Source organism: Microlunatus endophyticus (assembly GCF_014646195.1).
GTDB classification, from domain to species: Bacteria; Actinomycetota; Actinomycetes; order Propionibacteriales; family Propionibacteriaceae; genus Microlunatus; species Microlunatus endophyticus.
Genome location: NZ_BMMZ01000002.1, coordinates 518624 through 575294, shown reverse-complemented (window position 1 = coordinate 575294; position 56671 = coordinate 518624). Strand labels below are relative to the sequence as shown.

Annotated in this window: 57 protein-coding genes and 1 tRNA gene (1 of these 58 only partly in view); 38 read left to right on the top strand and 20 right to left on the bottom strand. The window is 67.4% G+C overall.

The genetic code is table 11. The features are described 5' to 3' along the window. Window positions 1-32: 32 nt before the first annotated feature. From IEY07_RS06325 to IEY07_RS06315, 3 genes are read left to right on the top strand one after another with little or no spacing between them, the layout of a single operon-like run. Window positions 33-1352, top strand: coding sequence for an extracellular solute-binding protein (locus IEY07_RS06325; RefSeq protein WP_188894296.1), 1320 nt, complete (start codon window positions 33-35; stop codon window positions 1350-1352). Then, window positions 1349-2383, top strand: coding sequence for a carbohydrate ABC transporter permease (locus tag IEY07_RS06320; RefSeq protein ID WP_188894295.1), 1035 nt, complete (start codon window positions 1349-1351; stop codon window positions 2381-2383). The genes IEY07_RS06325 and IEY07_RS06320 overlap by 4 nt, the downstream gene beginning before the upstream one ends. Continuing rightward, window positions 2380-3255, top strand: a complete 876-nt coding sequence (locus IEY07_RS06315) for a carbohydrate ABC transporter permease (protein ID WP_188894294.1) — start codon at window positions 2380-2382, stop codon at window positions 3253-3255. The genes IEY07_RS06320 and IEY07_RS06315 overlap by 4 nt, the downstream gene beginning before the upstream one ends. On the opposite strand, the gene IEY07_RS06310 is transcribed toward IEY07_RS06315, so the two are convergent. The 5 genes from IEY07_RS06310 to IEY07_RS06290 all read right to left on the bottom strand — a co-directional run bounded on the left by IEY07_RS06310 (window position 3248) and on the right by IEY07_RS06290 (window position 11035). Next, on the bottom strand, window positions 3248-3976 hold the full coding sequence (locus IEY07_RS06310) for an SPFH domain-containing protein (RefSeq protein WP_229669765.1): 729 nt from the start codon (window positions 3974-3976) through the stop codon (window positions 3248-3250). The genes IEY07_RS06315 and IEY07_RS06310 overlap by 8 nt on opposite strands. Window positions 3977-4472: 496 nt before the next feature. Next, the gene (locus IEY07_RS06305; RefSeq protein ID WP_188894293.1) at window positions 4473-4661 is read right to left on the bottom strand and encodes a DUF6104 family protein; all 189 of its coding nucleotides are present in this window, start codon (window positions 4659-4661) and stop codon (window positions 4473-4475) included. Between the two features lie 6 nt (window positions 4662-4667). After that, window positions 4668-8495 carry a multifunctional oxoglutarate decarboxylase/oxoglutarate dehydrogenase thiamine pyrophosphate-binding subunit/dihydrolipoyllysine-residue succinyltransferase subunit gene (locus tag IEY07_RS06300; protein WP_188894292.1) on the bottom strand — a complete coding sequence of 1276 codons (3828 nt, stop codon included), beginning with the start codon at window positions 8493-8495 and terminating at the stop codon, window positions 4668-4670. A gap of 157 nt (window positions 8496-8652) precedes the next feature. Next, complete coding sequence (locus tag IEY07_RS06295) at window positions 8653-9663, bottom strand: N-acetylglucosamine kinase (protein ID WP_188894291.1); 1011 nt, start codon at window positions 9661-9663, stop codon at window positions 8653-8655. Window positions 9664-9703: 40 nt separating this feature from the next. Then, window positions 9704-11035, bottom strand: a complete 1332-nt coding sequence (locus IEY07_RS06290; RefSeq protein ID WP_188894290.1) for a glycosyltransferase 87 family protein — start codon at window positions 11033-11035, stop codon at window positions 9704-9706. A 130-nt stretch (window positions 11036-11165) separates the two neighbouring features. Here IEY07_RS06290 and IEY07_RS06285 point away from each other — a divergent pair, with 130 nt between their 5' ends. Next, window positions 11166-11534 (top strand): VOC family protein, encoded by a 369-nt coding sequence (locus tag IEY07_RS06285; RefSeq protein ID WP_188894289.1) that lies wholly within the window; start codon window positions 11166-11168, stop codon window positions 11532-11534. On the opposite strand, the gene IEY07_RS06280 is transcribed toward IEY07_RS06285, so the two are convergent. After that, window positions 11519-12430, bottom strand: a complete 912-nt coding sequence (locus IEY07_RS06280) for a LysR family transcriptional regulator (protein WP_229669764.1) — start codon at window positions 12428-12430, stop codon at window positions 11519-11521. The genes IEY07_RS06285 and IEY07_RS06280 overlap by 16 nt on opposite strands. A 54-nt stretch (window positions 12431-12484) precedes the next feature. On the opposite strand from IEY07_RS06280, the gene IEY07_RS06275 reads away from it, so the two are divergent. Next, the gene (locus tag IEY07_RS06275; RefSeq protein WP_229669763.1) at window positions 12485-13477 is read left to right on the top strand and encodes a bile acid:sodium symporter family protein; all 993 of its coding nucleotides are present in this window, start codon (window positions 12485-12487) and stop codon (window positions 13475-13477) included. Window positions 13478-13481: 4 nt separating this feature from the next. After that, complete coding sequence (locus IEY07_RS06270; protein WP_188894287.1) at window positions 13482-13952, top strand: AAA family ATPase; 471 nt, start codon at window positions 13482-13484, stop codon at window positions 13950-13952. On the opposite strand, the gene IEY07_RS06265 is transcribed toward IEY07_RS06270, so the two are convergent. Further along, window positions 13937-14422, bottom strand: coding sequence for a hypothetical protein (locus tag IEY07_RS06265; RefSeq protein ID WP_229669762.1), 486 nt, complete (start codon window positions 14420-14422; stop codon window positions 13937-13939). The genes IEY07_RS06270 and IEY07_RS06265 overlap by 16 nt on opposite strands. Between IEY07_RS06265 and IEY07_RS06260 the strand changes: the two genes are divergently transcribed. Then, window positions 14391-14792: a hypothetical protein gene (locus IEY07_RS06260; RefSeq protein ID WP_188894285.1), complete on the top strand. Its 402-nt coding sequence runs from the start codon at window positions 14391-14393 to the stop codon at window positions 14790-14792. The genes IEY07_RS06265 and IEY07_RS06260 overlap by 32 nt on opposite strands. A 70-nt stretch (window positions 14793-14862) precedes the next feature. Here the strand turns inward: IEY07_RS06260 and IEY07_RS06255 are convergent. Beyond that, window positions 14863-14934 (bottom strand) — tRNA-Arg (locus IEY07_RS06255). 201 nt (window positions 14935-15135) lie between these two features. Between IEY07_RS06255 and lysA the strand changes: the two genes are divergently transcribed. From lysA to rho, 5 genes are all read left to right on the top strand, one after another. Next, window positions 15136-16533, top strand: a complete 1398-nt coding sequence (gene lysA, locus IEY07_RS06250) for a diaminopimelate decarboxylase (RefSeq protein ID WP_188894284.1) — start codon at window positions 15136-15138, stop codon at window positions 16531-16533. 204 nt (window positions 16534-16737) lie between these two features. After that, window positions 16738-18066 carry a homoserine dehydrogenase gene (locus IEY07_RS06245; RefSeq protein WP_188894283.1) on the top strand — a complete coding sequence of 443 codons (1329 nt, stop codon included), beginning with the start codon at window positions 16738-16740 and terminating at the stop codon, window positions 18064-18066. Between the two features lie 61 nt (window positions 18067-18127). Further along, window positions 18128-19210, top strand: coding sequence for a threonine synthase (gene thrC / locus IEY07_RS06240; RefSeq protein WP_188894465.1), 1083 nt, complete (start codon window positions 18128-18130; stop codon window positions 19208-19210). Continuing rightward, entirely contained in the window at window positions 19198-20121 is a 924-nt protein-coding gene (gene thrB / locus IEY07_RS06235) for a homoserine kinase (RefSeq protein ID WP_188894282.1), read from the top strand. Before thrC ends, thrB begins: the two co-directional genes overlap by 13 nt. Window positions 20122-20585: 464 nt before the next feature. Next, entirely contained in the window at window positions 20586-22634 is a 2049-nt protein-coding gene (rho, locus tag IEY07_RS06230) for a transcription termination factor Rho (protein WP_229669760.1), read from the top strand. Window positions 22635-22808: 174 nt separating this feature from the next. Here rho and IEY07_RS06225 read toward each other — a convergent pair whose 3' ends face one another. Next, on the bottom strand, window positions 22809-23927 hold the full coding sequence (locus IEY07_RS06225) for a zinc-binding dehydrogenase (RefSeq protein WP_229669759.1): 1119 nt from the start codon (window positions 23925-23927) through the stop codon (window positions 22809-22811). 98 nt (window positions 23928-24025) lie between these two features. Between IEY07_RS06225 and IEY07_RS06220 the strand changes: the two genes are divergently transcribed. From IEY07_RS06220 to prfA, 4 genes are all read left to right on the top strand, one after another. Further along, window positions 24026-24715: a thiamine pyrophosphate-binding protein gene (locus IEY07_RS06220; protein WP_188894281.1), complete on the top strand. Its 690-nt coding sequence runs from the start codon at window positions 24026-24028 to the stop codon at window positions 24713-24715. A 2-nt stretch (window positions 24716-24717) separates the two neighbouring features. Continuing rightward, on the top strand, window positions 24718-25605 hold the full coding sequence (locus IEY07_RS06215) for a transketolase family protein (RefSeq protein ID WP_188894280.1): 888 nt from the start codon (window positions 24718-24720) through the stop codon (window positions 25603-25605). A gap of 184 nt (window positions 25606-25789) precedes the next feature. Beyond that, complete coding sequence (gene rpmE / locus IEY07_RS06210; protein WP_188894279.1) at window positions 25790-25996, top strand: 50S ribosomal protein L31; 207 nt, start codon at window positions 25790-25792, stop codon at window positions 25994-25996. Between the two features lie 103 nt (window positions 25997-26099). Next, a complete protein-coding gene (gene prfA / locus IEY07_RS06205; RefSeq protein ID WP_188894278.1) occupies window positions 26100-27170 on the top strand; it encodes a peptide chain release factor 1 in 1071 nt (356 codons plus the stop codon). On the opposite strand, the gene IEY07_RS06200 is transcribed toward prfA, so the two are convergent. Continuing rightward, the gene (locus tag IEY07_RS06200; protein ID WP_188894277.1) at window positions 27171-27896 is read right to left on the bottom strand and encodes a DUF899 domain-containing protein; all 726 of its coding nucleotides are present in this window, start codon (window positions 27894-27896) and stop codon (window positions 27171-27173) included. Between the two features lie 104 nt (window positions 27897-28000). Here IEY07_RS06200 and IEY07_RS06195 point away from each other — a divergent pair, with 104 nt between their 5' ends. Then, complete coding sequence (locus tag IEY07_RS06195) at window positions 28001-28630, top strand: TetR/AcrR family transcriptional regulator (RefSeq protein ID WP_229669758.1); 630 nt, start codon at window positions 28001-28003, stop codon at window positions 28628-28630. Window positions 28631-28641: 11 nt separating this feature from the next. Here IEY07_RS06195 and IEY07_RS06190 read toward each other — a convergent pair whose 3' ends face one another. Next, entirely contained in the window at window positions 28642-29739 is a 1098-nt protein-coding gene (locus IEY07_RS06190; RefSeq protein ID WP_188894275.1) for a mandelate racemase/muconate lactonizing enzyme family protein, read from the bottom strand. Between the two features lie 23 nt (window positions 29740-29762). Here IEY07_RS06190 and prmC point away from each other — a divergent pair, with 23 nt between their 5' ends. The 14 genes from prmC (at window position 29763) to IEY07_RS06120 (ending at window position 41523) form a co-directional block, all read left to right on the top strand. Then, on the top strand, window positions 29763-30656 hold the full coding sequence (gene prmC / locus IEY07_RS06185) for a peptide chain release factor N(5)-glutamine methyltransferase (RefSeq protein WP_229669757.1): 894 nt from the start codon (window positions 29763-29765) through the stop codon (window positions 30654-30656). Continuing rightward, a complete protein-coding gene (locus IEY07_RS06180) occupies window positions 30649-31545 on the top strand; it encodes an L-threonylcarbamoyladenylate synthase (RefSeq protein WP_188894274.1) in 897 nt (298 codons plus the stop codon). Before prmC ends, IEY07_RS06180 begins: the two co-directional genes overlap by 8 nt. A 3-nt stretch (window positions 31546-31548) precedes the next feature. Beyond that, window positions 31549-32715, top strand: coding sequence for a glycosyltransferase family 4 protein (locus IEY07_RS06175; protein WP_188894273.1), 1167 nt, complete (start codon window positions 31549-31551; stop codon window positions 32713-32715). Window positions 32716-32869: 154 nt separating this feature from the next. Then, complete coding sequence (locus IEY07_RS06170; RefSeq protein ID WP_188894272.1) at window positions 32870-33421, top strand: hypothetical protein; 552 nt, start codon at window positions 32870-32872, stop codon at window positions 33419-33421. Window positions 33422-33485: 64 nt separating this feature from the next. Next, the gene (locus IEY07_RS06165; protein ID WP_188894271.1) at window positions 33486-33824 is read left to right on the top strand and encodes a hypothetical protein; all 339 of its coding nucleotides are present in this window, start codon (window positions 33486-33488) and stop codon (window positions 33822-33824) included. Between the two features lie 45 nt (window positions 33825-33869). Then, window positions 33870-34754, top strand: coding sequence for a F0F1 ATP synthase subunit A (gene atpB, locus IEY07_RS06160; protein ID WP_229669756.1), 885 nt, complete (start codon window positions 33870-33872; stop codon window positions 34752-34754). 63 nt (window positions 34755-34817) lie between these two features. Beyond that, entirely contained in the window at window positions 34818-35048 is a 231-nt protein-coding gene (gene atpE, locus IEY07_RS06155) for an ATP synthase F0 subunit C (RefSeq protein ID WP_188894270.1), read from the top strand. Between the two features lie 10 nt (window positions 35049-35058). Continuing rightward, window positions 35059-35619 (top strand): F0F1 ATP synthase subunit B, encoded by a 561-nt coding sequence (locus tag IEY07_RS06150; protein ID WP_373288808.1) that lies wholly within the window; start codon window positions 35059-35061, stop codon window positions 35617-35619. A gap of 24 nt (window positions 35620-35643) precedes the next feature. Further along, window positions 35644-36435, top strand: coding sequence for a F0F1 ATP synthase subunit delta (locus IEY07_RS06145; RefSeq protein ID WP_188894269.1), 792 nt, complete (start codon window positions 35644-35646; stop codon window positions 36433-36435). A gap of 98 nt (window positions 36436-36533) precedes the next feature. Next, entirely contained in the window at window positions 36534-38171 is a 1638-nt protein-coding gene (gene atpA, locus IEY07_RS06140; RefSeq protein WP_188894268.1) for a F0F1 ATP synthase subunit alpha, read from the top strand. Window positions 38172-38192: 21 nt separating this feature from the next. Further along, a complete protein-coding gene (locus tag IEY07_RS06135; protein ID WP_188894267.1) occupies window positions 38193-39104 on the top strand; it encodes a F0F1 ATP synthase subunit gamma in 912 nt (303 codons plus the stop codon). A gap of 14 nt (window positions 39105-39118) precedes the next feature. Next, window positions 39119-40570 (top strand): F0F1 ATP synthase subunit beta, encoded by a 1452-nt coding sequence (gene atpD, locus IEY07_RS06130; RefSeq protein ID WP_188894266.1) that lies wholly within the window; start codon window positions 39119-39121, stop codon window positions 40568-40570. Between the two features lie 3 nt (window positions 40571-40573). Continuing rightward, window positions 40574-40975, top strand: coding sequence for a F0F1 ATP synthase subunit epsilon (locus IEY07_RS06125; RefSeq protein WP_188894265.1), 402 nt, complete (start codon window positions 40574-40576; stop codon window positions 40973-40975). Window positions 40976-41043: 68 nt separating this feature from the next. Further along, window positions 41044-41523 (top strand): DUF2550 domain-containing protein, encoded by a 480-nt coding sequence (locus IEY07_RS06120; protein WP_229669755.1) that lies wholly within the window; start codon window positions 41044-41046, stop codon window positions 41521-41523. A gap of 175 nt (window positions 41524-41698) precedes the next feature. On the opposite strand, the gene IEY07_RS06115 is transcribed toward IEY07_RS06120, so the two are convergent. From IEY07_RS06115 to IEY07_RS06095, 5 genes are all read right to left on the bottom strand, one after another. Beyond that, window positions 41699-42628 (bottom strand): PDDEXK-like endonuclease domain-containing protein, encoded by a 930-nt coding sequence (locus IEY07_RS06115; RefSeq protein WP_188894264.1) that lies wholly within the window; start codon window positions 42626-42628, stop codon window positions 41699-41701. Between the two features lie 123 nt (window positions 42629-42751). Next, window positions 42752-44305: a S53 family peptidase gene (locus IEY07_RS06110; protein ID WP_188894263.1), complete on the bottom strand. Its 1554-nt coding sequence runs from the start codon at window positions 44303-44305 to the stop codon at window positions 42752-42754. Between the two features lie 70 nt (window positions 44306-44375). After that, the gene (locus tag IEY07_RS06105; RefSeq protein ID WP_188894262.1) at window positions 44376-45155 is read right to left on the bottom strand and encodes an endonuclease/exonuclease/phosphatase family protein; all 780 of its coding nucleotides are present in this window, start codon (window positions 45153-45155) and stop codon (window positions 44376-44378) included. 12 nt (window positions 45156-45167) lie between these two features. Further along, window positions 45168-46238 (bottom strand): sugar phosphate isomerase/epimerase family protein, encoded by a 1071-nt coding sequence (locus IEY07_RS06100; protein ID WP_188894261.1) that lies wholly within the window; start codon window positions 46236-46238, stop codon window positions 45168-45170. Window positions 46239-46299: 61 nt separating this feature from the next. Continuing rightward, on the bottom strand, window positions 46300-46980 hold the full coding sequence (locus IEY07_RS06095; RefSeq protein ID WP_188894260.1) for a cob(I)yrinic acid a,c-diamide adenosyltransferase: 681 nt from the start codon (window positions 46978-46980) through the stop codon (window positions 46300-46302). A 359-nt stretch (window positions 46981-47339) separates the two neighbouring features. Here IEY07_RS06095 and IEY07_RS06090 point away from each other — a divergent pair, with 359 nt between their 5' ends. Both IEY07_RS06090 and IEY07_RS06085 read left to right on the top strand, forming a co-directional pair. Further along, window positions 47340-48470 carry a C39 family peptidase gene (locus IEY07_RS06090; protein ID WP_505745400.1) on the top strand — a complete coding sequence of 377 codons (1131 nt, stop codon included), beginning with the start codon at window positions 47340-47342 and terminating at the stop codon, window positions 48468-48470. A 74-nt stretch (window positions 48471-48544) separates the two neighbouring features. Continuing rightward, entirely contained in the window at window positions 48545-49273 is a 729-nt protein-coding gene (locus IEY07_RS06085; RefSeq protein ID WP_229669752.1) for a peptidylprolyl isomerase, read from the top strand. Here the strand turns inward: IEY07_RS06085 and IEY07_RS06080 are convergent. Then, a complete protein-coding gene (locus IEY07_RS06080; protein ID WP_188894259.1) occupies window positions 49260-50090 on the bottom strand; it encodes an alpha/beta fold hydrolase in 831 nt (276 codons plus the stop codon). The genes IEY07_RS06085 and IEY07_RS06080 overlap by 14 nt on opposite strands. Continuing rightward, complete coding sequence (locus IEY07_RS06075; RefSeq protein WP_229669751.1) at window positions 50090-50422, bottom strand: Rv1322 family protein; 333 nt, start codon at window positions 50420-50422, stop codon at window positions 50090-50092. Before IEY07_RS06075 ends, IEY07_RS06080 begins: the two co-directional genes overlap by 1 nt. A 77-nt stretch (window positions 50423-50499) precedes the next feature. Here IEY07_RS06075 and IEY07_RS06070 point away from each other — a divergent pair, with 77 nt between their 5' ends. Genes IEY07_RS06070 through nucS form a run of 4 tightly spaced genes read left to right on the top strand, consistent with a single transcriptional unit; the run spans window position 50500 to window position 54008 of the window. After that, window positions 50500-51555 (top strand): ABC transporter ATP-binding protein, encoded by a 1056-nt coding sequence (locus IEY07_RS06070; RefSeq protein WP_188894258.1) that lies wholly within the window; start codon window positions 50500-50502, stop codon window positions 51553-51555. Further along, complete coding sequence (locus IEY07_RS06065; RefSeq protein ID WP_188894257.1) at window positions 51552-52421, top strand: ABC transporter permease; 870 nt, start codon at window positions 51552-51554, stop codon at window positions 52419-52421. Before IEY07_RS06070 ends, IEY07_RS06065 begins: the two co-directional genes overlap by 4 nt. Further along, window positions 52418-53245, top strand: a complete 828-nt coding sequence (locus tag IEY07_RS06060) for an ABC transporter permease (protein WP_188894256.1) — start codon at window positions 52418-52420, stop codon at window positions 53243-53245. Before IEY07_RS06065 ends, IEY07_RS06060 begins: the two co-directional genes overlap by 4 nt. A 55-nt stretch (window positions 53246-53300) precedes the next feature. Continuing rightward, window positions 53301-54008, top strand: a complete 708-nt coding sequence (gene nucS, locus IEY07_RS06055) for an endonuclease NucS (RefSeq protein WP_188894255.1) — start codon at window positions 53301-53303, stop codon at window positions 54006-54008. Window positions 54009-54052: 44 nt separating this feature from the next. Here the strand turns inward: nucS and IEY07_RS06050 are convergent, their stop codons facing one another. Then, complete coding sequence (locus IEY07_RS06050) at window positions 54053-55399, bottom strand: hypothetical protein (protein WP_188894254.1); 1347 nt, start codon at window positions 55397-55399, stop codon at window positions 54053-54055. 92 nt (window positions 55400-55491) lie between these two features. Beyond that, complete coding sequence (mce, locus tag IEY07_RS06045) at window positions 55492-55983, bottom strand: methylmalonyl-CoA epimerase (protein ID WP_188894253.1); 492 nt, start codon at window positions 55981-55983, stop codon at window positions 55492-55494. A gap of 110 nt (window positions 55984-56093) precedes the next feature. Here mce and IEY07_RS06040 point away from each other — a divergent pair, with 110 nt between their 5' ends. Beyond that, window positions 56094-56671: the 5' portion of an N-acetylglucosamine-6-phosphate deacetylase gene (locus tag IEY07_RS06040; RefSeq protein ID WP_229669750.1), read on the top strand. 574 nt of this gene lie beyond the right edge of the window; only the first 578 of its 1152 coding nucleotides appear in the window; the start codon lies at window positions 56094-56096; its stop codon lies beyond the right edge, outside the window.

Below are 56671 nucleotides of genomic sequence, written 5' to 3'. Positions count from 1 at the left end.
ATGGGTGGAGGTCGCAGGGGCTGGGGTCGCGGATGAGCGGCCGGTTCAGTCGCCGCCGACTGCTGGCCGGCGCAGCAACCGCGGCAGGAGTGGCCGCGGCCGCATCGGCCTGTGGATCCGGTGGCGGCAACACGACGCTGACGATCATGGGGAACCACCCGTCGGAGATCACCGACTCCGATGTGGCCGGATTCTCCAAGAAGTATCCGAATGTCAAGATCAAATTCGTCACCAACTCGGTGCAGTTGCTGACCGCGATGTTCGCGGCGGGTGATCCGCCCGACATCATCCGTGATCAAGGCGTGCAGAACACGCCCTACCTGGTCAAGCGCGATCTGGCCGAGGACCTGGCGCCGTACTTCGCCAGGAGCACCGTGCTGACCGACGACAAGATCGCCGCCGTCGACGACGTCTGGCGCTACGACGGATCGGTCCAGGGCAAGGGCCCGCGCTACGGCCTGGCCAAGGACTACTCGCAGGACGCGATGTTGTGGTGCAACCTGCGGGTCTTCGAGAAGGCAGGGGTCGAGCCGCCGGATCCGACCAAGCCGATGTCGTATGAGGAGATGCTCGACGTCGCCAAGCGGATCACCCGGCGCAAGGGCGCGCAGTATTCGGCGTACGGGTTGTATCCGCCGTTCGACGTCAGCCTCAGCGCAGGCGTGATCAACATGGTCACGTCGGCCGGCGGATCGGTCTTCAACGACGACTACACCAAGGTTGATTTCTCTGCCCCAGAGGCGAAATCGGCGCTGCAGTGGTATTTGGACTACGCCGACGCTCAGGTCGGTCCGACCGTCGCGCGACCACTGGCTGCCGGCGCGGCCGCGGCCTTCTTCGCCGATCAACTCGGCATGGTCGGCTACGGCTACTGGTTCGGCGGCGAGGTCGCCAGCAACCCGCAGGTCCAGGACCACGTCCGGTTCGTCACCGCACCGCAGTTCGGCTCGACCCGGACCTCACCGTGCTTCGCGGCGGTGGGGCACTGGATCCCGAAGACCTCCCAGCACAAGCAGGAGGCGTGGAACTTCTTCGAGTGGTATTTCGGCGAGCAGCCGGCGATCGACCGGGCCAAGTCCGGTTGGGGACTGCCCGGCATCACCGCGATGAATGCCGACCTGCCGGAGGTCAAGCCGTACCAGAAGCAGGCTCTTGACGTCCAGAACGCCGAATTCAGCCACATGTCGGTGCTGAAGTACTCGCCGTACGTGGCCTTCACCGCTCTGGACGCCTCGCTGAGCCAGGCCTTCGTGAAGGGACTCGAGTCCGGGCTCTCTGCCGGCAGGCTGGCCGATCTCGTCAACGACACGCTCAATCCGCTGCTGGAGCAAGGAAAGGAGCTGGTCGCATGACCACCGCCGAAGCCCCGGCCACGATCCGATTGCCGGCAGATGTCCAAGCGGCAGCGCCGCGGGGCTGGAAACGCTACCGGGCTCGTACGTTCTACGCCTTCGTCTCACCGTGGCTGGCGGGGTTCATCCTGCTGACGCTCTTTCCCCTGGGATACGCGCTCTGGTTGAGTTTCACCAACTTCGACGGCATGACCGGCCACTACCGCTACGTCGGACTGGACAACTACGCCGACATCTTCCGGGACCCGGATGCCCTGCACTCGCTGGGCCGGACCGCCCTCTACACCGTGATCACCGTGCCGGCGGCGATCATCATCGGCACCGCGTTGGCGGTGCTGGTGAACCGGCCGGTCCGCGGCCGCGCCGCCTTCCGGGCGATCTTCTACCTGCCGGCGGTGGTGCCCATCGTGGCATCGGCGCTGTGCTTCAAGATGCTCTTCGACTCAGACTTCGGCCTGCTGAATCACATCTTCAACCAGCTCCACCTGCAGACCATCCAGTGGCTGGCGGATCCGCTGGTGTTCTGGGTGATGATCGCGATGACCCTCTGGGGCGTCGGCGGCACCATGATCATCTCTCTGGCCGGCCTGCAGGGCATCCCGGGCGAGCTGATCGAGGCTGCCAAGGTCGACGGGGCTAACGCCTGGCGGGCATTCACCCGGATCAGCCTGCCCCTGCTGTCACCGATCATCCTCTTCGAGGTGATCACCGGCGTGATCGCCAGCATCCAGGCCTTCATTCCGGCACTGCTGCTGTCCATTCAGTCCGGCACCGTGGCCGCGACCTCGGTGCCGCAGAGCAACTACCTCTTCATGATCCACGCCTACGCGCAGTACTTCGACTACGGCCGGTTCGGCTACGCCTCGGCCCTGTTGTGGGCGCTGTTCATCCTGATCCTGGTGCTGACTGCGGTGATCTTCAAGGTCAGCGGCCGGGCGGTCTTCTACGAGAGCGGACCGGACGAGGCGGCCCAGGCCGCCGCCGGGCAGGCCGCCGGAGAACAGGCCACGGGCGGAAAGGTGGAGCGATGAGCAGAGCGGTTGAGGCTCCCGTGGCCGGGGGACTGAACCGCCGGCCGGCGAGGCCGAGGGCGGTCGCCGGCCGGACCGGTCTCTACGTGCTGTTGGTGATCGTGGCACTGATCTTCCTGGTCCCGCTGCTGTGGCTGCTGTCGCTGTCGCTGAAGAGCGAGGGCGAGCTGTCCACCCCGGCCTGGCTCCCGAAGACCCTGCAGTGGTCGAATTTCAAGGACGCCGTCACGTTGATCCCGTTCGGGAAGTACGTGACCATCTCGGTGTTCCTGGCGATCGTCCAGTCGGGATTGGCGACGCTCAGCTCGGCATTGACGGGCTTCGGCTTCGCTCGACTGCGGGCGAGGGGCAAACGAGCACTGTTCCTGGTCGTCGTCGCGACCCTGATGCTGCCCCAGATCGTCACGGTCATCCCGACCTACTTGATCTTCGCCCGGGTGCATCTGGTCTACACCTATTGGCCGTGGGTGCTGTGGGGGCTCGCAGGATCTGCGTTCCTGATCTTTCTCTTCCGGCAGACCTTCGCGAGCATCCCGATGGACCTGGAAGATGCTGCGATCATCGACGGCTGCGGCTACTTCCGGATCTTCTGGCGGATCTTCCTGCCGATGGCCAAGGCGGTGCTGGTAGCCGGTTTCGTGCTGTCTTTCACCGCCGCCTGGGGCGACTTCATCACCCCGTCGTTGTTCCTGGACTCCGACCACACGACACTCGCGGTCGGGCTCAGCGGCGGTTATACGACAGCTGCCGGCACGCCGATCTACACCGCCCTGGCCGCCGGCTCGGTGCTCTACGTGCTCCCCGTTCTGATCTTGTTCATCGTCGCCCAGCGCGGCTTCATCAACGGCTTCGTCACCTCGGGCCTCAAGTAGCCGCGGACTCGGCGCCCAGACCGATGACGATCTTGGTGCCGGACGGCGCCGCCTGCACCAGGCGCAGACGGGCCAGTGCCGGGTGATCATCGAGCAGCTTCGCCGCATTGGCCAGCGAACGAAGCGCGGCCGTCTCCGCCCGGGCGGCCTCCAGCTTGGCCTGGCCCTGGCGCTGGACAACCAGTGCCTCGAGGACGGCAGTGCGCAGTTCCGTCGGCAGCAGGACGTCCTCGATCTCGACGCTGCGGACGCCGATCCCGACCTCAGCACCCGCCCGGGTGGCCGCCTCGGTCAGGACCCGACCAAGATCAGTGCGGGCCGCACCGAGCAGCTGGCCCGACTCCAGCTCGGACACCGCGTCCCGCAGCGTACGCTGTACGGCGGCGTAGACCAGATCGGACGGAGCGGTCGCGACCTGGTCGTAGGCGACCGGATCCTCAATGTAAGAACGGATCTGTGCCGACACCTTGACCTGGATACCGTCAACGGTCGGGATCTCCTGCAGCGCGATCGCGGACAGCTGATCACGGATGTCGACCGTGCGGTAGCGGGTACGGCGGCGACGGCGGTAGCGGCCGGGCTCGAGTACGCGGGAGAGCCGGCCGTCGAGGAATTCGAGAGTGCGCTGATGCGCGCCGACGGTGATCGAGAACAGGGTCGTGGTCGCCCGGTCCGTCGTCGATCGCGCTGTGTGCATGGTCATGGTTGTGGGCATGGTCATGGTCCGGCCTCCTTTCGTCCGCGCCGGTAACGGGTCGTGGTTCCTGTCGTGTGATCACTGCGGACGTACGGCCTACCACGCGGACGAAAGGGCGGCGACAGGCGTCGGCATGGGGCGGGCGATGTCGGCCTGACCATCGCCGCCACAGGATGCCGGCTCCTCGACGTCGCCGCCCGATCGCCCTGGAGTAAGGGAATCGAACCCTGACGCGTGGTGAGCGCGTGCCATTCCTTGGCGAGCTCCGGGTACGACGCGTGCAATCTGACCGCTGACGACGGCTTCAGCACTGATCCGGGGCGAGAAGAAACCGTACGCCGCTCACTCGCCCGAGGCCACGGATTTTCGCCCCGCCCGCAGGCTCAAACTTCGAGTTTGCGCATCCTCGCTCCAGTTCGCACCGGCGTGTCGGACCCGCAGGGTCAAACCTTGAAGTTCGGGCGGGCCCATGTCGGAGGCCGGACGCACAGGAGGGGTCGGCGAGAGCAGCGCTCCGGCGCTATACCGGGTCGTCGTCGAGGTCGTCGTCGCTGCGCGCCAGCCAGGTGGCGAAGCGCTCGATCGGTGTCTCGAACTCCGGATTGAGGTCGACGAAGGTCCGCAATTGTTCGGCGAGCCAGGCGACGGTGACCTCCTCGTCACCGCGCCTGGACTCGAGCTCCTCGATGCCGCGATCGGTGAAATACATCGCGGCTCAGCCGAGAGCAGCAGCCATCAGCTGCTTCTGCTCCTGCTCGTGCACCTTGTGCGAACCGGTCGCCGGGGCGGAGGAAGCGGGCCGGGTGACCGGGACCAACGGGCGGTTGACACCCAGTTCGGCCAGCTCCGCGGGCAGGTTGAGAGCCAGGTACGGCCAGGCGCCCTGGTTCTTCGGCTCGTACTGCACCCAGGTGACCTGCTCCAGATTCGGATACTTGGCGATCTCCGCGGCGATCTCGGCGGCCGGGAGCGGGTAGTAGCGCTCCAGCCCGACGACGGCGATCTGCTCGCCGAGACCCTGCTTGTCCCGCTCGGCCGCCAGGTCCCAGCGGGCCATCCCGCTGGTCAGCAACAGCTTGCGGACCCGCGCGGGGTCGGCGATCGACGGATCTCCGAGCACCGGCTTCCAGCTGCCCTCGGTGAATTCGCTCGGATCGGATGCCGCGGCCTTCATCCGGAGCATCCGCTTCGGCGTCATGACGATCAACGGTTTGTGGTTGGACCCCAGCGCATGGTTGCGCAGGAGATGGAAGTGGCTGGCCGCCGTCGAGGGCTGGGCGACCACGAATGCATCGTCGGCCGCCAGCTGCAACCAGCGTTCGATCCGGGCCGACGAGTGGTCCGGACCCTGGCCCTCATAGCCGTGCGGCAGCAGCAGCACGACACCGGATTTCTGGCCCCACTTGGCGTAACCGGCGGTGATGAATTCGTCGATGATCGTCTGGGCACCGTAGGCGAAGTCGCCGTACTGCGCCTCCCACAGCACCAGCGCCTCCGGGCGGGCCACCGAGTAGCCGTATTCGAAGCCCATCGAGGCGTATTCGCTGAGCAGGGAGTTGAAGACGTGGAACTTGCCCTGGTGCGGATCCAGGTGCGCGAGCGGGATCCAGACGTCGGCGTTCTTGCGATCCACGATCGCTGCGAACCGCTGGGAGAAGGTGCCGCGACGGGTGTCCTGGCCGGTGAGCCGGACCGCGCGCCCCTCGATCATCAGCGAACCGAGAGCCAGCAGCTCACCGGTCGCCCAGTCAATCGGGCCGTCGGCGATCTGCTGCGCCCGGCGTTGCAGCTGCGGCAGCACCTTCGGGTGCACGGTGAAGCCGTCCGGGATGTTCAGGTGCGCATCGGCGATCCGCTTCAGGGTCTCGGCATCGATCGCGGTGCCGTGGTTCGACGCCGGCTTCTCCGGATACTTCGCGGCGCGCAGATATTCCTCGTCGTCCGATGCGCTGTTGGTCTCGCGCACCTCCTCGAAGACGCTCTCCAGCCGGGATTGGAACCGGGTGAGCACGCTCTCGGCGTCCTCGATGGTGATGTCGCCACGGCCGATCAGCGCCTCCGCGTAGAGCTTGCGGACGCTGCGCTTCTTGGAGATCAGGTCGTACATCAGCGGCTGGGTGATGCTCGGGTCGTCGCCCTCGTTGTGGCCGCGGGTCCGGTAGCAGACGAGGTCGATGACGACGTCCTTGTTGAATTCGCGGCGGAAGTCGTACGCCAACCGGGCGACCTGGATGCAGGCCTCGGGATCGTCGCCGTTGACGTGGAAGATCGGCGCCTGGATCATCCGCGCCACGTCGGTGGCGTAGGTGGACGACCGGCCCTCACCGGGAGCGGTGGTGAAGCCGACCTGGTTGTTGACCACGACATGGATGCTGCCGCCGGTCCGGTAACCGCGCAGCTGGGACAGGTTGAGTGTTTCGGCCACCACGCCCTGGCCGGCGAAGGCCGCATCACCGTGCACGAGCACCGGCAGGACGGGATATTCGTCGCCGCGGTCCAGGATGTCCTGTTTGGCCCGGGCGATGCCCTCGAGCACGGGGTCGACCGCCTCGAGATGGCTGGGGTTGGCGGCCATCGAGGTCTTGATCGTGTTGCCGTCCAACGAGGTGAACTTGCCCTCGGCCCCGAGGTGGTACTTGACGTCGCCGGAGCCCTGCACCGTCCGGGGATCGATGTTGCCCTCGAACTCGCGGAAGATCTGGCTGTAGGACTTGCCGACGATATTGGCCAGTGCGTTCAGCCGGCCGCGGTGCGACATCCCGATGGTCACCTCTTCGAGATGATCATCGGCCGCCTGCTCGCAGACCTCGTCCAGCAAGGCGATCGCCGATTCGCCGCCCTCGAGGCTGAACCGCTTCTGGCCGACGTACTTGGTCTGCAGGAAGGTCTCGAAGACCTCGGCTTCGTTGAGTTTGTCCAGGATCCGCAGGTGTTCCTCGCGCGGCAGCGACTCGTGCGGCCGCTCCACGCGATTCTGGATCCAGCGGCGCTGCTCGCGCTCCTGGATGTGCATGTACTCGATGCCGACCGTACGGCAGTAGGAGTCGCGCAGGATGCTGAGGATCTTGCGCAGGGTCATCCGGCCGGAACCGTCGGCGAATTCACCGGTGGCGAATTCCCGGTCGAGGTCCCACAAGGTCAGCTCGTGGGTCTGCACGTCGAGATCAGGATGATCACGCAGGTGATACTCGATCGGGTCGATGTCGGCCATCAGGTGACCGCGCACCCGATAGGCGTTGATCAACTCGAAAACCCTTGCCTGCTTGGAAACCTGATCCTCGTGCAGGGTGCTTCGATCGACCGCCCAACGGATCGGCGCGGTCGGCACGCGCAACGCGGAGAAGATCTCGTCGTAGAAACCGTTCTCGCCCAGGAGCAGGCTGTGCAGCTTGGCCAGGAACTCACCCGACAGTGCGCCCTGGATGACCCGGTGGTCGTAGGTCGAGGTGAGCGTCAGGACCTTGGACACGCCGAGGCCGGCGAGCCGCTCCGGGTTGGAGCCCTGGAACTCGGCCGGGTAGTCCATCGAGCCGACGCCGATGATCGCGCCCTGGCCGTTCATCAGGCGGGGGACCGAGTGATTGGTGCCGATGGTGCCCGGATTGGTCAGCGAGATCGTGGTGCCGGCGAAGTCGGCGACCGTGAGCTTGTTGGCACGGGCCCGTTTGACGATGTCCTCATACGCCGTCCAGAACTGCGCGAAGTCGAGATCCTCGGCACTCTTGACGCTGGGCACCACGAGTTGCCGGGTGCCGTCGGGCCGCGGCAGATCGATGGCCAGCCCGAGATTGATGTGCCGCGGCCGGATCAGGGTCGGCTTGCCGTCGACGACGTCGTAGGCGACGTTCATGTCCGGCACCTGCTTGAGTGCCTGCACCAGGGCGTAGCCGATGATGTGGGTGAAGGACACCTTGCCGCCACGGGAGCGGCGCAGGTGATTGTTGATCACGATCCGCTGGTCGATGAGCAGCTTGACCGGCAGCGAGCGGACGCTGGTTGCGGTCGGCACCGTCAGCGAACTGTCCATGTTGAGCGCGGTCCGCATCGGCGCGCCGCGCAACACGATCCGCTCCGGTTCGTCGGATGCAGTCTCGGGCCGGGCGGCCGGGTTGGGCGGGTCGGCCGGCAGGCCGGCGCCGGTGGCGCGCTGGTTGGTTGACGGCCGCTTCGACTCCACAGTGGCCTGTGGTGAGGTGGCCTGCGGTGCGGTAGCAGGGCGATTCGCAGGAGCAGCGGGTTGGACGGGAGCCGGTTTGGTAGGGGCCGGCTCGGCGGGGGCGGGTGACGCCTGAACTGGCTTGGTGGTCTGACCGTTGGAACCGGCGCTGCCGTTTCCGGCCGGCGCGATCGGGGCAGACTGCGGGGCGCCCTTGTCGGCGAAGAAGCGGGTCCAACCGGGATCAACCGATTTCGGATCGGCGAGGTACTGCTCGTACATCTGCTCGATCAGCCAGTCGTTGGCTCCGAAATCGTCAGTCGCGACCTGACCGGTGGAGCCATTGCCTGGAGCGTGTGCAGTTGTTGGGTCGGGCGCGGGGGCCACGTTCGCCTTCTTCCGGTTGATTCTCAGTTACCCGTGTGCCGCGAACTTGCATCAGGCACTCCGTCCAGGCTACCGAATGGCTGAGACCACAACGGTAACTGGTACGGCGTGCCCGTAGTACGACAGGTCGATATTCGCCCGGCCGGTGCAGCGGCCGTCATTCGGCCGGCTGTTCCAGCCCGGCGAGGGTGCCGGCGAGTCGGTCGTGGACGACGGGATCGGGCACGTGGTCCAGGTCACCGAGCGCCAGCCACAGCGCCCCGACCAGGCCTGAGGTCGCGGTCAACACCGGGCTGCCGAGCGAGATGTCGATGCGGTCGGTGAACGCCTGCCGGATCGGCCGGGCGGAGAGCAGCACCGATCCGGTGGCGACCACCGGCAGCCCGGGCCGCGGATCCAGATCGAGCACCAGCCCGGTCAGGATGTCGGCCGCGCGAGCCGCGATCGATGCGGCCGCCGGATCGGAGTCGACCAGCCTGGTCACCAGCGGGGCCAGTTCGGCCAGCGCGATCGGCGGCCGGTCATAGGGGAGGCGCAGCAGGGAGGCCAGCGAACGGTCGGCGTGGAGCCCGTCGGTGTCGAGCCCGCCGGTGTCGAGCCCGTGGCCGTCCAGTCGGTCGATGACCTGCCGGGTGAGGTCGCTGCGGCGGACCCCGGCCTGTACCTCGGTCAGGGCCAGTCGGACGGCCTCGCGGCCGAGCCAGAACGCTCCGCCCTCGTCGCCGAGCAGCCAACCCCAGCCGCCGCGCCGGCAGATCATCTCGCCGTGGTCGATCTCGGCCGCTGCGGATCCGGTACCCGCGATCACCACATATCCGTGGGCCAGCGGGCTGCCCGAGGCGTACGCGACCCCGAGGTCGGAGACGATCCGCGACACCGCCGCGGCGGCACCCAGGCTGGTGTGCAGGAATCCGGGTCCGGCGGACGTCGCGGTGTTGTAGCCGGCCATGCCGAGCACGACCGCGGCGACCGCGGACGGTTCGACCCCGGCCTGTTCCAGGGCTCGCGAGGTCGCCGTACGGATCCGCGCTGCCGAGGTCTCCAGCCCGACCGCGTTGGGGTTGCCGCCGGTTTCACGGGTGACCGCGAGGACCGATCCGGTGAGGTCGGCGACCCCGACCCTGGTCGACGTGCCGCCGACATCGGCGCCGAGAACCACCCGTTTCATGGCACCGGTCTCACGGCAAGCACTCTCACGGCAGCCGGTCTCACGGCAGCCGGACGGAGCCGAGCACGTCGGGATCCGGCCGCCGTCCGGTGGCGCGCCAGGCAACCGCCGTGATCGCGATCGTGAAGACCAGCAGACAGAGGTTGCGGATCAGCAGCAGGATTGTGGAGAGCACGAACATCCGGCCGTGCGGTGCCTCGTACAGGCCGGTATAGGTGAGCGGATAGACCAGATGGGTGATCAACGCCAGCACCAGCAACTGGATGGCGAACCGGGAGAAGATCGTCGGCCGGCCGCGGACGTCCCTTGATCTCATGATCAACATCGCGGCCATCGGTCCGCCCAACCAGACCAGATATTGCGGGCTGAGCGTCTTGTTGGTGATGGTCATGATCGCGATGGTGGCCAGGATCATCACCCCGATCGTCCCGCTGGTCGGATTCGGCGTCCGGTAGCCGCGGGCGTAGAGCATGATCATGATCACCAGGCCGACCAGGGTCGCGACCGTGCTGATCACCAACCAGGCGCCGACACCAGGCCCGAACACCTCGAATGCCTGATACCGGGACATCCCCACGACCCAGGTCCGCGGATGCGCGATCCTCAGCACCATCAGTGCGGTCGACCAGACCGACTCGATCTGCAGGCCGCGATCGGACTGCCAGGTCAGGGGCGACACCAGTCGCGGCAGGCCGCCGGTGATCAGGCTGACCACGGCCAGTCCGACTCCGGCCACGGCGAAACCCAACAGGGTGTTCCGCCGCCCGCGCCGGGCCGCGGTGAACGGGAAGATCAACAGTGCCGGCCAGAGCTTGATCGCGGCCGCCACGCCGGTCAGCACGCCGGTGATCGCCGGGCGTCGCCGGCACAACAACACCGCGCTGCCGGCCAGCACGGCGGGCACCAGATCGAAGCGGAGGTAGCAGAGCGGACCCATCAGGAAGACGAACCAGACCCAGAAGGTCAGGCCGGCGTCGCGGCGCCTTCCGGCGGCCCGCCAGAGGGCGTACGCAAAGACGGCGTCCAGCGCCATCATCAGACCGATGAACGCGGCCTGGTACCCATGGTGGGTGCCGGCGCCGATGCCGTACGGGATCGACAGCATCCAGACGACCGGAGTGGGATATTCGTTCAGCGTCTGGCTGAGGCCTACCTCGCCGAGCGCGGCGATCTTGCGCCAGTAGTAGGTGACATCACCGGTGGCGACATTCTCGACGGTTGCTGCCAGCAGAACCATGATCGCGCGGGTGACGACCCAGGTGACCACTACCGGTACGCCGCCACGACGGGTCGCCGTCGGACCGGCGGACACCGCTGGTTGCGCGGTCGATGGCTGGCTGGACACGTCCTTCTCCGGTCGGCTGTTGGGCACCGTGAACCTATCATCCGCCACCGGTCGGACACCCGCGAGATATCGCGGGGTCGCGGTACGGAAACCCCGGCCGGCGCTAGCATCCTTACACCAGCGGGTGTCCCGATCCGCCCGACCGCGGAGGCTGACGATGCGACTGCTCCAGATCGCCCAACACGCGGAGGATCTCGACCGCGCGGCCGCCTGGTACGAGCAGGTGCTGCAGACCGCTCCGGCGGCGCGCTTCGATCCGCCCGGCCTGCTGTTCTTCCAGCTGGACGACGTCCGTCTGTTGCTGGACCGTGCGGCTCCGTCGGCGCTGATCTACCTCGCTGTGCCCGACGTCCGCCAGACCGTGGAGACGTTGCGGACCGACGGCGTCACGATCGACAGTGAGCCGCACGTGATCTTCAGCCACGACGACGACACCCTGGGACCGGCCGGGTCGACGGAGTGGATGGCGTTCGTCCGCGACTCCGAGTCCAATCTGGTCGGGCTGGTCAGTCAGCTGCGTTCGTAGAGAGTGCGGTGATCGACGAGCACGGCGTCGATCAGCGCCCGGGTCGCCGCCGGGACCGTACGCCGTCGGGTGATCAATACGAAGTCGGTCGAGCCGAGGCGGGGAAGGTCCGGTGTGTCGATCTCGACCAGTCCGGCAGGGATCAGTGACCGGGAGAAGGGCATCACGCCCAGCCCGGCCAGGGCGGCTGCCCTCAGACCGCTGAGGCTGCCCGACGTACAGACCGTCCGGTAGCCGCGGTCGGCCCGCTCCAGGACCAGTACGGCCCGATCACGGGTGACGCTCGGCGGGGGATAGACGATCAGGGGAACCGGCTCGCGATGGTCGAGCACCAGGTCGCCGGATCCCACCCAGACCAGCGTGTCGGTGAAGACCAGGCGTGCGCCGCCGGCATCGGAGGAGTTGTCCGGGGACCGCTTGACCAGGACCAGGTCCAGTTCCCGGGCGCGGAGCCGGCGGTGCAGCTGCTCACTCAGCCCGACGGTGAGTTCGAGATCGATACCGGGGTGCCCGGAACGGAAGCGGCGCAGCAGGTCCGGCAGCCTGGAGAGCGCGAAATCCTCCGAGACGCCGAACCGCACCCGACCACGCGGGCCCGCCGACTCCACGGACCGGAAGGCATCGTCGTTCAGCTCCAGCATCGACCGGGCGACGCCGGTCAGCGATTCGCCCTCGGCGGTCAGGGTGACGCTGTGGGTGTCCCGGACCAGCAGCCGGACGCCCAGGGTCTGTTCGAGCCGCCGGATGTGCTGGCTGACCGCCGACTGGCTCAGGCCGAGTCGGCGGGCAGCGGCCGAGAAGCTCAACAGATCGGCGACCTGGAGGAAGGTGCGCAGCCACGGAAGCTCGAGATCGCGCGGTGCGACCATCGACTGGCTATCACGTTCTGCGGTCACAGTTAGAACTGTATGCCGGTTTTGCGTATGCCGCGGATGGGCGAGGATAGGGACGTGGCGAAAGTGCGGTTACCCGGCTGGCTGGACCTGTTCATCGTGTCGTTGTTCGCGGTGATCATCCTCGCGACCGTGCTGCCCGCCCGCGGCAGTGGGGTGGCGGTCTTCGACCATCTCTCCACGGCTGCCGTGTGCCTGCTGTTCTTCCTGCACGGCGCGAAACTGTCGCCCGAGAACGCGATCAACAGCATCACCCGCTGGCGCTTCCAGCTGCTGGTCCTCGGTTTCACCTTCGTGTTGTTCCCGGTGATCGGGTTGCTGCTGCATCCGTTGCGGTCCTCGCTCCTGACGCCGACGCTGTACGCCGGTGTGCTCTTCTTGTGCGTGCTGCCGTCGACAGTGCAGTCCTCGATCGCCTTCACCTCGATCGCCAGGGGCAACGTCGGACTGGCGATCAGCTCGGCCTCGGCGTCCAACGTGCTCGGCGTGGTCATCACCCCGCTGCTGTCAGGCCTGCTGCTCGGCTCGGAGGTCAAGATCACGATCGGCTCGGTGGTGCGGATCGTTCTGCAGTTGCTGGTGCCGTTCCTGGTCGGGCAGTTGCTGCATCGTCGCATCGGCTCGTGGCTCGCGGCCCACAAACCGGTGGTCAACATCGTCGACCGCGGCTCGGTGCTGCTGGTCGTCTACACCGCCTTCAGCACCGCTGTGGTCGAGGGACTCTGGCACATCGTTGCCGCCCCTCGACTGGCCCTGGTCGTGCTGATCAGCATCGTGGTGCTGGCCGTCGTGCTGAGCATCACCTTCCTCCTCGGCTGGCTGCTCTCGATGCCGCGCGAGGACCGGATCGTCCTTGTCTTCGCCGGGTCCAAGAAGAGTCTGGCCAGCGGGCTGCCGATGGCGACGTTGCTGTTTCCCAGCGCCACCGTCGGCTTCATCATCCTGCCGGTGATGATCTATCACCTGATCCAGTTGATCACCTGCGCGGTGCTGGCCCGGGTCTGGTCGCGTACGGCCGTTGAAGAGCCCGCAGCGGCCGTACGGGTCTGATGGGGTGAGCGCGGACGCGTCCTGCCGAGTCCTGGTCACCGGGCTGTCCGGGGTCGGGAAGTCGAGCGTTCTGGCGGCCCTGGCAGGGCGTGGCTATCGGGTGGCCGACACCGACTACGACGAATTGTCGCTCTTCGACGAGAGCGGCGACTGGGTCTGGAATGTCGATCGGATCCGGCGATTGCTGGAATGCAACGAACAGATTGTCATCGGGGGAACAGCATCGAACATGTCAGAGCTGCTGCCGCGGTTCGATCGGGTGATCCTGCTGAGCGCTCCGGCCGAGGTGATGATCGAGAGGCTGGCGACCCGGACCAACAACCCGTACGGCAGCTCGACAGATCAGCAGGCGGAAGCCGTTGCCTACAAGCAGTCTGTCGAGCCGCTGCTGCGACGGATGGCGACGATCGAGATCGACACCCGGGCACCGCTGCACGAAGTGGTCGCAAGAATTCTTGATCAACTGCGGAACTGACCACATCCGGCACGCGTCCTAATGCCAGTCAGGGCGGTTCGGATCCCGATGATTCGCCCGCCTATGATTCGGTGCGCCATCGGGCAGCAGCCTGATGCCCCGGAGAAGTGAACAACGTCGATTAGGGGTTCTATCGCAATGCGAATTCGGACAGTTACCTTGAGCGCCGCCGCGCTCGCTTGTGTCGCGCTTGCCGGCTGCAGCAGCTCCGGAGGTGACAGCGCGGCGGGGGCTCCGTCTGCTGCAACCTCCTCGGCACCGTCTTCCGCGCCGTCTTCGGTGGGTGCACCGACATCATCAGCTCCGTCGTCTGCGCCATCCTCGGCCCCGGCCACCTCGGCACCCGCCTCGGCACCGTCGTCGGACGAGTCCTCCGCGTCGACTCCGACCAAGGCGTCGAAGCCGGTCACGGTCAACAAGTCGTTCAATGACAAGGTCATGGGTGACAAGGGCACGGTGCTGAAGGTCATCCGCAACTATCAGCCCTCAGCCAAGTCCAAGGCCAAGTATTCGGCGCTGGCAGACGAGGAGGTCGTGCTGGTCGAGGTGAAGGTGACCTCGAGCTCGAAGTACTACGACTCGGTCGGGGCCACCTCGTTCTTCATCGCGGGCGCGCCGGGCACCAATGACGCGTCGACCACGATCCTGGACAGCGAGATCAAGTCCAAGGGCTACAAGCCGCTGCCGGACGCCGAGGAGGGCAAGAGCACGTCTGGGTGGATCGTGTTCACCCCGGACAAGGGCGGCAAGCACCTGAAGCTGGACTTCAAGCGGCTCGCGGCCCAGACGTCTGACGGTAAGAAGATCCCGGCGAAGGACTTCATGATCCCGCTCGACTGAGTCGACACCAGGATCCGCATGATCAAGGGGCCACAGCGTCGTGGTGTTCTTGATCAGGCTGAGAAGCCGGCGCCCCCGGTAGGATTCGAACCTACGCTCCCGCCTCCGGAGGGCGGTGCTCTATCCCCTGAGCTACGGGGGCCAGCTGGCCCGATCCGATGCGAGACCGGTTTTTGGGCCGTGGAGAAACATACCAGGCTCGACGGTCCGGTTACGAATGCAATCGCGCGTTCGGCCCCACGACCCCTGGGCGGCCGCGGAACTCCAGTGGTCCCGACGTCGGCGTGCCCACCTCTTGACCCGCCGGAGCGCTGGCCCGAAGACGATCTGGCAGAGTTTCCCCATGTCCCACACCCACGTGGCCGGGTCCATCCATGCCGACGTCTCGCTGGCGCCGGTCTGGCTCGGCCTGCCCGACGACGTCAACGAGCTGCTGCCGAAGCTGTGGAGCCGCAACGCCGCCAAGAACGGCGACGGCGAGTTGACGGTGGCCGGCCTGACGGTCTCCGAGATCGCCGACCAGGTCGGGACGCCGGCCTATGTCTTGGACGAAGATGATCTTCGTGCTCGGGCCCGGGACTATGCCACCTCGTTCGCCGGCTGGGGCGTCTACTACGCCGGGAAGTCCTTTCTCTGCAAGGCGGTCGTGCGGTGGATCGCCGAGGAGGGACTGAATCTCGACGTCTGCACCGGCGGGGAGCTTGCGGTCGCGCTGGCCGCAGGGATGGACCCGGCAAGGATCGGACTGCACGGCAACAACAAGAGCGAGGAGGAGCTCGCGACCGCGCTGCGGGTCGGCGTCGGGCGGATCATCGTCGACTCCGACGAGGAGATCGGCCGGCTGATCGGTCTCAGTGATCAACTCGACGCCCGGCCGCAGCTGATGGTCCGGGTCACCGCCGGGGTCGAGGCGCACACCCACGAATACATCTCGACGGCCCACGAGGATCAGAAATTCGGCTTCTCGATCGCCGGCGGCCAGGCGGCTGCCGCGCTGCGCCGGATCCATGATCATCCGCGGCTGCAGCTGCTCGGCATCCATTCCCACATCGGGTCCCAGATCTTCGATGCCGAAGGGTTCGAGGTGGCCGTACGCCGTACGCTCCGGTTGCACGCAGCATTCGCCGCCGAGACCGGCGTCGAGCTGCCCGAGCTCGATCTCGGCGGCGGATTCGGCATCGCCTACACCAGCCAGGACACTCCGGCCACTCCCGCCGAACTGGCAGCGGCTCTGAATGCGATCGTCAAGGCCGAGTGCGGCCTGGCCGGCGTCGTGGTGCCGAAGCTGTCCATCGAGCCCGGCCGGTCGATCAGCGGTCCGTCGGCCTTCACCCTGTACCGGGTCGGGACCGTCAAGCCGGTCCAGCTCGACGGCGGGGCGACCCGGCTCTACGTGTCGGTCGACGGCGGCATGAGCGACAACATCAGAACCGCCCTGTACGGCGCCGAATACTCAGCCACCCTGGCCTCCCGGCGCTCCGGCGCCGAGCCGGCGCTGTCCCGTGTCGTCGGCAAGCATTGCGAAAGCGGTGACATCGTGGTGCGCGACGAGTTCCTGCCCGCCGACATCCGGCCGGGCGACCTGGTCGCCGTCCCGGGCGCCGGGGCGTACAGCCGGTCGATGGCCAGCAACTACAACCACGTGCCGCGGCCGCCGGTGGTGTCGGTCCGTGATGGGGCGATCACCACACTCGTCCGCCGGGAGATGATCGAAGATCTGCTCGCCCTCGACGTCAGCTGAGCGCGGACGCCGGCGCGTGGTTGTCCACATCCGGCGGCATAGTTCCTGCTGGCGCCGCCGATGGGGAACAATGTTGGGGCGTCGTCGCGACACAACCCCAGACTTTGCCGCCGCGCGCCGGGATCCGACCCGTACGACCTGATTGCACGACCTGATTGCACGACCTGATCCGCACGACCTGAGACGACCCACGAGGCCTGCTGAATGAACACCACCGAAGCCGAGCAGCTGTCCGCTGCGGCGCCCCTGCGCGTCGCCGTCCTGGGTTGTGGCAACGTCGGCACGGAGGTGGTCAAGCTGATCACCGAGCGGGGCGACGACCTGGCGATGCGGATCGGCCGGCGGCTGGAGTTGATCGGCGTCGCGGTACGGCGGCCGAGCCTGCCCCGCCCGGGCATCGACGCGGCGCTGCTGACCACCGATGTCGACTCGCTGGTCCGGCGCGACGACGTCGACCTGGTGATCGAGCTGATCGGCGGCATCGAGCCGGCCCGATCCTTGATCATCACTGCACTGGAGCACGGCGCATCCGTGGTGACGGCCAACAAGGCGCTGCTGGCCGAGGACGGCACCACGCTCTACGCAGCCGCCGAGAAGGCAGGCGTCGACCTCTACTTCGAGGCCGCGGTCGCCGGCGCCATCCCGATCATCCGCCCGCTGCGGGAATCGTTGGTCGGCGATGAGATCACCTCGGTGATGGGCATCGTGAACGGCACCACCAATTTCATCCTGGACAAGATGGACAGCGAGGGTTCCAGCTTCGCCGAGACACTCGAGGAGGCCCAGGCACTCGGTTACGCCGAGGCCGATCCGACTGCCGACATCGAGGGATTCGATGCCGCGGCCAAGGCCGCGATCCTGTCCAGCCTGGCCTTCCACAGCCGGGTCAGCAGTGCTGACGTCTACCGCGAGGGCATCACCGAGGTCACTGCCGGTGACATCGCCTCGGCCCGGGAGATGGGCTGCGTGGTCAAACTGCTGGCGATCTGCGCCCTCACCGACCCCGACGATGCCGGCGAACGGGCCGTCTCCGTCCGGGTGCACCCGGCGATGATCCCGCGCAGCCATCCGCTGGCGACGGTCGGCGGCCCGTACAACGCCGTCTTCGTCGAGTCACGGTCGGCGGGCCGGCTGATGTTCACCGGTCCCGGCGCCGGCGGCCAGCCGACTGCATCGGCGGTGCTCGGCGACCTGGTCACCGTGGCCCGCAACCGCCTGCGGGGGGCCGCCGGGCCGGGGGAGTCGAGTTATGCCCAGCGGGCGGTCTCGCCGATCGGCGAGGTCGTCACCCGCTACCACCTCTCCCTCGACGTCGCCGACGTCGTCGGCGTGCTGGCCCGGATCGCCCAGCTGTTCGCCGACTACGGCGTCTCGATCCAGACCGTACGGCAGCAGGGCCGCGAGGCAGACGCCAAACTGGTGATCGTCACGCACCGTGCGACCGACGCCGCCCTGTCGGCCACGGTCGACGCGCTGCAGAAACTGGACGTGGTGACCCAGGTCACCAGTGTCATGAGAGTCGAAGGTGAATGACGTGGGGGATCAGGTGGGGGATCAGGTGGGGGATCGGGTGGGGGATCAGGTGGGAGATCAGATAGCCGTGGAAGCCGCTGCCTCCGGGGTGATCGCCCGCTATCGGGATTGGCTTCCGATCGGGGACGACGACCCTGTGGTCAGCCTCGGCGAGGGCGGTACGCCGCTGGTCCGCGCGCACAGCCTCTCCGACGAACTGCAGTGCGACGTCTGGCTCAAGGTCGAGGGCGCCAACCCCACCGGCTCGTTCAAGGACCGCGGCATGACGGTCGCCGTCTCCAAGGCCCTCGCCGAAGGGGCGACCGCGGTCGTGTGCGCCTCGACCGGCAACACGTCGGCGTCGGCGGCTGCGTACGCCGCCCGAGCCGGGATGCGCCCGATCGTGCTGCTCCCCGCCGGCCGGATCGCCGCCGGCAAGCTTGCCCAGGCAGTCATCCACGGAGCTCACATCGTGCAGTTGGACGGCAACTTCGACGACTGCCTCGACCTCGCCCGGCAACTGGCCGATCAATACCCGGTCGCGCTGGTCAACTCCGTCAATCCGGTCCGCCTCGAGGGTCAGAAGACCGCTGCGTTCGAGATCGTCGACGCGCTCGGCGATGCGCCCGAGGTCCATGTGCTCCCGGTCGGCAACGGCGGCAACATCTCCGCCTACTGGCGCGGCTTCACCCAATACGCCGAAAAGGGCCTGGCGACCCGGCGCCCGAAGATCTGGGGTTTCCAGGCCGCCGGCGCCGCACCGCTGGTCAACGGCGCCCCGGTCGCCGAACCGGACACCATCGCGACCGCGATCCGGATCGGCCGCCCGGCCTCGACCGAATTGGCGGTCGCGGCCAAAAACGAATCCGGCGGCGGCTTCTGGGCTGTCAGCGACACCGAGATCATGAACGCCCAGGCCTATCTCGCCCAGCGCGAAGGCGTGTTCGTCGAGCCAGCATCGGCGGCCGGTGTCGCCGGGCTGCTGTCACTGGCCGAACGGGACGAGGTGCCGGCCAGACTGTCGATCACCGTCACGGTGACCGGACACGGGCTGAAGGACATCGACACCGCGTTGAGCGCTCTGCCGTCGCTCAACGGCGGGCCGGTGGAGGCCGAGGTCGTCCCCGCCGAACTCGGCGCAGTGGCACAGGCATGCGGCCTCTGACTCTCCCGGCCGGCCGTACGGCCACTGTCGAGGTGCCGGCCACCAGCGCCAACCTAGGCCCTGGCTTCGACTGCCTCGGCCTGGCACTGGACTGGCGGGACAGCATCACCGTCGCGACCACCGGCCCGTCAGAGCCTGGAGCTGTGGTGGAGATCGAGGGTGAGGGTTCGGCGACATTGCCCCGGGGTGCCTCCAATCTGATCGTCGCGAGTTTGCAGGCGGGTCTGGACCGACTCGGAGTCCGGTTCGACGGCCTGCGGGTCCGAGTCCGCAACACGATCCCGCAGGGCCGCGGCCTCGGATCCTCGTCGGCTGCGATCGTCGCCGGACTGACCGGCGCGCATGCGCTGGCCCGCCCCGGCGAGGAATTCGAACCCGCAGACTGGCTGCCGCTCGCGGACCGGATCGAAGGGCATCCCGACAATGTGGCTGCCGCGCTGTTCGGCGGCCTGGTGCTGGCGTACGAAACCGTGACGGACCGTCGCGTGGCCGCCGTCACCACAGCAGTGCATCCGGACCTCGGCGGCCTGGTGCTCATTCCGGAGCAACCGCTGGCAACCGACGTCGCGCGGTCGCTGTTGCCGTCGGAGGTGCCGCACCGCGACGCCGCGGCCAACGCGGGTCGGGCGGCGTTGCTGGTGCATGCGCTGACCGCGGCGCCGGAACTGATCTTCGACGCCACCGCCGACCGGTTGCACCAGTCGTATCGCGCGCCGGCGATGCCGGAGTCGTACGCGCTGCTCACCGCCCTGCGCGACCACGGATTGGCGGCGGTCGTCAGTGGGGCGGGCCCGAGCTTGCTGGTGATCGGCCGCCGGGCGGACCTGGAGCCGGCGACCGCGCTGGTGCCCGCCGGGTTCCGGGTCGTTGCGGTCGGCGTCGGGCCCGGCGCGGGAATTCTGCCGTCCTGAGCAGTGTTGGCACGAGTGCGGGCAGCGGAGATCCTGACTGTGAATTTGCCATGACTCGCGGTGTGATTACCCGGAATTGATACCCGTGGTGCTAGCCTGAGGGCTGCTGGTGGATCGCTATCCCCGCACCGGATGACTCCCGAGTCCCAGGACATCTTCCTCACGGGTAGTTTTCGCGTGGATGCCAGGGTCCCCAGCGTCAGCGCCCGGGTCAGGCGCATCCGGTACGAATTCTGGTTCGTCGCCAGAGGTCTACCAACCCAAACCGTGCCGCCGAATTCTGGCGAGCGGGTACCGGACCCGAACACCAAGATCGTTGCCTGAGAGAGAACAAGCGCCACTGCGAAGACTGTGAATCGCTCTTGCGAGATCAGGCGCGAACTGTGGGCTGCGGCAGCCGGGTGGCTGCCGTCGGGTGCCCACAGATCAGGGCCCACCAGAGGGCCGAATCCGAAAGGAAACACGTGACAGATACCGCCGAGGTGACCAGCACCGAGTCCGCGCGCAAGCGCAAGGGCACCGGATTGGAATCGCTGGTCCTGCCCGAGCTGAAGCAGATCGCATCCCAGTTGGGCCTCAAGGGCACAGCGGGCATGCGGAAGGGTCAGCTGATCGAGGCAATCCAGTCGGCGCAGTCCGGACCGTCTGCGGCCAGTGGTGGCCAGACGTCTCGGCGTACCCGGTCGGCCAAGAGCCAGCCGGACACCACCGTCAATCAGGATGACAGAGGTTCCGCCCAGCCGACGCTGCCGCAGAACCACGAGCAGCCGGCGTCCACGCAGGTCGCCACCGAGGCTGCCGGCCGGCCCAGCGACGCCGACCGGGCCCAGCTCGAGCAGGCAATCCGCGACCGCGTGAGTCGCGAGCGACCGAACCGCGAGCCCGCGGTCGCCGAGAAGCATGACCGTGCCGAGAACGGGAGGACCGATAATCAGGTCGGCAACCGGGCCGACAACACCACCGGCGGGTCCGACATCGCCGAGACCGAGACGCGCGAGCGGACCGGACGCCGCGATGCCAACGGCGAGCAGTCCGAGGGTGGCAATCGGGAGCAGGGTCGCGACCGCCAGCAGGGCCGCGAGCGCCAGCGCAACGACGGCCAGAACCGGTCCGACCAGAGCAGCCGCGACACCAATCGTGACGGCAATCGCGACAACTCCGGCCGGGACAACAGCAGCCGGGACAACAGCAGCCGGGACAACAGCAGCCGGGATAACAGCAACCGGGATAACAACAACCGCGACAGCAACAGGGACAACCGGGACGACGACGGCGGCGGCCGTCGCGGACGTCGGCGGCGCAACCGTGACCGGCAGAACCGGCGCAATCGCGGCGGCGGCCTGGAGCGGCTCGAGGCCGAGCCGGTGGTGTCGGAGGACGATGTCCTCGTCTCCGCCGCCGGCATCCTCGACGTCCTGGACAACTACGCTTTCGTCCGGACCAGCGGCTACCTGCCCGGGTCGAACGACGCGTACGTCTCGCTGTCGATGGTGAAGAAGTACGGGCTGCGCAAGGGTGACGTGATCACCGGCCAGATCCGCGAGCCCAAGGACGGCGAGCGCCGGGAGAAGTTCAACCCGCTGGTCAAGATCGACAGCGTCAACGGCACCGATCCCGAGCTGGCCAAGGGCCGTGCGGACTTCGGCAAGCTGACCCCGCTCTACCCCAACGTCCGCTACAAGCTCGAGACCACGCCGACCAACCTGACCGGTCGGCTGATCGATCTGGTCGCCCCGATCGGCAAGGGTCAGCGCGGCCTGATCGTCGCTCCGGCCAAGGCCGGCAAGACGATGGTCATGCAGTCGATCGCCAACGCGATCACCGCGAACAACCCGGACGTGCACCTGATGGTCGTTCTCGTCGACGAGCGCCCGGAAGAGGTCACCGACTGGGAGCGTTCGGTCCGCGGCGAGGTGATCAGCTCCACATTCGACCGTCCGGCGGATGATCACACGACAGTCGCCGAGCTGGCGATCGAACGGGCCAAGCGCCTGGTCGAGCTCGGCAAGGACGTCGTCGTACTGCTCGACGGCATCACCCGACTGGGCCGGGCCTACAACCTGGCGGCTCCCGCCTCCGGCCGGATCCTGTCCGGTGGTGTCGACTCCGCCGCTCTCTACCCGCCGAAGAAGTTCTTCGGCGCTGCCCGCAACATCGAGAACGGTGGCTCGCTGACGATCCTCGCCACCGCGCTGGTCGAGTCGGGGTCGAAGATGGACGAAGTGATCTTCGAAGAGTTCAAGGGCACCGGCAACATGGAGCTGCGGCTCAAGCGGGAGTACGCCGAGAAGCGGATCTTCCCGGCCATCGACGTCGATTCCTCCAGCACCCGTCGCGAGGAACTGCTGATGGGCAAGGAAGAACTCGCGGTCATCTGGCGGCTGCGCCGGTTGCTGGCCAGCATGGACGGTCAGCAGGCACTGGAGACGATGCTCGACCGGCTCCGCAAGACCCAGACCAACAACGAGTTCCTGGTTGCGATCACCAAGACCATGCCCGGCCAACGCGACTAGTTCACTGCGTCCGCTCCCTGCCGCTGCCGCGATCGGGGCGCTACCAATAGCCGGTTCCGAGGGACGACCCCCGTACCCCCGGACCGGTCATGTCCGAAGATCAACTCGCGGGACGATTGCTCCGCAGGCTCCGCAATCGTGTTCGCTGCGCTCACAGCTGCCCGCGTAGTCTGATCAGCCGATTCTGATCACCGCACGACCGTTGATCTCGCCACGACCCAGGGCGGCGAAGGCTTCGTTGACCTGATCGAGTCGGTATTCGCGGCTGACCGCATCGGTGATGTTGATCTTGCCGCTGGCGGCAAGATCAACAACGGCGGGAAGATCAACCCGTGTGCGGGCTCCGAAGGAGCCCATCAGGTGGTAGCCGCGGCGGACCAGCGGAGTGATCTCCACGTTGGCGGTCGCCGCGCCGGCGGCGATACCCACGGCGACCATCACGCCGCCGTCGATCAACATCTTCGACGCCTGCTCGAAGGTCTGTGGCAGTCCCAGTGCCTCGAACGCGACGTCCACGCCGTTCCCGCCCGTGAGGGCGCGGACGGCCGCCACCGGGTCGGTCGATCGTGAGTTGATCACCTCGTCGGCACCGAGTTGCTTTGCCTTGGCCAGCTTCTCGTCGCTGACATCGATCGCGATGATCGTGCCGGCGCCCATCGCCCGGGCCAGCTGCACGATGCTCGATCCGACACCCCCGATCGCCACCACCGCAACCGTCTGGCCGGGTTGCAGGTCCGCACTGTGTCGCAGCGCGCCGTACGCGGTGAAGATCGCGCAGCCCAGGATCGCGGCCGGCACCTCGGGGATCGAGTCCGGCAGCGGCGCGAGCGCCGTGACCGGGACCACGGCATATTCGGCCATGCCGGCCATCGAATACATCGCGATCGAGCTGCCATCGGCCGCGCGGAGCCGCGACGAGCCGTCGTACAACGTCCCGTTCAAGCGGTTCTGGGCGAAGAAGTTGACGCACATGTCATCGCGGCCGCGCTCACACTGCACGCAGTTGCCGCAGGGCATGATGAACGCCCCGACCACCTTCGTGTCATCGGTCAGACCGGGAGCGGTGGTATCAGGCCCGAGGCGTGCGACCCGGCCACTGATCTCGTGGCCGAGGACTGCCGGTGACGGGAAGGCGACCTCACCCTTCATCACGTGATAGTCGGTATGACAGACCCCGCAGGACGTCAGCCGGACCAGCGCCTCGCCTGCCTTCGGCTCCGGGACCGTGATCTCGGTGAGTTCCAGCCGGGGACCGTTTCCGCTCCAGACGGCGGCGGTCATCGTGTCGGCCACGGACAGCCTTCCTTCCTGCTCCACTGCAGTACCGCCACGACCCTAACCGACCCCGGGCCCTTGACCTCAACCGCACTTGATGTCGCAAAGTCGTGGTCATGAAGAGTCGCACGACCTCCGGGTATGGGGAGCTGGGCCGGCTGATGGGCCTGCTGACCGGCGACGAGAAGCACGGGCCGAGCGCGACCTCGACCCTGGATGTGATCTGGGTGCTCTACGACCGGATCCTGTCGATCACGCCGGCGACCGTCGACGATCCGGCCCGTGATCGTTTCGTGCTGTCCAAGGGCCACGGGCCGATCGCCTACTACGCGGTGCTGGCCGCCAAAGGCTTTCTCGGTGAAGATCAGCTGGCGGGCCTCGCATCGTACGACTCGCGGCTCGGCCACCACCCGGACCGGTTGCTGGTGCCCGGGGTGGAATTCTCCAGTGGGTCGCTCGGGCACGGGCTGCCGGCATCGGTGGGGATGGCGCACGGACTGCTGGTCCGCGGCATCGGGGCGCGCGTGATCTGCCTGATCGGGGACGCCGAATTCGACGAGGGCAGCAATTCCGAAGCCGTTGTGTACGCCGGCGGCATCGGGCTGGCCAATCTGACCGCGGTGGTGATCGACAACCAGTCCTCCAGCCACGGCTGGTCAGGCGGCATCGGTCGTCGCTTCGCCGTCGAGGGCTGGCTGGTCCACGAGATCGACGGTCGTGATCATGAAGCCATCGCAGCGGCCTTCCTCAGCACCGCGCCGGACGCTCCGACCGCCGTCGTGGCGCGGGTGGAACCGAAAGGATGATCATGGATCTTCGCAGCCAGTTCGTCTCCACCGCCTCGGCACTGGTCGACAGTGACCCGCGGGTCGCCGTCGTCCTGGCCGAGATCTCCGCCGACCAGTTCGCCGGCGCATCCGCAACGCATCCGGATCGGGTACTCAACGTCGGCATCCGCGAACAGCTGATGGTCAGCATGGCCGGTGGACTGGCGCTGGCCGGCCTGCGGCCGATCGCCCACAGTTTCGGCGCCTTCGTGATCGAACGCGCCTGGGAGCAGGTCAAACTCGATCTCGACCACCAGGACGTCGGCGCCATCCTGGTGGGAGCGTACGGCTCCTACGACTGGGCCGAGGGCGGCCGCACGCACCAGTCGCCGGGGGACGTGGCACTGATCGACACCCTGTCCGACTGGGTGGTGCACGTGCCGGGGCATCCGGCGGAGCTGGACGCCCAGCTCCGGTCGGCCGCGGCTGACGACACCCGGGTCTACCTCCGGATCGGCGGTCGGTCCAATCCCGAGGCGTTTCCCACCCACCACGACGCCTGGAGCGTGCTGCGGCAGGGCAGCGCGGGGACGGTGGTCGCGGTCGGTCCGACACTCCGCAACACGTTGCCCGCGGTCTCCGGACTCGATGTGACCGTGCTCTACGCCCCGACCGTCCGGCCGTTCGATGCGGACACCCTGCGATCGACTCTGCGTACGCCGCGGATCGTGATGGTCGAGCCGTATCTGGCCGGTACGTCGGCGGCCCACGTCGCCCGCGCGCTGGCCGACCTCGACCACCGGCAGCTCGGGCTCGGGGTCACCGACCCGGACCCGCATCGCTACGGCACGCTCGCCGATCACGACCGGCTGCACGGGCTCGATCCCCGGAGCCTGCGGCAGCTGATCAGCGGGTTTCTGATCCCCTGACTGCGCGACACGCCGCAGATATTGAGGAATATGTGACCCCTCGGCGGGGAAGTGCGACCCCTCGGCGGGAATGTCCCGGTTTGGTGCGGCGTTGGACCGACTGGCACACTTGGTCGCTGGTGCCGGTTCACGACGAGGCCAATCCCGCCACGCCGACCCGGCGCCCTAACCGACAGGGAGAAACATGAAGACTGGGATCCACCCGGACTACACCGACACCGAGGTGACGTGTAGCTGCGGCAATACTTTCACCACCAAGTCGACCGCCGGCGGCACGTTGCGCGTCGAGGTCTGCTCGGCCTGCCACCCGTTCTACACCGGCAAGCAGAAGATTCTCGACACCGGTGGTCGGGTCGCTCGCTTCGAGAAGCGGTACGGCAAGAAGAAGTAGCTTACGCAACGCCGGGAACCCGGACCTGCATCCTGATGACGGTGCAGTCCGGAGTTCCCGGCGTTTCGCATGTCCAGGAAGTCCTATCGCCCTAGGAGGAAGCGTGTTCGAGTCCGCAGCGCCGTTGCGTGAGGAGTTCGCGCGTCTGGAGCAGCAGATGGCCGACCCCGAGACGCACGCCGACCAGGCGAAGGTGCGCCGGATCGGCCGCCGCTATGCGGAGCTGACGCCGATCATCAAGGGTCTGGACGAGTACCACCAGCTCACCGACGATCTCGCCGCGGCGCGTGAGCTGGCGGACGAGGACGACGGATTCGCTGCCGAGGCCGAGGACCTGCAGGCACGGCTGGACACGGCCGTCGACCGGTTGACCCGGCTGCTGGCACCCCGGGACCCCAACGATTCCAGCGACGCGATCATGGAGATCAAGTCCGGCGAAGGCGGCGAGGAGTCCGCGCTCTTCGCCGGCGATCTCTTCAAGATGTACGCCAAATTCGCCGAGCAGCGTGGCTGGAAGATCGAGGTCCTCGACTCCCAGGAGACCGATCTCGGCGGCTACAAGTCGATCACGCTGGCCATCAAGGCTCCCAGTGCCGGTGCCCCGGACACCATGCCGTACGGCGTGCTGAAGTTCGAGGGCGGCGTCCACCGGGTGCAGCGGGTACCGGTCACCGAATCGCAGGGCCGCGTGCACACCTCGGCCGCCGGTGTGCTGGTGATGCCCGAGGTCGCCGAGACTGAGGTCGAGATCGACGAGAACGACCTCCGGATCGACGTCTACCGGTCGTCCGGGCCGGGCGGCCAGGGCGTCAACACCACCGACTCGGCGGTCCGCATCACCCACCTGCCGACCGGCATCGTGGTGTCCTGCCAGAACGAGCGTTCCCAGCTGCAGAACAAGGAACAGGCGATGCGGATGCTGCGCAGCCGGCTGATCGCCCGCGCCGAGGAAGAGGCCGCCGACGCCGCCTCGGCCGCCCGCAAGAGCCAGGTCCGTACGGTCGACCGGTCCGAACGCGTCCGCACCTACAACTTCCCCGAGAACCGGATCGCCGACCACCGGATCGGCTACAAGGCGCACAATCTGGACCAGGTCCTCAATGGCGAGCTCGGCCCGATCGTCGAGGCGTTGCAGGAGGCCGACACCGCCGAGCGGCTGGCCGTCGCCGGTTAGTCAGGCCGCCGGCGGGCCGTAGAGCCGAGCCACGTCGGGGGAGCCCAGCCAACCGCCGTAGGTCGGCGTTCTCGGCCAGCCCTCCGGCGAATCCTGCCAGACCTCCCGCCGGCCATAGGGGAGCAGGTCCACCAAGGCGAAGTTGTAGCCCAGCTGCTCGGTGCCGCGACCGTTGGTGTGCCAGGTGCGATAGACCGTGTCACCGTCGCGCAGGAAGACGTTGACCCCGAAACCGCCACCGGGCGGCGCGTCGACATCGGTGCCGAACGGACTGTCAACGGTGGAGAACCAATCCATCCTGTTGCCCACCTTTTCCTTGTAGGCAAGGGCTTCTTCGATCGGACCCTGGGTGACGATCACAAACCGGGCGTCGTAGGGATCGAGGAAATCCAGCCGGGTGAACTGAGACGTGAAGCCGGTACAACCGCCGCACTGCCACTCGGCATCTGCTTCCCACATGTGGTGATAGGTGATCAACTGCGACCGGCCGTCGAAGATGTCGACCAATCGGATCGGACCGTCCGCCCCGACCAGGACGTAATCCGGCAGTTGGATCATCGGCAGTCGCCGGCGTTGAGCGGCGATCGCGTCCAGTTCTCGGGTTGCGGCCTTCTCGCGCACCCGCAGTGCCTTGAGTTCCCGGCGCCAGTCGTCGGCGCTGACAACGGGGGGCAGCGCGGTGCTTGGTCCAGTGCTTGGTCCAGTGCTTGTCTGCGTGGTGGACATGCTCATCTCCTGAGTGCAGTGAGAGCGCATGTGGACGGTGTCCAGATGCTATGTTCACACCGTACACATTGGGTCCGACGTGTCAAGACCTTCGAGGAGCATCAGTGCCGCAGCGGCAGGGCTATCACCACGGCAACCTGCGGGAAGCACTGATCGCAGCCGGTCTGGAGTTGACCCGGGTCGGGGGCGCGGCCGCGCTCACCCTGCGGGACGCGACTCGCAAGGTCGGTGTCTCGCCGAATGCGGCCTATCGGCATTTCGCCGACCGCGACAGCCTGCAGGCTGCCGTTGCGGAGCGGATCCAGCACGACATGGCCGCGCAGATGCGCGGCTTCCAGCCACCCGCGTCGGTCCAGGAGGGGGTCCCGGCCACCGGGTCGGCACGCGGCCGGCTCAGAGCCGTCGGCCTGGGCTACATCGGCTTCGCGCTGGCCGAGCCGGGATGGTTCGACACCGCCTTCTCCCATGCCGGCGCGTTGTCGGACGCGGATCCGGACGCCCCTTCGGCCAGGCCGCTGCAGATGTTGACCGCTGCGTTGGACGCCCTGGTCGACTCCGGCGAACTGCCGACCGGGTCACGGCCCGGCGCGGAATGGCCGTGCTGGTCGGCGGTCCACGGCTTCGCGCTGCTGGCGCTGGGTGGTCCGTTGCAGGGGCACCCGGAGGCGGACGTCTGGGCGGCCGCCGAGCGTACGGTCGATGCGGCCATCGCCGGCCTGCTGGCCGGCAGTTGATCACTTGCCGGTCAGGCCGCGGTGCTCGTCCTGGTCCTGCTGCTGCGCAGATAGTCCTGGTTGATCTGCACACCCCAGCCCGGGGCACCGAGCAATTCGATCATGCTCTGGCGGACCTGCGGCAGCCCGTCGTAGAGATCGCGGGTCCAGCTCACGTCCTCGATGCTCCACTCCTGGAACTGGCTCACCGCGGCCGAGCAGGCCGCCAGGTGCAGCGTGAAGACCTGCAACAGCGAGGTGTTGGCGCAGTGCGGCGTACAGGGAATTCCTGCCGCCTCGGCCATCAGCGCTACCTTGCGGGCCCGGACCATGCCGCCCAGGTATCCGATGTCGGGCTGGATGATGTCCACCACGCCGGTGTTGATCATGCGGTGGAAGTGCTCCAGGGTCTGGTCCTGTTCGCCGCCGGCGACCGGGATGTCGAGGGCGTCGGCGACCTTCATCGTCGCCTCGATCTGGGGATAGGGGCAGGGCTCCTCGTAGTGGTAGAAGCCCTGGTCCTCCAGGATCCGGCCGACCCGGATCGCCTCCGCCGGGCTGTAACAGCCGTTGGCGTCGGCCCGCAGGCTGATCCGGTCACCGAGGGTCTCGCGGACCAGGCGGATGATCCGCTCGGTCCGGCCGGGCGATGCGTCCGCGTCCTGGCCCATCACCGAGCCGATCCTGATCTTGAAGCCGGTGAAGGTCCCGTCCTCGACCAACCCGAGCAGTCGCTGCGCTTCGTCCGAGGGGCTGATGTCGCGACGCATGCTGGAGCCGTACACCCCGATCGTGGTGCGGACTGTGCCGCCGAGCAGTTGGTAGACCGGTCGCCCGACCGCCTTGCCGAGCAGGTCCCAGACCGCGGTCTCGACGCCGCACAGCGCCCGGTACAGCACGGTGCCGTAGAACTTGTACTCGGCCCGGACCAGCCGGTCCACCGTGGCGGCGACGTCCCAGGGATCCGAGCCCAGGAACCACGGCGCAATCTGATCATGGACCGCCGGCACGCTCTGGTCGGCCAGATAGGGCGACGTCTGGCCCCAGCCCTCGAGCCCGTCGTCGCTGCGGACCCGGACCAGTGCCAGATTCGCGTTCTGCTGGAATGTCTCGATCGAGGTGATCTTCACCGAACCACAGTAAGGTCTGCGTCGTGGCAGCCGAGATCGGAGTTCGTACGCTGCTGGTCGATGCCCGCGAGCGGCTCTCCGCGGCAGGCGTCGAAAGCCCGGATGCCGATGCCAGGATCCTGCTCGAGGTTGCCACCGGGTGGTCGCGTTCGCAGTTGTTGATCAAGAATTCGGTCGGGGTCGACGTGGCCGCCCGTTTTCAGGAGTTGATCAACCGCAGGGCGGGACGGGAGCCACTGCAACACATCACCGGTGTCGCTCATTTCCGGTACGTCAGCCTGCAGGTCGGACCGGGGGTCTTCGTGCCGCGACCGGAGACCGAGGTGATGGCCGGCTGGGCCGTCGACCGGCTCCGCGAGATCACCGACCGGACGCCGGTCGCCGTCGACCTGTGCAGCGGCTCCGGTGCTATCGCCAAAGCGCTGGCCGACGAAGCGCCGGGCACCCGGTTGTACGCGATCGAGCTGAGTGAGGATGCGGCCGGCTGGGCGGCACAGAACCTGGAAGGTACCGGCGTCGAGTTGCGGGTGGGCGACATGGCGACGGCATTCCCGGAGCTGGACGGCCAGGTCGACGTCGTGGTCTGCAACCCGCCCTACATCCCGTTGGTGGCCTGGGAGTCGGTCCAGGCCGAGGCCCGCGACCATGATCCGCAGGTCGCCCTCTTCTCCGGCGATGACGGCCTCGACGCGATCCGCGTGCTGACCCGGGTCGCGGCGCGGTTGCTGCGCCTGGGCGGCTGGGTCGCCGTCGAGCACGCCGAGGTGCAGGCCGAGTCCGTCCCCGCACTGTTTGCCGGACATGGTTCGTACGAACAGGTCCGTGATCATCGTGACCTGGCGGGGCGTCCCCGGTTCACGACCGCACGCAAGGTCGGAACTGCCGTCGGGCGTGGCAGGATTGGCGCCGATGACTGACCAGATCACCGAGCCGGGCGAGATCCCCGAACCGGAAACGCCAGCGGGTCCCGGCTACACCCGTTACGACTGCACCGACCGGGACGACCGCGCTGCGATCGACACCGCCGCCGCTGCGGCACGGCGCGCGCTCGACGCCGGTCAACCCATCGTGCTGCCGACCGACACCGTCTACGGGATCGGCGCAGACGCGTACAACGCCGACGCTGTGCAGCGGCTCCAGGACGCCAAGGGTCGCGGCCGCGAGAAGCCACCGCCGGTGCTGATCTCCGATCCGCACTTCGTGAAGGCGCTGGCCGTCGACGTGCCCGATGCGGCGATGTCGCTGGTCGAGGCGTTGTGGCCTGGTGCCCTGACGATCGTCTGCAAGGCCAGCGACCATCTGCGGATGGACCTGGGGGAGACCAACGGCACCGTCGGACTGCGGGTGCCCGACCACGAGCTGACCCGGGAACTGCTGCGCCAGACCGGGCCGCTGGCGGTCAGCAGCGCCAACAAGACGGGCCGGCCGTCGGCGCTCACCTGTGACGACGCGATCGAGCAGCTCGGCACGAGTGTCGCTGTCTTCCTCGACGGCGGCGAGCTGACCGGCACCGAGGGCAAGCCGTCGACACTGGTGGATTTCACCCTCAAGGAGACCGGCCAGATCCTTCGCCGGGGCGCGATCAGCCTGGAGACGCTGCAGCAGTATCTGCCCGACGTCGAGGACCTGGTGGTCGACGAGCCGGAGGCCGAGGAAGCCCCGGCCTACACGGTCCAGAAGTTGCGCGCCCGGCACACGCTGCAGCCACCGCTACTCGAGAGCGCTGAGCCTGCCGAAGCGATCGACGGCGGCGCCCGGGACGAGGACCCTTCGACCAGCTCAGGGACCTCGGACGAAACCGACTGATCCATGCGTGAATACCTGCTCGTCCTGCTGATCTCCGCCGCGACGACCTACGTCCTGGCGGCGGTGTGGCGGCGGATCGCGCTGCAGGTCGGAGCAGTGGCCCGGGTCCGCAAGCGGGACGTGCATACCGTCGAGATGCCGTATTTCGGCGGCGTGGCGATGCTCTTCGGGATCGCGGCGGCGTTCCTGATCGCGAGCCACCTGCCGTTCCTCGGCTCCCAGCCGACCGTCAGCTCCGACTCCCGCGGCGTCCTGATCGCGGCCGCGGTGATCTGCGGTGTCGGCGTCTTGGACGACCTGCTGGAGCTCAATCCCTTCGCCAAACTCGCCGGGCAGTTCCTGGCGGCCGGGCTGCTGGTCGCCTTCGGCGTGAAGATGTACTACATCCCACTGGCCAACAACACGATCGCGCTGGACAGCAGTATCCAGATCGCGATCACGGTGTTCCTGGTGCTGTTGTGCTCCAACGCGGTGAACTATGTCGACGGCCTGGACGGGCTGGCCGCGGGCGTCGTCTGCATCGGCGCCCTGGCGTTCTTCCTGTACTCCTACAACCTGGCCGTCGAGCAGCATCTCGTCCGGGCCACCACCTCGAGCCTGATCACGGTTGCGGTGGTCGGCGCGTGTATCGGCTTCCTGCCGCACAACTTCCAGCCGGCACGGATGTTCATGGGTGACTCCGGCGCGATGTTGCTCGGCTTCCTGCTGGCCTCCTCGACGATCAGCCTGACCGGCCAGTTGGACTCCTCGCAGTTGGAGAACACCCGCGGCAGCCTGGTGCCGACCTATCTGCCACTGGTGTTGCCGCTGGCCGCGCTGGCACTGCCGATCCTGGACTTCGCGCTGGCCTTCATCCGCCGGACGTACCACGGCAAGTGGTGGTTCGTCGCCGACAAACAGCACCTGCACCACCGGCTGATGGAACGTGGCCACGGGATGCGCCGGGCGGTGCTGCTGATGTACGGCTGGACCGCGCTGTTGTCGTTCGGCGTGATCGCTCTCGGCCGGTTGCAGAACTGGGAGGTGGTCGCAGCGATCGTCGCGGTTGCCGTTGTGTTGTCGATCCTGACGCTCGGCCGGCCGATCAGCTGGCGCAGCCGGGGCAGGAAGAGCCGGTTGAATGACCGCCCCGAGGTCAAGCCGGAGGTCACCGCGCGGCGGCTCCCGTAGAGCCCGGCCGGCGGCCTGCCGGCCCGCGAACGACCGCCGGTTGGAGACCGTGTGGGACTTTGTGCTAGTTTTCACAAGCGTAATGAGTCAGCCTCGAACGGTGCCGTCCGATCCGGACCGGGCACCCCTGGCGATAGACAGGACAGCCGCCGAAATGACGACTGAAAGCCACCGGAACCGGGATGCAGCCGGCCCGAGCATTCATGTCGTCCGCGCGCGCAAACTGCTCCTCGGCGGCCTCGCCGGAGGCGTCGGGGCAGCCATCCTGGCGATCATCGCCTTCACCATCATCGAAGGCACCCGGGGCCTGGGATCGACTGCCTTCGGCGCCGGACTCGTGCTCTTCTTCTATGCGGTCGGGCAGCTGGTGATGGTCCGGATGGCCGATGCCGGCGCGCGCACCCTGCTGATGGGCTCGATGGTCAGCTACACCGGCCGGGTGGTGATCCTGGGCCTCATCCTGCTGATCTTCTCCCAGCACGCGCATAGCTGGAGCTGGGTCGACGCCCGGGCGCTCTTCATCGGCGCGATCGCTGTGGTCGCCGGCTGGATCCTGGTCGAGGTGGTCGTGTTCTCACGGCTGCGGATCGCCATTTACGATACGGAATACCAACCCCCGGCATCCGCTGATCAGGCAGCTGATCAGGACCTGGGGAGCGGCTCTCATGATGGGCGATCCGGCGACAAGGGGGTCGAGGAACGATGAACGGTCTTCCCGGGCCCGCTCGCTGTGCTGGCGCTGAGAACCGACTGCTACGGTTTGGTGCGCTATGACCACTCAGGTAACGCCGTCGTCGGACGGAACCCGCCGCAGGTCTGTGCGCGCCAGCGCGAGCGTCGGCGAGTCGCAGGGGATGGCAGTGCTGTCCTATCTGGTCGGCGGCGTGCTGGTCTACGGCGCGCTGGGCTGGCTCGGCTGGCACTTCCTGGGTCAGTTGTGGATGGTGCCGACAGGCATCGTGCTGGGTATGGGCCTATCGGTGCTGTTGATCGTCCGGCGGTATGCCCGGGCCGACATCATGAGCGCGCAGATCGATGACCTGGTCGCCGAACGCAAACGCCAGCAGGAGCAATGGTCTGCCCTGGCCCGAAAGCAGGGTGACGCCTGAAATGTTCACAGCAGAGACGTTGAGCTTCACCGGAGGGGAGAGGTAATGGCAGTCGCCCAGGTCGCGCCGGCAACACGCCGGGGCATGCCGATGTTGGGGGTGATCGCGGTCGCCCTGGTCGTCATCTCCCTGATTGTTGGCATCATCGTGGCGATCACCGTGCCGACCGAAGAGCATTTCTCGGTCGGTGTCGCGAACTTCACCACTCCACCGTTCTTGTCCTCGATCCCGTGGTTCACCCGGGCGATGCTGCTGGGACTCGTGGCCTTCGCGCTGGCGCTGAGCTTCTGGCTGGCGATGTCGCGCAACCACAAGCTGGTCCCGGGTAAGCGACAGTATTTCGGTGAATGGGCGTACTCCTTCGTCCGGGACGGCATCGCCAGGGACCAGATCGGCCGGGACTTCCAGAAGTACCTGCCCTACCTGATCGCGCTGATCACCTTCGTGATCATCAACAATCTGTGGGGCATGTTCCCGCTGACATTGTTTCCGACGATGTCGCATGTCGGCTGGGCCTACTCGCTCGCCGTGATCAGCTGGTTGATCTACAACGTCGTCGGCATTCGCAAGCACGGCTTCTTCGGCTACGTCAAGCACTCGGTGCTGCCGGCCGGTGTGCCGCCGGCACTGTGGGTGCTGGTGATCCCGATCGAGTTCATCTCCAACATCCTGATCCGCCCGGTCACCCTGAGCCTGCGGTTGTTCGGCAACATGTTCGCCGGCCACCTGCTGATGCTCGTGTTCGCCGGTGGCGGTCAGTTCCTGTTGTTCGAGACGGCTCCCGTGATCAACAAGTTCGCCGGTGGCTTCGCGTTGATCTTCTCGCTGGCCATCCTTGCGCTGGAAACCTTCGTCCAGTGTGTGCAGGCCTACATCATGACCATCCTGAGTGCGCAGTACATCGGCTCGGCACTGGCCGAGGAGCACTGACAACTACAGACTTCTGACTCGCGGAGAGTCAGCGGAAACCCTGACAGGGAAGGAAAGCAAGACATGACCCCAATGGAACTGAATGGCAACATCGCCATCATCGGCTACGGTCTTGGCGCGATCGGCCCGGGCATCGGCATCGGCCTGATCTTCGCTGCTGTCATCCAGGGCACGGCGCGGCAGCCGGAGGCCCGCGGCGCCATGATGGGTACTGCCTGGATCGGTATGGCGCTGACCGAGGCGCTGGCCATCATCGGCATCGCGCTGGCGTTCGTCTTCGCGAACTTCGGCTGAGGCCTGCCCGATGACAACCTTTCTGCTACCCCTGGAGAGCAACAACCCGATCATCCCGGGTGGAGCTGCGGAGATCATCGCGTCCGCGGTGTTCGTCGCGATCCTGACCTTCGTCGTCGCGCGCGTCGTGATGCCGAGGTTCGAGAAGACGTACGCCGACCGGGCTGCGGCGATCGAGGGCGGCATCCAGAAGGCCGAACAGGCTCAGGCCGAGGCGGCTGCCGCTCTCGAGAAGTACCAGGCCCAGTTGGCCGACGCCCGCGGCGAGGCTGCGCAGATCAAGGAAGCGGCCAAGGCCGATGCCGCGCAGATCACCGCCGACGCCCGGCAGCGGGCCCAGGCGGAAGCCGATCGGATCGTCGCGGCGGCACACTCGCAGCTGGAGGCCGAGCGCAACCAGATCGTGCATCAGCTGCGCGGTGAGCTCGGTGGCCTGGCCACGTCCCTGGCGGGTCGGATCGTCGGTGAATCACTGGACGATGACGAGCGTGCCCGTCGTACGGTCGATCGCTTCATCTCCGATCTGGAATCTGCCGATGCGCCGGCCCCGCAAGGAGCAGATGTCCAGTGAGGACTGACCGATGAGGACAGAACAGTGAGCATCGAGTCCGAAGCCGCTCTCGCCGAGTTGGACGCCGCCCTGGACCGGACAGCGGTCTCGGACGCACTGGCCGACGAGTTGTTCTCGGTCGTCGACCTGTTGCAGGGTTCACCGACCCTGCGCCGGGCGCTGACCGATCCGGCGACTCCCGTCGAGCGCCGGCAGGCGCTAGCGACCGGGTTGTTCGGCCCGCGGGTCAGCGATGCCGCGCTCGCCCTGGTGGTCGAGGGCGTCGGCAAGCGGATCGGTGCGACCGCTCTCCTGGACGGTCTGGAACGCCAGGCCGTACGGGCGCTGCTCAAGACCGCGCAACAGGACGACAAGCTCGACGAGGTCGAGGACCAGCTGTTCCGCTTCGGCCGGCTGGTCGACGGCGATGCCGGTTTGCGCGGAGCGATCACCGACCGTTCCGCAGCACCGGAGCGTCGTTCCGGGCTGGTCGATGAGCTGCTCGCCGGGAAGGCGGAGCAGCAGACCGTACGACTGGCCAAGCGTGCGATCGGCGCCCGGGACCGGAACTTCTCCCGGACCCTGAACGGCTACATCGAGCTGGCGGCCAACGCCCGCAACCGGGTGATCGCCACCGTCCGGGTGGCCCGGCCGCTGGATCTGCAGCAGCGGGAGCGGCTGCAGGCGGCGCTGGCGCGACAGATCGGTCGCGACATAGCGTTGCAGGAGATCATCGAACCGGAACTGATCGGCGGCATGCGGGTCGAGATCGGTGCCGAGGTCATCGAAGGCACGGTCGCCGGTCGGCTGGACGCCGTACGACGCCAGTTCGAGTGAACACGCGCCCTGAGCTTGTCGAAGGGCCGCAACACGACAAACCTGGGTGCAACACCCGGAACACGAGATAGACAACCTCGAGAGCAGGAACGAAGGCGATGGCAGAACTCACGATTCGCCCGGAGGAGATCCGGGAAGCCCTGGACAACTACGTCCGGAATTACACCCCGGAGACCTCCAGCCGCGAAGAGGTCGGCACCGTGGTCAGCTCCGGTGACGGCATCGCCCGCGTCGAGGGCCTGCCGTCGGCGATGGCCAACGAACTGCTGCAGTTCGAGAACGGCACCATCGGTATCGCGCAGAACCTGGACGTCCGCGAGATCGGCGTCGTCGTGATGGGCGACTCCGAGGGCATCGAGGAAGGCTCGACCGTCAAGAGCACCGGCGACATTCTGTCGGTCCCGGTCGGCGACGGCTACCTCGGCCGGGTCGTGGACGCGCTCGGCCGGCCGATCGACGGCCTCGGCGAGATCACCCCGCTGGAGGGCCGCCGCGACCTCGAGGTCCAGGCCGCCGGCGTGATGGACCGCCAGGAGGTCCGGCAGCCGCTGCAGACCGGCATCAAGGCCATCGACGGCATGATCCCGATCGGCCGCGGCCAGCGGCAGTTGATCATCGGCGACCGGAAGACCGGCAAGACGGCCATCGCGGTCGACACCATCATCAACCAGAAGGACAACTGGGCGACCGGCGATCCGGAGCAGCAGGTCCGCTGCATCTACGTCGCGGTCGGTCAGAAGGCGACCACCATCGCCTCGGTGCGGGCCGCGCTCGAGGACGCCGGTGCGCTGGAGTACACCTCGATCGTCGCCGCCCCGGCGTCCGATCCGGCCGGCTACAAGTACATCGCTCCGTACACCGGCTCGGCCATCGGCCAGCACTGGATGTACCAGGGCAAGCACGTCCTGATCGTCTTCGACGACCTGTCCAAGCAGGCCGAGGCGTACCGCGCCATGTCGCTGCTGCTGCGCCGGCCGCCGGGCCGTGAGGCATACCCGGGCGACGTGTTCTACCTGCACTCCCGGCTGCTGGAGCGCTGCGCCAAGCTGTCCAAGGAGCTCGGCGGCGGCTCGATGACCGGTCTGCCGATCATCGAGACCAAGGCCAACGACGTGTCGGCCTACATCCCGACCAACGTCATCTCCATCACCGACGGCCAGATCTTCCTGCAGTCGGACCTGTTCAACGCCAACCAGCGGCCGGCCATCGACGTCGGCATCTCGGTGTCGCGGGTCGGTGGCGCCGCCCAGACGAAGGCGATGAAGACGGCTGCCGCGCCGCTGAAGACCGAACTGGCCCGTTACCGCGACATGCAGGCGTTCGCGATGTTCGCCTCCGACCTGGACGCCACCACCCGGCGCCAGTTGGAGCGGGGCGCGCGGCTGATGGAGCTGCTCAAGCAGCCGCAGTACAGCCCGTACCCGTTCGAGGAGCAGACCGTGAGCATCTGGGCGGGCCTGGACGGACAGCTGGACGATGTGCCGGTCGGCGACGTGCTGCGCTTCGAGCAGGAACTGCTGGAGCACCTGCGGCACAACGGCACGGTGCTGGCCGGGATCAAGGAGACCAAGGTCTTCGACGATTCGGCGAAGGACACCCTGCGCGAACAGATCGCGGAGTTCAAGAAGGGCTTCCAGACCTCCGAGGGCAAGTTCCTGGGTGTCGGTCGGGAGGAGCACGCCCCGCTGGACGCCGAGGATGTCGAGCAGGAGCAGATCGTTGCCCAGAAGCGGTGATCGCGGAGGAAGTGAGTACTGATGCCGGCATCACTGCGTGAGCTGCGGGCCCGCCGGGCCTCAGCCACCAACATCAAGAAGATCACTCGGGCGATGGAGCTGATCGCTGCCTCGCGGATCATCAAGGCCCAGCAACGGGCCCGTGAGGCGGCGCCGTACCAGGCCGAGCTGACCCGTGCGGTCTCGGCGCTGGCGACCCATTCCAATGTTGATCATGCGCTGCTGACCGAGGCGGAGAATCCGCGCCGGGCGGCGATGTTGTTGATCACCTCGGACCGGGGCCAGGCGGGTGCGTACTCGTCGAACGTGATCCGGGAGGGCGAGCGGCTGCGGGAGCTGCTGGCCGACAACAACCTCGAGGTCGTTCCCTACCTGTCCGGCCGGAAGGCGGCGGCGTTCTACACCTTCCGGGAGCGTCCGGTGGCGGGGCAGTGGTCGGGCTTCTCCGACGGCCCGACGTACGCCGACGCCCGGGAGATCGCCGACAGCCTGCTGGAGGCGTTCAACACTCCGTCCGAGGAAGGCGGCGTGGACGAGATCCACATCGTCTACACCCGGTTCGAGTCGATGATCACCCAGAGCGTCGAGGTCATCAGGCTGCTGCCGCTCGAGGTGGTCGAGGAGGACGAGCCGCCGGCGCCGGACGAGCTGTTGCCCTTGTACGACTTCGAGCCGAATGCCGAGACCGTACTCAACGAGTTGCTTCCGTTGTACGTCGCCAGCCGGATCCACTTCTGCCTGTTGCAGGCGGCGGCGTCCGAGCTGGCCGCCCGCCAGCGGGCGATGAAGTCGGCGACCGACAACGCCGAAGACCTGATCCAGCGGCTGACGCGGGAGGCCAACCAGGTCCGCCAGGCCGGCATCACCCAGGAGATCAGCGAGATCGTCGGCGGTGCCAACGCTCTCGCCGACGCTTCGGCCGAATCAGACTGAAAGAGGGAATCGAAATGACTGCCACTGTCGAAGAGACACAAGAGAACAAGACGCTGGGCGTCGGGCGCGTCGCCCGGGTCATCGGTCCCGTGGTGGACATCGAGTTCCCCGCGGATGCGATGCCCAACATCATGAACGCCCTGACCGTGGAGATCGACACCAACGAGGGCAGCCGCAGCATGACCCTCGAGGTCGAGCTGCACATCGGCGACAACATGGTGCGCGCGATCGCGCTGAAGCCGACCGACGGTCTGCGCCGCGGCACCGAGGTGAAGGACACCGGTGCACCGATCTCGGTCCCGGTCGGCGACGTCACCAAGGGCCATGTCTGGGACGTGACCGGTCAGGTGCTGAACGCCGATCCGGCGACGCTGGAGATCACCGAGCGCTGGCCGATCCACCGCGAGGCCCCGGCCTTCGACCAGCTCGAGCCCAAGACCGAGATGCTGGAGACCGGCATCAAGGTGCTCGACCTGCTCACCCCGTACGTCCAGGGTGGCAAGATCGGCCTGTTCGGCGGCGCCGGCGTCGGCAAGACCGTTCTGATCCAGGAGATGATCTACCGGATCGCCCACAACTTCGGTGGCACCTCGGTGTTCGCCGGCGTCGGTGAGCGGACCCGTGAGGGCAACGACCTGATCAACGAGATGGAAGAGGCCGGCGTCTTCAAGGACACCGCGCTGGTCTTCGGTCAGATGGACGAGCCGCCGGGCACCCGGCTGCGGGTTGCACTGTCGGCGCTGACCATGGCGGAGTACTTCCGCGATGTGCAGAACCAGGACGTGCTGCTCTTCATCGACAACATCTTCCGCTTCACCCAGGCCGGTTCCGAGGTTTCGACCCTGCTCGGCCGGATGCCGTCCGCGGTGGGCTACCAGCCGAACCTGGCCGACGAGATGGGCCAGTTGCAGGAGCGGATCACCTCGACCCGTGGTCACTCGATCACCTCGATGCAGGCGATCTACGTGCCGGCCGACGACTACACCGACCCGGCACCGGCGACCACCTTCGCCCACCTGGACGCGACCACCGAGCTGTCCCGTGACATCGCGGCCCGCTCGCTCTACCCGGCGGTCGACCCGCTGACCTCCACCTCGCGGATCCTCGATGCGCAGTACATCGGTCAGCACCACTACGACGTCGCCAACTCGGTGAAGGCGATCCTGCAGAAGAACAAGGAACTGCAGGACATCATCGCCATCCTCGGTGTCGACGAGCTGTCCGAGGAGGACAAGATCGTCGTGGCCCGGGCCCGACGGATCGAGCAGTTCCTCAGCCAGAACACCTACATGGCCGAGAAGTTCACCAACGTCCCGGGCTCGACGGTGCCGCTGGCCGACACGATCGAGTCCTTCCGGATGATCGTGGACGGCGAGGTCGACCACATTGCCGAGCAGGCGTTCTTCAACGTCGGCTCGATGGACGATGTCGAGAAGGCCTGGTCCGAGTTGCAGAAGGACGCCTGAGCAATGGCTGATCCGCTGGAGCTCCGGGTGGTCTCGGCCGACCGGGTCGTGTGGTCCGGCCAGGCCGAGAACGTGATCGCCAAGACGGTCGAGGGCGATATCGGCATCCTGGCCGGCCACGAGCCGGTGCTGGCGCTGCTCGCGCCGGGCGGTGTCGAGGTGATCCAGCCCGACGGCAACCGCGAGATCGTCGCCGTTGATGGCGGTTTCATCTCGGTTGCCCGGCGTCGGGTGTCGATCATCAGCGAATACGCCAGAATGGCGGAGGAGATCACCGTCGATCGGGCCGAGCGAGCGCTCGCCGATGCCCGCCAGCGCCTCGACGCCGGTGAGGACGACGAAGAGACCCGCAAGGCCTACCGTCGGGCCGAGGCGCAGCTGAGTGCTGCGAACAAGGCCCGCTGATCGGTCGTAGGAGGATTCGGGCAGGCGAATCGGTTCCACGGCCGGGACTGATTCGGGAGGGGTAGGTAGTGCGGTTCGGGTGGCTCAGTGCGGCCGAGGTCATTGGCATCGTTCTGGTTCTGCTTGCGGCCGTCCTGATCGGGCTTGCCGTACGCCGCCGCTGGCTCGCCCGCAACGGTGGCACCTTCGAATGCAGCATGCGCCGCCATGGCCACTACATCGACGACATGTCGGACACCAGGACTCCGAGCACCGGTTGGGTGCTCGGAGTCGCTCGTTACAGCGGTGAATACCTGGAGTGGTTCCGCTTCTTCTCGCTGGCCTGGTGGCCCAAACATTCCTTCCGGCGCTCCGAAGTCTCGGTGCTGGAACACCGCGTTCCCAGCGCCGCCGAGGCGGTCGCCCTCTACGCCGACCAGGAAGTCGTCACCGTCGCCACCGGGACCGGTGAGCGGCTCGAGCAGCGCGACCTGGCCATGACCCCGGATTCGCTCACCGGCATGCTGAGCTGGCTCGAGGCCGCACCTCCGGGCATCACCCGCCACTGACCCACACGGCCCGTCGCTGCAGACCAGCGTCCAGCCGCCGCGTGTGCGTTTTCCGACCGGTGTCGGATCTGTGTGTGGGGACCGGATGATCTCGGTACGTTCTCCGACCGGTGTCTGCTTTGGCAGCTGGTTCGGCCAGATTCCTACATCTTTGCCGACCACGGCGGGATCACGGTCATGTGTGGTGGTTCATCCATGTCGTACGGACCCGGCAGGATGAAGCCGAGGCGCCGCAGTCCAGGCGAGCCTGCCGAATTCGTTCAAGAACCCGAGCCGGCTGGGCGTAGTAGTGCTGCTTTTGTATCGTCACGATCCGCCAGCCGATCCGCTGGAGCTCCTCGCGGCGCTCCAGGTCCCGGGCTCGTTGCATGGAGTCGAATACGTGCTGGTCACCGTCGTACTCGATCAACAGCTTCAGCTCCGGATAGCACAGGTCGAAGCGAAGCCTCCAGTCACCGTTCTCATGTCTGATCACGAAGTTGACGACCGGCTCGGGCAGACCGGCGAGGACGATCAACAGTCGCAGGCGGGTCTCCATCGGCGAGTCCACACCTTCTCGTACCAGTCGGGCAGCTCTGCTGGCGACGGCCGAACCTCTGTGGGTCCACGCGTCCGCCGCGGCGATCAGCTCGGTTGGGGTCACCACCCCTGCACGAACGAGGGAATCTCCAAGCACCACCAGCTCGACGAGGCCGGCTCCGAGGCTCGCGATCTCGCAGAAGCATTGCGGCGGTGAGGACACAGGTGTTGATCGCCAGCTGCGGACGTCCGCATCGACGGTTGCTCTATGGGAGGCGATGCCCTGACGCTCGGATCGCGATCCTGGGTCCGGAACACTGACATGGGTGCGTGCATCGTTGGGCGCCGTGCCTCCCCAGATCCGGGCGGCGGTGTGGTGACTGGCGTAACTCCCGTCTGGGCTGATGTGCAAGGCCGCCCGGGCGCGTACGAGATCAGTCAGCTGCACTCCGGCAGCAACGTAGACACCGTGGAGGACCTTCTGGAATTTGGGCCCGGTCAGCTCGCGGATCGTGATCCCAGTGGCCAGGGCCTCGGCTCGGCGGAAGGGCTGACGGCTGTCGAGGACGGGCGGTCGCGTACGCATGCAGGACAGCGTGCCGATCGCCGGCACCCGAGGCGGCCGAGTGCCGGCGATCTGTGGACAACTCCGGGTACGGACAACACCCGTGGCCGGCGGACAACACCGGCCCCCGTGCCGGAGCAGCGCTCAGTTGCTGCTGAACACGTCCGCGATCCCGGCCTGGGGCACACCGAGACCTGTGCAGGCGTCCCAGCCCGGACCCGCCTGGTAGGCGCCGTTGGAACCGCTGGTGATGTCGCGCAATCCAGGAACCGGCTCGCCCGCGGCGACACCGTCGTAGAGCTTGGTCTGGACCAGCCCGAGGGAGCCACCCGCGCGCTGTGCCAGCCGGGCGACCAGACCCGCCCACAACGGCGCGACCGCGCTGGTGCCGCCGACAACCGTCTGCTGACCGTCGACCAAGACCTGGTAGCCGGTTTCGGGATCGGCGTTGGCACTGACATCCGGCACGCCCCGCCCGGTGGTCGTGGCGCCGGAGCGTTGCGGTACTCCGGCTGCGCTCTGATAGCTCGGAAGTTCGAAGACGCCGCTGACACCGCCGCCGGTCGATCCGCCCTGGCCGCCGTCGTTCCAGACGGTCTCGCTGGTGACGGTCGTGCCGGACGCTCGCAGCGTGGTGCCGCCGCAGGCCAGTGAACTCGGGCTGGAGGAAGGGAAGTCGGTGTGGACACCGGAGCCGGAATCGCTGCTGCCGTTGTCGCCGGCCGCAGAACAGACCGTGATGCCCATCGCGACCGCGTCGGCGATCGCCTGGTCGAGGGACTGCCGGGCCTGCGCGGTCCAGCTGTCCTCGCTCTGTCCCCAGCTGATGCTGATCGCCGTCGGTGTCGGGGTGGCGTGCGCGGCGGTCGAGACCGCGTCCACGAAACCGTCGTCGGTGTTCGGCGCGAAATACACCACGATGTCGCTCTTGGGGGCGACCGCGCCGGCGACCTCGATGTCCAGCAGCACTTCGCCGTCGGCGCCACTGGGATCCTGACCCGGCACGTTCTTGGCGCCGTCGACCGAGGCGGCAGTCACCTTGGGACTGGTCAGTCCAAGGCCCTGGAAATAGGTGTCCAGATCCGACTGGTCGAAGCCGCCGCCCAACTCGATGATCGCGATGGTCTGCCCGGTTCCGTCACCCTCAGGGAACTGGTAGAGCTCAGCTACCTGGAGCGGGGCGTAGCTGGTGCCGGTGCTCGCCTCGGCAAACACGATCCGCGGCGTGGCCTGCGGGCGGTCGTCCAGCCCCAGCACCGCGGTGACCAGTCCGTCCAGCTCCGTCGGCAGCGTCAGGCTGCCGTCGCGCATCCGGCTCTGGCCCACCCCGTTGTCCCGGTTGATCTGTTGCAGCCGGGCGCCGAACAGGTCAGCCAACGCTGCCGCGGTGCCCTCGATCCTGACCCGGCGAGACGGGGCGTGGCTGTGCAGCACCCGTACGCCCCGGGCGGCCAGCAGCCTGGTCACGGAGTCCAGATCCTCGGGATGGGCGCCGTATCCCTCCCCGAGCGCCTGGGAACTGAGCGCCGGCGAGGCAGCGCCGAAATAATGCGCCGGGGGAGGCGTGTCATTCCGCCGGCGCAGCACGATCGTGGCCTGGATGAGCTCGTCATCGGGGACCGGACCGGTGGCGTTGCCGATGGCGGCACGCTCGCTGCCGATCAGGGTCGGTCGGTTGCTGGCGGGGGAATCAGTCATGCACTCGATACTTGCACGGGCCTGCGACAGTCCGAGTTCCGGCGGGCGAAAGATCAACCCAGGAGCCGGGTCAGAAGTCGATTTCGGCGAGGACGGGCAGGTGATCGGAGGGATACTGGCCACCGGGTGCCTGGTCGACGATCATTGACGACCGGGCAGCCATCCGGTCGTTGATCAGAATCCAGTCGATCCGGATCCCGTCCGGGTCCGGAGCGGCGTAGTTGTTGAAGGTGCCCAGTCGCGGTCCGCGATCGGCGGCGGTCAGGTAGGCGTCGCGCAGGCCGGCGCCATCCTGTGACCGTCCGGTCAGGATCGCGTACGGCTCGGAATCCTCGCCACAGTTGAAGTCACCCATCAGCACCAGCCCCCGCTCCGGGTCCAGAGCGCTGATCCGGTTCCGGAGCTGGCGCGCGGAGTTGATCTGGGCGATCTCGAGTTCATGATCGAAATGGGTGCTGATCACGAAGAACTCGACGTCGTCGGCGATCCGTCGGAAGGTCGCCAGCGAGTACATCCGGGGCAGGCTGCTGCCCCAGGTGATCGATCCCGGTGCATCGGGCGTGTCGGACAGCCATTGGTGCTCGACCTTGATCAACTCGACGACTGAGCCGTTGTAGATGATCGCCGAATTCTCCTCGGGGCCGCCGTCCCGGCGGTGCTCGGCGATCAGCCGGTAATGATCATCGAGGCCGGCCATCAGGTCGGCCAGCTGATGATCAAGACCTTCCTCGACGCCGAGCACGTCGGGCGCCAGGCTGTCGATCAGCTCGACCTGCGGACCCCGGCGTCGCGACCATGGCTGGGGGTCGTTCTCGCTCGCGAACCGCAGGTTGTAGCTGACGAACCGCACTGTCGAGCGACCCTACTTCTGCGCGAACGCGGCGTCGAAGGACGCCTCGGACGGCTTGATCGCATTCAACCGGCGGGCCCACTGCTCGGACTCGGGGGCACCGTCCAGGCGATCCATGCCGGCGTCCTCCCATTCGATCGAGATCGGGCCGCCATAGCCGATCGAATTGAGCATCCGGAAGATGTCCTCCCAGGGGGTGTCGCCACGACCGGTGGAGATGAAATCCCAACCACGACGGGGATCCGCCCAGGGCAGATGGCTGGACAGCCGGCCGTTGCGGCCGTTATGCATCCGGACCTTGGTGTCCTTGCAGTCCACGTGGTAGATCCGGTCCTTGAAGTCCCAGAGGAATCCGACCGTGTCGAGTCCCTGCCAGATCATGTGCGAGGGATCGAAATTCAGCCCGAAGCCCGGCCGGTGACCGATCGCGTCCAGGGTCTTGACGGTGGTCCAGTAGTCGTAGGCGATCTCGCTCGGGTGCACCTCGTGGGCGAACCGGACGCCGACCTCGTCGAAGACATCGATGATCGGGTTCCAGCGCTCGGCGAATTCGGTGTAACCGGCCTCGATGACGTCGTCGGCGACCGGCGGGAACATCGCCAGGTAATGCCAGATCGGCGAGCCGGTGAAACCGACTACGGTATCCACGCCGAAGGCGGCGGCCGCGCGTGCGGTGGTCTTCATCTCCTCGGCGGCACGCCGCCGGACGCCCTCAGGATCGCCATCACCCCACACCCGCGGGTTGACCATGTTCTTGTAGCGATCATCGATGATCGCCTCGCAGACCGCCTGGCCGTTGAGGTGGTTGGAGATCGCCCAGCAACCCAGGCCGTTACTAGCCAGGATGTCCTTGCGGTTCTTGACGTACGCCTCGTCCTCGGCAGCACGGACAACGTCGAAATGATCACCCCAGCAGGCGATCTCCAGGCCGTCGTAGCCCCATTCGCCCGCCAGCCGGCAGATCTCCTCGAAGGGCAGATCGGCCCATTGCCCGGTGAACAGCGTCACCGGCCGGTCCTGCTTCGGCTTGGCGACTCCGGTGGCTTCCCGTCCGAGGGCGGGATAGTTGGTGGCGCTGGTCATTGCTTTCGACTCCTGTGCATCGACGAACGGGTGGCGGTCTCAGTATGCCGGAAACCCATGATCACGATCGATCGGGGCTGCGGTCCCCGCCAGGCACCCAGAGCACCTCCGACTCGGTCCCGTTGGCGACCCGGCTGAGGATGAACAGCAGGTCCGACAACCGGTTGAGGTACTGGATCGCCAGCGGGTTGACGCCGCCGGGCCGGTCCGTCCCGGACGCGTCGGACCCGGACGCGTCGGACCCGGACGCGTCGGACCCGGACGCGTTGGATCCGGACTGGGCGGGCTCGGTTCCGTACACCTCGACAGCCTGCCAGGCGGTTCGTTCGGCACGCCGGACGATCGTCCGTACGACGTGCAACTGGGCACCGACCGGATTGCCGCCAGGGAGGATGAAGGAGTGCAGTGCCGGCAGCGGGTCGCCGAAACTGTCGCACCACTGCTCCAGCTGCTGGACGTAGTCCGCGGTGATCCGCAGCGGCTCGAATTCGTACGACGCGGCCAGCGGATTGCCCAGATCGGCACCGAGATCGAAAAGCTCGTTCTGCACCCGGGCCAGCACCCGGCGTAGGTGATCATCGATGCCGGGGAGGGTGAGCAGCACACCGATAGCCGCGTTTGCCTCGTCGACATCGCCGTACGCTGCCACCCGGGGGTCAGTCTTGGCGGTCACCGACATGTCCACCAGGCGGGTCCGGCCCTGATCGCCGGTACGGGTGTAGATCCTCGTCAGGTGCACCACGCGGGTCACTCTAGCCGCCGGAGAAGTTCCGTTGGTCCGGTGCCGCGAGGCTGTGGACGCGGGTGTGGTGAGAGGTTTACGATCCGATGGACGGGGGAGGCAAACTTTGTCATACGCACCGTCATCGACCCTGCCTCGGAGGACAGCGTGGCCGAACGCCCGGATCCTGAACCCCGCATCCACCTGCTACCGCGCCGGACCGTGCTCGGCGTCGGCGTCGGCGCCTCGGTAGGGCTCGCCATCGGCGCCCAGACGCCGGCCAGCGCCCACGGATCCAAGACCGCGCTCTCCGATCGGCACGTGCTCTACCGCCAGTTCACCGGGGCCGAACTGCGGGCCGGTGATCATCACGGCACCAGCTGGCGTCACGACGGCGTACGGATCGCGCACCCGACCGGCAGCCTCGACTACAGCGACCCTATGCCGACGACGCCACCGCTGTCAGCTACGAGACGGCGACCTGGACCTCGCCGGTGGCCAGGACCGGCTTCGGACTTACCGAACTGATCTCGTCCTGGGAGGTGGACACCCCGGGCCGGACCCGGGTGCAGATCGAGGTCCGTGGCACCGACGAGACCGGGACCCGTTCCGGCTGGTACATCCTCGGTCGCTGGTGCGCGAAGGACCCGGACGACGGCGGCGCGATCCACCGCTGCTCGGTGGACGGGCAGGACACCGACCTCGCGACGGTCTGGACCGACACCCTGCATCTCTTCGACGACCATGCCCTGTCGGACTGGCAGCTTCGGGTCACCCTGCTACGGCCCGCCGGGAGCCGACTGACGCCGATCCTGCAGACCGTCGGTGCTGTGGCCTCGGCGCTGCCGTCGGATCCCACGGTCCCGGTCAGCCCCAAGGGCCGTGCGGGCGGCATCGTGCTCGACGTGCCCGAGTTGTCCCAGGAGGTGCACAACGGGCACTATCCGCAATGGGACAACGGCGGCGAGGCGTGGTGCTCGGCCACCTCTACGGCGATGGTGATCAAGTACTGGCACACCGGCCCGACGAAGGCCGATCTTGCCTGGGTTGATCCGCCGGTCGATGCCGAGGTCGACTACTCCGCTCGCAACGTCTTCGACTACACCTACGACGGGGCGGGCAACTGGCCCTTCAACTGCGCCTACGCCACCACCTGGGGCTTGAAGGCATTCGTCACCCGGCTGCGCAACTTCACCGAGGCCGAGGAGTTGATCAAGCGAGGGATCCCGGTGATCATCTCGGTGTCGTTCGCCAAGGGCGACCTCGACGGCGCCGGCTACGGCACCAACGGGCACCTGATGGTGGTGGTCGGATTCACCGAGGACGGCGACGTCGTCGTCAACGATCCTGCGTCCCATCTGATCCCCGATGACAGCCAGGTGCGCGTCACCTACCGTCGCGACCAGCTCGAGAACGCCTGGGTGCCGCACTCGGGCGGCACTGTCTACGTCTATCACCCCGCCCACGTCGCGCTGCCGCCCGTCGTCGAGCACGCCGAGCCGAACTGGTGACTCCCTGAGGACGGCCGGGCCGACAGCGCGGGTCGATACCGCATCCGGGCGGCGCAGGTGCTTAGGTAGCGCCCGTGAACGTGTTTCCTCGGCATCGTCCCCGGCGGGGCGGCTATCGGGCTGTCGCGGTGATCATGATCGCGGCGGTGCTGTGGCTGGCCGGCTGCGGCCAGCAGCCGGGAACCGGCGCCGGCGCGACCTCTCCGGCCGCCACGACCGCTGCGTCGCCGAAGGCCGCACCGGTCGATTGCGAATACACCGAGACCGGTACGCCGGCCCGTCCGGTCAGCCCGCCACCGAGCACCGGGGTGAAGATGAGCGGCACCGCCACGGCGGTGATCACGATGTCGACGGGCAAGATCACGATCACCCTGGATCGCACCGACGCGCCCTGTACGGTCAACTCCTTCATCTCGCTGGCGGAGCAGAAGTTCTACGACAACACCGAATGCCCGCGGATGACCGTGGTGGCGAGCCTGTCGATGTTGCAGTGCGGTGATCCCACCGGCACCCAGACCGGCGGACCGGGCTACACCTTCCCTGACGAACTCAGCGGAGACGAGACCTATCCGGCCGGCACCGTGGCAATGGCCAACAGCGGTCCCAACACCAACGGCTCGCAGTTCTTCCTGGTCTTCAAGGACTCCGATCTGCAGCCCAGTTACACGGTCTTCGGAAAGATGGATCAGGCCGGGATCGATGTGCTGACCAAGATCGCGGCAGGCGGCGTCGACAACCGCAACGCCGAGGGCGACGGCAAGCCCAAAACCGCGGCCAAGATCGTTTCCGTCACCGTGGGGTGACCGGCGCGCCCGCCAGGAACCGCCGCAGCACGTCGACGAAGATCTCCGGCTGTTCGGAGTGCACCCAGTGGCCGGCGTTCTTGATCGTCACCGTCCGCACCCGGGGGAACAGCTGTCTCATCCGGCCCGCATGCTCCTGACGAATGTAATCGGAGTCGGCACCGGCGACCCACAGGGTGGGACCGGGATAGGGGGCCGCGTCGAGATCGGGGAATCCGCTCAGCACCCCCAGATGGTCACCGAGCAGCTCCAGATTCATCTGCCAGTGCCAACCGGGCCCACCGGAGCGATCGCCACGGCGCAGGTTCTGCAAGAGGAAGCCGCGTACGGTGGAGTCCGGCACCGCCGCCCGCAGTTGATCATCGGCCGACTGCCGGGATTCCAACGCCGCAAGGTCGATCGCGCGCATCGCATCGGCATATTGCAGGAACTCCCCGCGGCCGCCGTAGTCCACCGGTGCGATGTCGACGACGACCAGTTGCTCGACCAGCTCGGGGCGGGTGAGGGCCAGCACCATGGCGATCTTGCCGCCCATCGAGTGCCCGACCACTGTCCACCGACGGCCGGACGATTCCAGGTCGGCGGCCAACAATGCAGCCATCGCCGGATAGGACAGCTCGTCGGTCCAGGGGGAACGACCGTGATCGGGCATGTCGACCAGGGCGACCCGGTAGTCCTGGGCGAACTGCCGTCCGATCGTGGTCCAGTTCTTGCCCTGACCGAAGAGGCCGTGACAGAAGACGATCCCTGGGCGGTCCGGTCCGGGGCGGGCGTCCAGGATCGAGCTGTGGAGCCCGGGCGTCGACGGGTGTTCCATCAGCGCCGCCGCGTCCAGCAGCTGTTGTGCCAGTGCCGGCGTTGTTCGACCCCGCTGACGAATCCCAGTCCGGGGTCGGCCGGCCACACCACCAGGTGCGGGGTTCCGGGCCGGATGACCTGGTCACAGCCGGGGCAGCGGTAGTCCTTGATCGCGGACGCGCCGGCGATCGGTCGTACGATCCACCGACCGTCGGACTTGAGGTCCGATGACGCGTGCCCGACGACCAGCGGCCGGGCCGGGCGGAGGTGCTTGCTCCGGCGACGTTGGGACGGTGCCATCACCGACAACTGCCACTGGTCTGGTGCGCGGTCACTGGTCCAGTGTTTCAAAGCGCACAACCTCGTCGGTGGTGGGGCGGCGACAAACGCTCTGGCGAAATGTCGGTGGGATGTGGTTGGTTCGTCTCATGTCGGGCGCAGCGGTGCAGGTCGAGCAGCTCCAGAAGACGTATGTCGTGCCCGAGCGGGACGCCGGTATCAAGGCCGCGATGATGTCCCTGGTCCGCCGCCGGACGCGTTCGGTGGCCGCGGTCCGGGAGATCAGTTTCGCCGTCGAGGCCGGCGAGGTCGTCGGCTTCCTAGGACCCAACGGTGCTGGCAAGACCACGACGCTGAAGATGCTCGCGGGCCTGCTGCATCCGACCTCGGGTCGGGCCGAGGTCCTCGGTTACACGCCGTGGCGCCGGGACCGGGACTATCTGGGACGGATGGCGTTGATCATGGGGCAGCGCAGTCAGCTGCAGTGGGACATCCCGGTGGTCGATTCCTACCGGCTCAACAAGGCCGTCTTCCAGATCGGCGATGCTGATTTCGCGGCCCGGCTCGGTGAGTTGACCGACCTGCTCGAGCTGGGTGAACTGCTGCGCAAGCCGGCCCGCAACCTGTCGTTGGGGGAGCGGATGAAGTGCGAGTTCGCCGGGTCGTTGCTGCACCGCCCGCAGGTGCTCTTCCTGGACGAGCCGACCATCGGGCTGGATGTGGCGATGCAGCGCCGGATCCGGTCCTTCGTCGCGGAGTACAACCGGCGCACCGGCGCGGTGGTGATGCTGACCAGCCACTACATGGCCGACGTCGAGGCGCTCTGCAAGCGGGTGATCGTGATCCACCACGGGACGTTGCTGTTCGACGGCCCGCTGACCGAGCTGGTCCGGACCGTCGCACCGGACAAGACGATCACTGTCGAGTTGTCCGAACCCAACACGGCGTCCCGGGCCGAGCTGGCGACACTGCTGGGCGGTCGGGTTGCCGAGGCGCCGATCGAGGAGACCGACACCGGTTGGCGGGTCAAGGTGCCTGCGGCCGACACGCCGGCGGTGGCCGCCCGGCTGCTGACCGGGCTCCCGGTCACGGACGTGACGATCGAGGACGAGCCGATCGAAGCGGTGATCGAGAAGGTCTTCGCCGTGCCTGCTCACGACGAGGCACACGGACGCGCATCGGATGAGGCAGAGGTCCGGCGGTGACAGCACCGAGTCGTACGAGACCGGACCAGCTGGAGCCGGCACCGGATTTCAGCCGGTTCTCCTGGCGCGCGCTGCGGCAGTACTACCGCGGCGAGTTCGCCGCGTCGGTCGCCGTGAATGTCGCCTATCGCGGCTCGGTGGGGATCTGGGTGGTCACCTCGGTCATCCAGCCGATCGTGATGATCGTCGTCTGGCGCACGGTCGCAGGTCCGACCGGGATGGTCGGCGGCTACACCGCCGGCCGGTTCGTCACCTATTTCGCGATCATGATGCTGGTCAACCACCTGACCTTCATCTGGCTGATGTGGGAGTTCGAGTGGCGGGTCAGGGAGGGCACGTTCTCCCCGCTGCTGCTGCGGCCGATCCATCCCATCCACAAGGACATCAGCGACAACGTCGCCTACAAGATGATCGGCCTGATCGGCATCCTGCCCGCGATGGTGATCCTGATCGTCGCCTTCCGCGGCGATCTCTCGGGCATGGATCCGCTGCAGCTCGTCGCCTCGGTGCCGGCCCTGGTCGGCGGCGCGGTGCTGCGGTTCATGATCGAATGGGTCCTCGCCCTCAGTGCGTTCTGGCTGACCAAGACCACGGCGCTGAACAACTTCTACATGTCGGTGCAGACCTTCCTCAGCGGCGGTTTCGCACCGCTGACGGTGTTCCCGCCGCTGATCGCGGCGATCGCCAACTGGTCGCCGTTCCCGTGGACCCAGGCATTCGTGGCCAACATCGCGATGGGCCGCACCACCGGTGCGTCGATCCTGTACGGCTACGGAGTGCAGGCCGTCTGGGTCGCTGCGGCGTTCGGACTGCTGCGGCTCGTCTGGTCCCGGGCCGTACGGCGATATTCGGCGGTGGGCGCATGAGCCAGGAACTCGGCGGCGTTGCTGGGCGCGGTCGGCTGGCGCACGGCTGGACGATCGTGGCGACCTATCTCCGGCTCGGCGTCCTCAACGTGGCTCAGTATCGCGGCGAGTTCTTCGTCGCCCTCGCCAATGTGATCACCCTGGCGACCCAGTTCGTCGGGATCGCGGTGATCTTCGCCAACACCAGCAATCTGGGCGGCTGGACCCCGTCCGGGCTGATCGCCCTGATCGGCGTCTACACCATCCTGTCCGGTCTGATCGCGATGGTGATCCAGCCGTCTCTGCAGCAGCTGATGGAGGGCATCCGGCTGGGCACCTTCGATTTCACGCTGACCAAGCCCGCAGATTCCCAGTTGTTGGCGAGCGTGGCTGTGGTCTCGCCGGCGCAGGCGCTCAACATCGTGTTCGGTGCGGGCATCGTCGGCTATGCCAGTCTTCGGATGGGGACCACGATCGGGCCGCTGCAATGGCTCTACTTCTGCCTGACCCTGGTCTTCGGCGCGGTGATCGTCTACTCGTTCCTGACGCTGTTGGGCACCTGCGCCTTCTGGTGGGTCAAGGTGGACAACATCCTGGTGGTGTTCTCGGCCGTCTTCGGCCAGGCGGGTCGCTGGCCGCTGGCCGTCTTTCCCGGCTGGATGCGGATCGTATTGAGCCTGATCATTCCGGTCGGCCTTGCGGTCACCGTCCCCGCGCAGGCGCTCGCCGGCGGGCTGAGCGGGTGGCTCGTGCTCGGCTCCGCCGCGGTGGCCGCTCTGTTCTTCGCAGCTGCCCGAGCCTTCTGGAAGTACGCCTTGCGGCACTACACCGGGGCGTCGGCGTAGCCCGTGGCCCGATGGCGGATCGCGGAACCGGATGGCGACGGCTAGGGTCTGCCTCGTGCGTTTGGTGGTTGCGGAGTGCCAGGTCGATTACGCCGGGCGGTTGACCGCCCATCTGCCGATGGCCAAGCGGCTGATCCTGATCAAGGCGGATGGGTCGGTGTCGATCCACGCCGACGACCGGGCGTACAAGCCGCTGAACTGGATGAGCCCGCCGTGTGCGCTGACCGAACTGCCCGCCGACGCCGTGGGAGACCTGGCCGACGGACTGGGACGGGAGTTGACCGCGGTCTGGGAGGTCAAGGGGCGCGACGGCGACACCCTGCAGGTCGCGCTGGGCGAGGTGTTGCAGGATTCCAGCCACGAGTTGGGTGTCGACCCCGGGCTGCAGAAGGACGGAGTCGAGGCCCATCTGCAGGCGCTGCTGGCCGAACATCCGCAGACCTTCGGGAAGGGCTGGACGCTGGTACGCCGCGAGCACATGACCGCCATCGGCCCGGTCGACCTGCTCTGCCGGGATGCCGACGGCGGCTATGTCGCGGTCGAGGTCAAACGCCGCGGGGAGATCGACGGGGTCGAGCAGCTGACCCGGTACCTGGAACTGATGCGCCGCGATCCGCTGCTCGGCGATGTCCGCGGCGTCTTCGCCGCCCAGCAGATCAAGCCGCAGGCACGCGTCCTGGCCGGTGACCGCGGTATCACCTGCGTGACCGTCGATTACGACGCCTTGCGCGGGATGGACAACGCCGACGAGCGGCTCTTCTAGTCTTTCCCGCTGTCAGGACTTGTAGCTGTCAGGACTTGTAGCTGTCAGGACTTCGCGGCGCCAGGTCCGCGCGCGCCGGGAACGCTGATCGTCGGCTCCTGGTCGTCGTCCTCATCGGCTGTGTCATCGGAGGCACTCGGTTCCTCCTCAGTCTCCTGGTCGGTCTCAGTCTGCTGGTCGGTCTCAGTCTGCTGGTCCGTGTCGACCGGTGCCTCCGGCTCGGTCGCAGGGGCTTCGGCGTCGGCGAGCGTCGGATCCTCGGGAGCTATCGGCTCGGCCTGGGGATCGTCGGCGAACTCCTCCAGATCCTGGGACAGATCGGCCAGTGGCTGCTGCATCGCGGGCAGGTCGGCGGCGCTCTGCGAGGCGAGCGCGGACAGACTCTGCAACTGGTTCAGTACGGCCTGCTTGCGCTGCAGCAGATTCTCGGTCTCGCGGCGCAGTTGCTCCTTGCGCCATTCGAATTCCTGGTGGGTCCGCTGGGTGATCCGCTCGGCCTGCTTCTTGGCCGCGGCGAGCACCCGGTCGGCCTCCTCCTTGGCGTCCAGGACGATCTTCTCCGCCTCGGCCTTGGCCTGGGTCCGGGTCGTGGCTCCGGCCGCGATGTCGGCCGCGAGCCGCTCACCGGCCTGCTGGTGGTGCTCGGTTGCCTCGGCCAGCAGCTTGCCGGTCGCGGTCACCGACTCCTGGTGCATCTTCTTCAGCTCCGCCGTGGCGGCCTCGCGCTCCTCGGCGATCTGCTTACGGATCTGGGCGGCCTCGCTCTCGGCATTGTGCTTGAGTTGTTCGCCCTCGAGATAGCCGCTCTGCCGGGTCGCATCGGCGTCGTGCTGGGCCTGCCGGCGCAGCGCCTCGACCTCCCGCTCGGCGGCGGCGCCGACGGCCTGGGCCTCGGTCCGGGCCCGCTCGACCTCCGCCTGGGCCTCCTCGGTGGCCCGCTGGCGCAGCTTCTCCAACTCGGCGCGGCCGTTGCGGCGGATCTGCTCACCATCGGCCTCGGCCTGCTGGCGCAGCCGCTCGGCATCCCGGGCACCATCGTCGCGGAGCTGGTTGGCGTCCCGGTTGGCCTGATCGAGCATCTCCTGGGACTGCTCCTCGGCCATCTTCAGGATGTGTCCGGCGCGCGCGCCCAGGCTGGTGTAGTCGACCTCGCCCGGCGGGCGGTCGTCGAGCTCTTTCTGCAGGGCGTCGATCCGGTCCTGGAGGTCGGCGATCCGGCGCTGGGCGACGGCATCCTGTCGACCGGCCTGGAGGACCCTGCCCTCGAGTCCGCGTACGTAATCGTCAACGGCGCTGCGGTCATAGCCACGCAGCGCCGTGGGGAAGTTTCCGACGGCACTGGCCTTCTCGTCGAAGAGATCGAGGCCGGTCGATTCGTCCGAAGTAGACATGCGATCCTCAAGGTCACCTGCGGGTATGTTCGAACCCATACCGTACCCTCCGTGGCAATCTCTTCCCGGTACCCCGCGCCGTTTCGGATCGCTTATCTGCCAAGGGATTCCGGTGCCGCTGCGACCAACTCGATCAGGACCCCTCCGGCGTCCTTCGGGTGCAGGAAGTTGATCTTGCAACCAGCGGTCCCGATCCGGGGTTCGTCGTAGAGCAGCCGCAGCCCGAGCGCCCGCAACCGCGCCGACAAGGCATCCAGGTCGCGGACGCGCAGGGCCAGTTGCTGCAGACCGGGCCCGGAACGGTCGAGGAATCTGGCGATCGTCGATGTCGGCGCCAGCGGCGCCAGCACCTGGATCCGGGTGGCCCCGGGGACTTCCGATTCCCCGCCCGGCGCCAGCATCGCCTCGACGACCTGCTGATCGGGATTCTCCTCGCGATGCACCTCCACCATGCCGAAGGCGTCGCGGTAGAAGGCGATCGTCGCGTCCAGGTCGGCGGTTGCCACCCCGACGTGGTCGACGGCCTCGACTTCCGCGGCGAGTCCGGCTGCGCCGAGGGCGCCGGGCACCAGGTCATGAGTCATGTCAACAGTCTGCCCGCATCAGTCTGCCCGCATCAGTCTGCCCGCATCGTCGGGTGCTCGTACTCCTAGGCTGGTGCCCGAGATCCGACCAGACCGGCAGGAGACACCGCGTGACCCAGATCGCCACCATCGAGGGCCGGGTGCCCGGCGGCCCGGCCGTCCGGGTGACGATCGAGGGCGAGCTGATCACCCACATCGAGCCGCTCTCGTACGATCCTGGTCAGCTCGTGCTGCCGGGACTTGTCGACTGTCAGATCAACGGTTTCGCCGGCGCGGATGTCAACGCCGAGGACATCTCGGTCGAGGTGGTCGGCGCGCTGACCCGGTCGCTTGTTGCCGAGGGCACGACGACCTACTGCCCGACGATCATCAGCGGCTCCCCGGACCGGATCCGCCGCGCTCTGGGCGTGATCCGGTCGGCCTGCGAACAGGACCCGATGGTGGCCCGCTGTGTCGCTGGGATCCACGTCGAAGGCCCGTCGATCTCGGCCGAGGACGGCGCCCGCGGGGCGCATGCCGCCGAGTGGCTCCGGGATCCGGATCCCGCCGAGCTGGCCGACTGGCTTGAGGTCTCCGGTGGTCTGCTGCGGATCGTCACCCTCGGCCCCGAACGGCCGGGCAGCATCGAATACATCCGGGCCGCGACGGCGGCCGGCGTCCTGGTGTCGCTCGGCCACACCGCGGCGAC

What these genes read in the sequence shown, in the direction of transcription:
- IEY07_RS06325 (WP_188894296.1), top strand. Translation starts at nt 33, where the DNA reads ATGAGCGGCCGGTTCAGTCGCCGCCGACTGCTGGCCGGCGCAGCAACC.
- IEY07_RS06320 (WP_188894295.1), top strand. Translation starts at nt 1,349, where the DNA reads ATGACCACCGCCGAAGCCCCGGCCACGATCCGATTGCCGGCAGATGTC.
- IEY07_RS06315 (WP_188894294.1), top strand. Translation starts at nt 2,380, where the DNA reads ATGAGCAGAGCGGTTGAGGCTCCCGTGGCCGGGGGACTGAACCGCCGG.
- IEY07_RS06310 (WP_229669765.1), bottom strand. Translation starts at nt 3,976, where the DNA reads ATGACCATGCCCACAACCATGACCATGCACACAGCGCGATCGACGACG.
- IEY07_RS06305 (WP_188894293.1), bottom strand. Translation starts at nt 4,661, where the DNA reads ATGTATTTCACCGATCGCGGCATCGAGGAGCTCGAGTCCAGGCGCGGT.
- IEY07_RS06295 (WP_188894291.1), bottom strand. Translation starts at nt 9,663, where the DNA reads ATGAAACGGGTGGTTCTCGGCGCCGATGTCGGCGGCACGTCGACCAGG.
- IEY07_RS06285 (WP_188894289.1), top strand. Translation starts at nt 11,166, where the DNA reads ATGCGACTGCTCCAGATCGCCCAACACGCGGAGGATCTCGACCGCGCG.
- IEY07_RS06260 (WP_188894285.1), top strand. Translation starts at nt 14,391, where the DNA reads ATGGGTGACAAGGGCACGGTGCTGAAGGTCATCCGCAACTATCAGCCC.
- IEY07_RS06265 (WP_229669762.1), bottom strand. Translation starts at nt 14,422, where the DNA reads ATGACCTTCAGCACCGTGCCCTTGTCACCCATGACCTTGTCATTGAAC.
- lysA (WP_188894284.1), top strand. Translation starts at nt 15,136, where the DNA reads ATGTCCCACACCCACGTGGCCGGGTCCATCCATGCCGACGTCTCGCTG.
- IEY07_RS06245 (WP_188894283.1), top strand. Translation starts at nt 16,738, where the DNA reads ATGAACACCACCGAAGCCGAGCAGCTGTCCGCTGCGGCGCCCCTGCGC.
- thrB (WP_188894282.1), top strand. Translation starts at nt 19,198, where the DNA reads ATGCGGCCTCTGACTCTCCCGGCCGGCCGTACGGCCACTGTCGAGGTG.
- IEY07_RS06220 (WP_188894281.1), top strand. Translation starts at nt 24,026, where the DNA reads ATGAAGAGTCGCACGACCTCCGGGTATGGGGAGCTGGGCCGGCTGATG.
- IEY07_RS06215 (WP_188894280.1), top strand. Translation starts at nt 24,718, where the DNA reads ATGGATCTTCGCAGCCAGTTCGTCTCCACCGCCTCGGCACTGGTCGAC.
- rpmE (WP_188894279.1), top strand. Translation starts at nt 25,790, where the DNA reads ATGAAGACTGGGATCCACCCGGACTACACCGACACCGAGGTGACGTGT.
- IEY07_RS06200 (WP_188894277.1), bottom strand. Translation starts at nt 27,896, where the DNA reads ATGTCCACCACGCAGACAAGCACTGGACCAAGCACTGGACCAAGCACC.
- IEY07_RS06180 (WP_188894274.1), top strand. Translation starts at nt 30,649, where the DNA reads ATGACTGACCAGATCACCGAGCCGGGCGAGATCCCCGAACCGGAAACG.
- IEY07_RS06175 (WP_188894273.1), top strand. Translation starts at nt 31,549, where the DNA reads ATGCGTGAATACCTGCTCGTCCTGCTGATCTCCGCCGCGACGACCTAC.
- IEY07_RS06170 (WP_188894272.1), top strand. Translation starts at nt 32,870, where the DNA reads ATGACGACTGAAAGCCACCGGAACCGGGATGCAGCCGGCCCGAGCATT.
- IEY07_RS06165 (WP_188894271.1), top strand. Translation starts at nt 33,486, where the DNA reads ATGACCACTCAGGTAACGCCGTCGTCGGACGGAACCCGCCGCAGGTCT.
- atpB (WP_229669756.1), top strand. Translation starts at nt 33,870, where the DNA reads ATGGCAGTCGCCCAGGTCGCGCCGGCAACACGCCGGGGCATGCCGATG.
- atpE (WP_188894270.1), top strand. Translation starts at nt 34,818, where the DNA reads ATGACCCCAATGGAACTGAATGGCAACATCGCCATCATCGGCTACGGT.
- IEY07_RS06150 (WP_373288808.1), top strand. Translation starts at nt 35,059, where the DNA reads ATGACAACCTTTCTGCTACCCCTGGAGAGCAACAACCCGATCATCCCG.
- atpA (WP_188894268.1), top strand. Translation starts at nt 36,534, where the DNA reads ATGGCAGAACTCACGATTCGCCCGGAGGAGATCCGGGAAGCCCTGGAC.
- IEY07_RS06135 (WP_188894267.1), top strand. Translation starts at nt 38,193, where the DNA reads ATGCCGGCATCACTGCGTGAGCTGCGGGCCCGCCGGGCCTCAGCCACC.
- atpD (WP_188894266.1), top strand. Translation starts at nt 39,119, where the DNA reads ATGACTGCCACTGTCGAAGAGACACAAGAGAACAAGACGCTGGGCGTC.
- IEY07_RS06125 (WP_188894265.1), top strand. Translation starts at nt 40,574, where the DNA reads ATGGCTGATCCGCTGGAGCTCCGGGTGGTCTCGGCCGACCGGGTCGTG.
- IEY07_RS06115 (WP_188894264.1), bottom strand. Translation starts at nt 42,628, where the DNA reads ATGCGTACGCGACCGCCCGTCCTCGACAGCCGTCAGCCCTTCCGCCGA.
- IEY07_RS06110 (WP_188894263.1), bottom strand. Translation starts at nt 44,305, where the DNA reads ATGACTGATTCCCCCGCCAGCAACCGACCGACCCTGATCGGCAGCGAG.
- IEY07_RS06100 (WP_188894261.1), bottom strand. Translation starts at nt 46,238, where the DNA reads ATGACCAGCGCCACCAACTATCCCGCCCTCGGACGGGAAGCCACCGGA.
- IEY07_RS06080 (WP_188894259.1), bottom strand. Translation starts at nt 50,090, where the DNA reads ATGGAACACCCGTCGACGCCCGGGCTCCACAGCTCGATCCTGGACGCC.
- IEY07_RS06070 (WP_188894258.1), top strand. Translation starts at nt 50,500, where the DNA reads ATGTCGGGCGCAGCGGTGCAGGTCGAGCAGCTCCAGAAGACGTATGTC.
- IEY07_RS06060 (WP_188894256.1), top strand. Translation starts at nt 52,418, where the DNA reads ATGAGCCAGGAACTCGGCGGCGTTGCTGGGCGCGGTCGGCTGGCGCAC.
- IEY07_RS06050 (WP_188894254.1), bottom strand. Translation starts at nt 55,399, where the DNA reads ATGTCTACTTCGGACGAATCGACCGGCCTCGATCTCTTCGACGAGAAG.
- mce (WP_188894253.1), bottom strand. Translation starts at nt 55,983, where the DNA reads ATGACTCATGACCTGGTGCCCGGCGCCCTCGGCGCAGCCGGACTCGCC.